This is a genomic window from Vagococcus sp. WN80Y, assembly GCF_059621045.1.
On record NZ_JCAQHY010000171.1, the window covers coordinates 1 to 57671 of the forward strand.

The 57671-nt window shown below is 35.6% G+C and carries 52 protein-coding genes (1 of these 52 running past the window's edge); 13 read left to right on the forward strand and 39 right to left on the reverse strand.

Annotation, left to right across the window (positions count from 1 at the left end; genetic code table 11):
- The 3 genes from AC5KOD_RS18350 to AC5KOD_RS18360 form a co-directional block, all read right to left on the reverse strand.
- On the reverse strand, window positions 1–1604 hold a 1604-nt coding region (locus tag AC5KOD_RS18350), incomplete at its 3' end, for a hypothetical protein (RefSeq protein WP_496916042.1).
- Window positions 1605–2065: 461 nt separating this feature from the next.
- Complete coding sequence (locus AC5KOD_RS18355; protein WP_496916043.1) at window positions 2066–2683, reverse strand: CPBP family intramembrane glutamic endopeptidase; 618 nt, start codon at window positions 2681–2683, stop codon at window positions 2066–2068.
- 520 nt (window positions 2684–3203) lie between these two features.
- On the reverse strand, window positions 3204–4415 hold the full coding sequence (locus tag AC5KOD_RS18360; protein WP_496916044.1) for an MFS transporter: 1212 nt from the start codon (window positions 4413–4415) through the stop codon (window positions 3204–3206).
- 141 nt (window positions 4416–4556) lie between these two features.
- Here AC5KOD_RS18360 and AC5KOD_RS18365 point away from each other — a divergent pair, with 141 nt between their 5' ends.
- Both AC5KOD_RS18365 and AC5KOD_RS18370 read left to right on the forward strand, forming a co-directional pair.
- Window positions 4557–5093: a PadR family transcriptional regulator gene (locus AC5KOD_RS18365; RefSeq protein WP_496916045.1), complete on the forward strand. Its 537-nt coding sequence runs from the start codon at window positions 4557–4559 to the stop codon at window positions 5091–5093.
- Between the two features lie 269 nt (window positions 5094–5362).
- Complete coding sequence (locus AC5KOD_RS18370) at window positions 5363–6838, forward strand: serine hydrolase domain-containing protein (protein ID WP_496916046.1); 1476 nt, start codon at window positions 5363–5365, stop codon at window positions 6836–6838.
- Between the two features lie 382 nt (window positions 6839–7220).
- On the opposite strand, the gene AC5KOD_RS18375 is transcribed toward AC5KOD_RS18370, so the two are convergent.
- The 7 genes from AC5KOD_RS18375 to AC5KOD_RS18405 form a co-directional block, all read right to left on the reverse strand.
- On the reverse strand, window positions 7221–8732 hold the full coding sequence (locus AC5KOD_RS18375; RefSeq protein WP_496916047.1) for a flavocytochrome c: 1512 nt from the start codon (window positions 8730–8732) through the stop codon (window positions 7221–7223).
- A gap of 630 nt (window positions 8733–9362) precedes the next feature.
- Window positions 9363–9833 (reverse strand): GNAT family N-acetyltransferase, encoded by a 471-nt coding sequence (locus AC5KOD_RS18380; RefSeq protein ID WP_496916048.1) that lies wholly within the window; start codon window positions 9831–9833, stop codon window positions 9363–9365.
- Window positions 9834–9927: 94 nt separating this feature from the next.
- On the reverse strand, window positions 9928–10386 hold the full coding sequence (locus AC5KOD_RS18385) for a GNAT family N-acetyltransferase (protein WP_496916049.1): 459 nt from the start codon (window positions 10384–10386) through the stop codon (window positions 9928–9930).
- A gap of 67 nt (window positions 10387–10453) precedes the next feature.
- Entirely contained in the window at window positions 10454–11059 is a 606-nt protein-coding gene (locus AC5KOD_RS18390) for a hypothetical protein (RefSeq protein ID WP_496916050.1), read from the reverse strand.
- Between the two features lie 369 nt (window positions 11060–11428).
- Window positions 11429–12100 carry a hypothetical protein gene (locus AC5KOD_RS18395; RefSeq protein ID WP_496916051.1) on the reverse strand — a complete coding sequence of 224 codons (672 nt, stop codon included), beginning with the start codon at window positions 12098–12100 and terminating at the stop codon, window positions 11429–11431.
- A 128-nt stretch (window positions 12101–12228) separates the two neighbouring features.
- A complete protein-coding gene (locus tag AC5KOD_RS18400; protein WP_496916052.1) occupies window positions 12229–12462 on the reverse strand; it encodes a hypothetical protein in 234 nt (77 codons plus the stop codon).
- Window positions 12463–12808: 346 nt separating this feature from the next.
- Window positions 12809–13195: a hypothetical protein gene (locus tag AC5KOD_RS18405; protein ID WP_496916053.1), complete on the reverse strand. Its 387-nt coding sequence runs from the start codon at window positions 13193–13195 to the stop codon at window positions 12809–12811.
- A 693-nt stretch (window positions 13196–13888) separates the two neighbouring features.
- Here AC5KOD_RS18405 and AC5KOD_RS18410 point away from each other — a divergent pair.
- Window positions 13889–15613 carry a putative glycosyltransferase family protein gene (locus tag AC5KOD_RS18410; protein ID WP_496916054.1) on the forward strand — a complete coding sequence of 575 codons (1725 nt, stop codon included), beginning with the start codon at window positions 13889–13891 and terminating at the stop codon, window positions 15611–15613.
- Between the two features lie 397 nt (window positions 15614–16010).
- On the opposite strand, the gene AC5KOD_RS18415 is transcribed toward AC5KOD_RS18410, so the two are convergent.
- The 16 genes from AC5KOD_RS18415 to AC5KOD_RS18490 form a co-directional block, all read right to left on the reverse strand.
- Window positions 16011–17558, reverse strand: coding sequence for an ABC-F family ATP-binding cassette domain-containing protein (locus AC5KOD_RS18415; protein ID WP_496916055.1), 1548 nt, complete (start codon window positions 17556–17558; stop codon window positions 16011–16013).
- A gap of 413 nt (window positions 17559–17971) precedes the next feature.
- Window positions 17972–18520, reverse strand: a complete 549-nt coding sequence (locus tag AC5KOD_RS18420) for a DUF1697 domain-containing protein (RefSeq protein ID WP_496916056.1) — start codon at window positions 18518–18520, stop codon at window positions 17972–17974.
- A 1894-nt stretch (window positions 18521–20414) separates the two neighbouring features.
- Window positions 20415–21086, reverse strand: a complete 672-nt coding sequence (locus AC5KOD_RS18425) for a putative ABC transporter permease (protein WP_496916057.1) — start codon at window positions 21084–21086, stop codon at window positions 20415–20417.
- Between the two features lie 451 nt (window positions 21087–21537).
- A complete protein-coding gene (locus AC5KOD_RS18430) occupies window positions 21538–22467 on the reverse strand; it encodes a DUF6270 domain-containing protein (protein WP_496916058.1) in 930 nt (309 codons plus the stop codon).
- Window positions 22468–22502: 35 nt separating this feature from the next.
- A complete protein-coding gene (locus AC5KOD_RS18435) occupies window positions 22503–23117 on the reverse strand; it encodes a hypothetical protein (RefSeq protein WP_496916059.1) in 615 nt (204 codons plus the stop codon).
- A gap of 20 nt (window positions 23118–23137) precedes the next feature.
- On the reverse strand, window positions 23138–23947 hold the full coding sequence (locus AC5KOD_RS18440) for an ABC transporter permease (protein ID WP_496916060.1): 810 nt from the start codon (window positions 23945–23947) through the stop codon (window positions 23138–23140).
- Window positions 23948–23962: 15 nt separating this feature from the next.
- Complete coding sequence (locus tag AC5KOD_RS18445) at window positions 23963–25282, reverse strand: ATP-binding cassette domain-containing protein (RefSeq protein ID WP_496916061.1); 1320 nt, start codon at window positions 25280–25282, stop codon at window positions 23963–23965.
- Window positions 25283–25307: 25 nt separating this feature from the next.
- Window positions 25308–26372: an XcbB/CpsF family capsular polysaccharide biosynthesis protein gene (locus AC5KOD_RS18450; RefSeq protein WP_496916062.1), complete on the reverse strand. Its 1065-nt coding sequence runs from the start codon at window positions 26370–26372 to the stop codon at window positions 25308–25310.
- 7 nt (window positions 26373–26379) lie between these two features.
- Window positions 26380–28728 carry a CDP-glycerol glycerophosphotransferase family protein gene (locus AC5KOD_RS18455; protein ID WP_496916063.1) on the reverse strand — a complete coding sequence of 783 codons (2349 nt, stop codon included), beginning with the start codon at window positions 28726–28728 and terminating at the stop codon, window positions 26380–26382.
- On the reverse strand, window positions 28725–29141 hold the full coding sequence (tagD, locus tag AC5KOD_RS18460; protein WP_496916064.1) for a glycerol-3-phosphate cytidylyltransferase: 417 nt from the start codon (window positions 29139–29141) through the stop codon (window positions 28725–28727). Before tagD ends, AC5KOD_RS18455 begins: the two co-directional genes overlap by 4 nt.
- 23 nt (window positions 29142–29164) lie before the next feature.
- Complete coding sequence (locus AC5KOD_RS18465; RefSeq protein ID WP_496916065.1) at window positions 29165–29887, reverse strand: WecB/TagA/CpsF family glycosyltransferase; 723 nt, start codon at window positions 29885–29887, stop codon at window positions 29165–29167.
- A 1-nt stretch (window position 29888) separates the two neighbouring features.
- Window positions 29889–30998, reverse strand: coding sequence for a CDP-glycerol glycerophosphotransferase family protein (locus tag AC5KOD_RS18470; protein WP_496916066.1), 1110 nt, complete (start codon window positions 30996–30998; stop codon window positions 29889–29891).
- A gap of 599 nt (window positions 30999–31597) precedes the next feature.
- Window positions 31598–32224 carry a recombinase family protein gene (locus AC5KOD_RS18475; protein WP_496916067.1) on the reverse strand — a complete coding sequence of 209 codons (627 nt, stop codon included), beginning with the start codon at window positions 32222–32224 and terminating at the stop codon, window positions 31598–31600.
- A gap of 320 nt (window positions 32225–32544) precedes the next feature.
- A complete protein-coding gene (locus AC5KOD_RS18480; RefSeq protein ID WP_496916068.1) occupies window positions 32545–33291 on the reverse strand; it encodes a LytR/AlgR family response regulator transcription factor in 747 nt (248 codons plus the stop codon).
- 10 nt (window positions 33292–33301) lie between these two features.
- Window positions 33302–34666 carry a sensor histidine kinase gene (locus tag AC5KOD_RS18485; protein ID WP_496916069.1) on the reverse strand — a complete coding sequence of 455 codons (1365 nt, stop codon included), beginning with the start codon at window positions 34664–34666 and terminating at the stop codon, window positions 33302–33304.
- Window positions 34667–34830: 164 nt separating this feature from the next.
- Window positions 34831–35691 carry a DUF2268 domain-containing putative Zn-dependent protease gene (locus AC5KOD_RS18490; protein WP_496916070.1) on the reverse strand — a complete coding sequence of 287 codons (861 nt, stop codon included), beginning with the start codon at window positions 35689–35691 and terminating at the stop codon, window positions 34831–34833.
- A 208-nt stretch (window positions 35692–35899) separates the two neighbouring features.
- Here AC5KOD_RS18490 and AC5KOD_RS18495 point away from each other — a divergent pair, with 208 nt between their 5' ends.
- From AC5KOD_RS18495 to AC5KOD_RS18525, 7 genes are all read left to right on the forward strand, one after another.
- The gene (locus AC5KOD_RS18495; RefSeq protein WP_496916071.1) at window positions 35900–36547 is read left to right on the forward strand and encodes an L-fuculose-phosphate aldolase; all 648 of its coding nucleotides are present in this window, start codon (window positions 35900–35902) and stop codon (window positions 36545–36547) included.
- A 39-nt stretch (window positions 36548–36586) separates the two neighbouring features.
- Window positions 36587–37063, forward strand: a complete 477-nt coding sequence (locus AC5KOD_RS18500) for a PTS sugar transporter subunit IIA (protein ID WP_496916072.1) — start codon at window positions 36587–36589, stop codon at window positions 37061–37063.
- Window positions 37064–37095: 32 nt separating this feature from the next.
- Window positions 37096–37398: a PTS sugar transporter subunit IIB gene (locus AC5KOD_RS18505; RefSeq protein WP_496916073.1), complete on the forward strand. Its 303-nt coding sequence runs from the start codon at window positions 37096–37098 to the stop codon at window positions 37396–37398.
- 36 nt (window positions 37399–37434) lie between these two features.
- On the forward strand, window positions 37435–38856 hold the full coding sequence (locus AC5KOD_RS18510) for a PTS galactitol transporter subunit IIC (RefSeq protein ID WP_496916074.1): 1422 nt from the start codon (window positions 37435–37437) through the stop codon (window positions 38854–38856).
- A 12-nt stretch (window positions 38857–38868) separates the two neighbouring features.
- A complete protein-coding gene (locus AC5KOD_RS18515; protein ID WP_496916075.1) occupies window positions 38869–39912 on the forward strand; it encodes a 2-hydroxyacid dehydrogenase in 1044 nt (347 codons plus the stop codon).
- 20 nt (window positions 39913–39932) lie between these two features.
- Window positions 39933–41963 carry a BglG family transcription antiterminator gene (locus AC5KOD_RS18520; protein ID WP_496916076.1) on the forward strand — a complete coding sequence of 677 codons (2031 nt, stop codon included), beginning with the start codon at window positions 39933–39935 and terminating at the stop codon, window positions 41961–41963.
- A gap of 103 nt (window positions 41964–42066) precedes the next feature.
- Window positions 42067–42522, forward strand: coding sequence for a hypothetical protein (locus AC5KOD_RS18525; RefSeq protein ID WP_496916077.1), 456 nt, complete (start codon window positions 42067–42069; stop codon window positions 42520–42522).
- A gap of 222 nt (window positions 42523–42744) precedes the next feature.
- On the opposite strand, the gene AC5KOD_RS18530 is transcribed toward AC5KOD_RS18525, so the two are convergent.
- Window positions 42745–44112 carry a deoxyguanosinetriphosphate triphosphohydrolase family protein gene (locus AC5KOD_RS18530; protein WP_496916078.1) on the reverse strand — a complete coding sequence of 456 codons (1368 nt, stop codon included), beginning with the start codon at window positions 44110–44112 and terminating at the stop codon, window positions 42745–42747.
- 306 nt (window positions 44113–44418) lie between these two features.
- On the opposite strand from AC5KOD_RS18530, the gene AC5KOD_RS18535 reads away from it, so the two are divergent.
- On the forward strand, window positions 44419–45276 hold the full coding sequence (locus tag AC5KOD_RS18535; protein ID WP_496916079.1) for an Rgg/GadR/MutR family transcriptional regulator: 858 nt from the start codon (window positions 44419–44421) through the stop codon (window positions 45274–45276).
- A 370-nt stretch (window positions 45277–45646) separates the two neighbouring features.
- On the opposite strand, the gene AC5KOD_RS18540 is transcribed toward AC5KOD_RS18535, so the two are convergent.
- The 3 genes from AC5KOD_RS18540 to AC5KOD_RS18550 are packed head-to-tail and all read right to left on the reverse strand — an operon-like array spanning window position 45647 to window position 47846.
- Window positions 45647–46051 (reverse strand): hypothetical protein, encoded by a 405-nt coding sequence (locus AC5KOD_RS18540; protein ID WP_496916080.1) that lies wholly within the window; start codon window positions 46049–46051, stop codon window positions 45647–45649.
- A 22-nt stretch (window positions 46052–46073) separates the two neighbouring features.
- Window positions 46074–47219: an ArgE/DapE family deacylase gene (locus tag AC5KOD_RS18545; protein ID WP_496916081.1), complete on the reverse strand. Its 1146-nt coding sequence runs from the start codon at window positions 47217–47219 to the stop codon at window positions 46074–46076.
- An 18-nt stretch (window positions 47220–47237) separates the two neighbouring features.
- The gene (locus tag AC5KOD_RS18550; RefSeq protein WP_496916082.1) at window positions 47238–47846 is read right to left on the reverse strand and encodes a hypothetical protein; all 609 of its coding nucleotides are present in this window, start codon (window positions 47844–47846) and stop codon (window positions 47238–47240) included.
- A 100-nt stretch (window positions 47847–47946) separates the two neighbouring features.
- Between AC5KOD_RS18550 and AC5KOD_RS18555 the strand changes: the two genes are divergently transcribed.
- Complete coding sequence (locus AC5KOD_RS18555) at window positions 47947–48519, forward strand: TetR/AcrR family transcriptional regulator (RefSeq protein WP_496916083.1); 573 nt, start codon at window positions 47947–47949, stop codon at window positions 48517–48519.
- A gap of 53 nt (window positions 48520–48572) precedes the next feature.
- On the opposite strand, the gene AC5KOD_RS18560 is transcribed toward AC5KOD_RS18555, so the two are convergent.
- Both AC5KOD_RS18560 and AC5KOD_RS18565 read right to left on the reverse strand, forming a co-directional pair.
- The gene (locus AC5KOD_RS18560; RefSeq protein WP_496916084.1) at window positions 48573–49934 is read right to left on the reverse strand and encodes an Nramp family divalent metal transporter; all 1362 of its coding nucleotides are present in this window, start codon (window positions 49932–49934) and stop codon (window positions 48573–48575) included.
- A gap of 169 nt (window positions 49935–50103) precedes the next feature.
- Window positions 50104–50652, reverse strand: a complete 549-nt coding sequence (locus tag AC5KOD_RS18565; protein WP_496916085.1) for a TetR/AcrR family transcriptional regulator — start codon at window positions 50650–50652, stop codon at window positions 50104–50106.
- A 139-nt stretch (window positions 50653–50791) separates the two neighbouring features.
- On the opposite strand from AC5KOD_RS18565, the gene AC5KOD_RS18570 reads away from it, so the two are divergent.
- Window positions 50792–51775 carry an aldo/keto reductase gene (locus tag AC5KOD_RS18570; RefSeq protein ID WP_496916086.1) on the forward strand — a complete coding sequence of 328 codons (984 nt, stop codon included), beginning with the start codon at window positions 50792–50794 and terminating at the stop codon, window positions 51773–51775.
- A gap of 64 nt (window positions 51776–51839) precedes the next feature.
- Here the strand turns inward: AC5KOD_RS18570 and AC5KOD_RS18575 are convergent, their stop codons facing one another.
- The 7 genes from AC5KOD_RS18575 to lacD form a co-directional block, all read right to left on the reverse strand.
- Complete coding sequence (locus tag AC5KOD_RS18575; protein ID WP_496916087.1) at window positions 51840–52892, reverse strand: alcohol dehydrogenase catalytic domain-containing protein; 1053 nt, start codon at window positions 52890–52892, stop codon at window positions 51840–51842.
- 23 nt (window positions 52893–52915) lie between these two features.
- Window positions 52916–53941, reverse strand: coding sequence for a Gfo/Idh/MocA family oxidoreductase (locus tag AC5KOD_RS18580; RefSeq protein ID WP_496916088.1), 1026 nt, complete (start codon window positions 53939–53941; stop codon window positions 52916–52918).
- Between the two features lie 35 nt (window positions 53942–53976).
- Window positions 53977–55350, reverse strand: a complete 1374-nt coding sequence (locus AC5KOD_RS18585) for a PTS fructose transporter subunit IIC (RefSeq protein ID WP_496916089.1) — start codon at window positions 55348–55350, stop codon at window positions 53977–53979.
- Window positions 55351–55363: 13 nt separating this feature from the next.
- Window positions 55364–55807, reverse strand: coding sequence for a PTS sugar transporter subunit IIA (locus tag AC5KOD_RS18590; RefSeq protein WP_496916090.1), 444 nt, complete (start codon window positions 55805–55807; stop codon window positions 55364–55366).
- A 1-nt stretch (window position 55808) separates the two neighbouring features.
- Window positions 55809–56504, reverse strand: a complete 696-nt coding sequence (gene deoC / locus AC5KOD_RS18595; RefSeq protein WP_496916091.1) for a deoxyribose-phosphate aldolase — start codon at window positions 56502–56504, stop codon at window positions 55809–55811.
- 153 nt (window positions 56505–56657) lie between these two features.
- Entirely contained in the window at window positions 56658–57437 is a 780-nt protein-coding gene (locus AC5KOD_RS18600) for a DeoR/GlpR family DNA-binding transcription regulator (protein ID WP_496916092.1), read from the reverse strand.
- 105 nt (window positions 57438–57542) lie between these two features.
- Window positions 57543–57671, reverse strand: partial view of a tagatose-bisphosphate aldolase gene (gene lacD, locus AC5KOD_RS18605; RefSeq protein ID WP_496916093.1) — the 3' portion only. It continues 861 nt past the right edge of the window; the window shows 129 of its 990 coding nt (coding positions 862–990); its start codon lies off the right edge, out of view; it ends in the stop codon at window positions 57543–57545.

The following is a 57671-nucleotide window of genomic DNA, read 5'->3' on the forward strand; positions in this document are numbered from 1 at the left end:
TCTTTAGCGATATAAAACTCTGGATCACGCACAATAAAAAAATTACTAGTTGAATAATAATTTAACCATTGAAAAAACTCGTTTGCTGATAAGTTTTTCATTGGTTTATAACTCTGAGATACTCCTTCATAATCACGAGTAAACGTCTCTGTCATTGGTATTACTCGTCCACCCAAACGGATTGTTCTAAAATCTCCCCAACCAACTTCTAACGAAGAACTATAATGATAGGTCCCATCTAGCCTTTTTTCTAAAATATAATAATTATTATGAGTAAAGTAATAATAAGGTTGGTTCTTGTTAAATGAAATATCTGAAGTATTGCCATCTAGTCGCTTCTCGCTTTTATCATAACTAGTTAAATTAGTTAAATGATCTTTCTCTTCTAAATATTTCTTTTCTTTAGTCATTGTTATTGTCTGATGTCGTTTAGTATCCTCAAACAAGTCTTCCGTTATTTTCGCTTCTTTTCGATTCAAGAATACAACATCATTACTGATATCTTTCGAGTAAACTACAATAAATTCACTAGTTGAATAGTAATTTAACCATTGAAAAAACTCGCTAGCCGATAAGTTTTTCATTGGTTTATAACTCTGAGATACTCCTTCATAATCACGAGTAAACGCTTCTGTCATTGGTATTACTCGTCCACCCAAACGGATTGTTCTAAAATCTCCCCAACCAACTTCTAACGAAGAACTATAACGATAGGTCCCATCTAGCCTTTTTTCTAAAATATAATAATTATTATAAGTAAAGTAATAATAAGGTTGGTTCTTATTGAATGAAATATCTGAAGTATTGCCATCTGGTCGCTTCTCACTTTTATCATAACTAGTTAAGCTTGCAACAGAATCTTTAGATGTGTGATAAGTTTTAAGTTTCCGATCAGAAAACACTTCTAATGCAGGCTGCTCTATTATTTCATCCGAATGTTTTCTTTCCTGTTTAGTAAAACCGTCTATTGACTCATTAGGATCTGTTTCACTATTCTCCATATCAGTTTTAACATCCTGATCTGTAGATGACGAATAATTTTTCAATCCAATGCTCGATTCATTTATCAACTCTTGCTTCTTATCATACATATCACCACTAGCTGTACGGTCTGGAATTAAATAATTAAAGAATTCTTTTTCTTCAACAGCTATTGTAGGAGTTGTAAAATTAATAATCTGATTCTCATTTTTTCCAACAACCATACCATCAATCTCTAAGAAAATGATGGCTGACTGCTCAGTTGAGCTCCCATTGTATTGGCCAATTCGCTCGACAATCTCATCTTTTTCTAAGTAGTAACTATTTTCCTTTGAATTATATCGGATCAACGTCATTAATTTCTCTTTACTTATTACAGCGAAGTAGGCATCGTCTTGAACACCTGTTTCCTTATATGACAATAGTTTGATTGGCTTTTGAACAACATAATCTTGATCCTCAAATGCCTCTAGCACTTTCTTTAGTTCTTCAGTGGCCACTTCCTCCATATCAGCCTTGTAAGTATAAAGCGGTGTCATAGTTTGACCCTTTATATCCTCCATAACAATTTCTGTTGCCTGCACACTTGTTGGTATGTATAGGCCTAACATGAATAGAATCACTAGAATTGAATCCCTTTGAGTACTTTTTTCACTTAATCTCTCCTCCTGCACATTTATTTAATAAAGCGTACCATGTAAACCGTTCATTAAAAATCCGTTTTCAGAAAAAGTGAAGAAATAACAGTATACTAGCTTCACTTTCTCTTAATAAATAGTTCTGACTATCATTACTCAATGTTCACACTAATTTCATAGTTACAGGTTATTATATATATATACCAACAAACAACCCTAGCAAAACTTTTTCATTATTTACTCCTCCAAAGTAAATAAAAAAATCTCCTACCCTTGATGAGAATCAAGGGTTCCTTTTTGTCTTTAGATTAATATCCCCTTATCTGAAACGATTGTATCGCTAATACTCACTATTTTAGATAGAATAATCTTTTAGAGTAATTTATATAGCAAAAAACCTTGATATTTTTACTAAACAGTTCCTTATTATTTCCTAGTTTGGTTAACTAAGCAAAAAAAATGATAACTAGAGAGCTAACAACATTAGTGACTCCATGAACTATCCAACTCGGTAAAATAGAGCCGCCCGCTAACTTTTCGTCTATATAACAAAGCGTGTACCCTACTCCTCCAGTCATAATACCTACAAAAATGAGTGTCCCAAAATCGACATTCTGCGTAAATAACATAAATACATGAATTGAACCAAATAGAATTGCTTGTATAAAGTTTCCCATTCTGTATTGGAATTTATGAATCAACCGTTTCGCAAGAAATCCGCGAAAAAAGAGTTCCTCAGACAATGATGTTTGAACAAATGCATATAAAATAATTGATAAAATACTCCATATGGACAGAGAGTCAAATTTACTGTTGGCTAAAATCGAGAGGTCAGAAACTGATCTGAGCAAAAAATACCCTACTACGATAAATCCAACTAATGCCGTTAAACAAAACAAAAATAATTTGGAATAATCTTCTATGCTTACTTTTTTTAACCCTAAAAAATTTGCTAGTGAAGATTTCTTTGATTTCCTAACAATCATCCACCAAAGAAATGGGATAAGGACAAATAATAATACTTGGAATATTGATGACGCTAATTGACTTATAAACTGATTCATTTTTACTCTCCTCTTATTCGATATAATTTTTAACTTCATTATATCCAATAAGTATTAAGTCAATTCTTAAGTATGTATTAATTGATTATTAATTCAGACGGCGTATAGTTTGTAGCTTTTAGTGTCAAAAAATCTATTACGCGATAGGTCACCTTATTTCACTCGGAATATTATCGTTACCATGCTACGCATGTGTAGTCGCTATAAATGACGTTTATTTTTCTTTGAAATACTAATGACCACAAGGGATAATTTCATCTTTAATGTCTCTTAATAAATAGTTCTGATTATCGTTACTCAATGTTCACACTTATTTCATAGTTACAGGTTAATATATATTTATACCAACAAACAACCCTAACAAAACTTTTTCATTATTTACTCCTCCAAAGTAAATAAAAAAATCTCCTACCCTTGATGAAAATCAAGGGTCCTTTTTTGTTTTTAAGGTAAAATAACTGCTTATCTTTTTATAAAAAAACCAGATGCCAATCAATTTGACTGACATCTGGTTTTTGACTTAATTCTCTTCAAATTCTTCTTTTGTCGCAAAATACTGATTCTGGATAGTCACAACAACCAACCCAATCAAGACCATAAATGCGGCAAAATAAAACGTAATACTCGCGTTCCACATTTCCGCTAGTTTCCCTGCGACGAAGGGGGCGATTGCGCCACCAAAAAAGCGGATAAAACTATAAGACGATGAAGCGACACTTCGTTCAATATTAGGAATTTCCATCGCAATCGTTGTTAGCAGCGTATTGATTAGTCCTTGAAATAACCCAGCCATAACCACACCAACAGCAACTAGTTCTGGTGTTTTGGCGTTAAATCCTATGAAGCTTAAACAAGCCAAGAAAAAGAATAATGCCAATAAAATAGTCCGGTAAGTATTAAGTTTTTTCTCTAAGATTGGGGCAATAAATACTGATGCCACCGCAAGCAACGTTCCCCAACCAAAAAAGACAAAACCAACTTGCATTTCGGTAAATCCTTCAAGTAAAAACGGGGCATACGCTAATAAAGTAAAGAAGCCAAAGTTATAAAGTAAGGCAATAATTCCAATAGAACGCAATTTATGATTGCTCAAGGCTTTGATTCCAGCAAGCAAGGCTACTTTTTTCTTTGGTTTAGCGATTGGTGTCAATAAAAAACTAATGGCCAAGGTGGCAATCAGCATCAATGTGGCTACGCCAAAAAACGGCATGCGCCAAGACATACTACCTAATACACCACCAAGTAAAGGGCCTATTGCCATCCCTAATCCCATCGATGCTTCATACATAATAATCGCTTTCTCTGTTTGTCCTGCTAAAACCCCAACGATAGCCGATAATGCTGTTGAGATAAATAAAGCATTTCCTAATCCCCAACCTGCCCGTAAATAAATCAAGCCTTCAATCGTTTCTGAAAAACCTGCTAAACATGAGAAGGCGATAATAATAATTAACCCGCAAATCAATGTTTTCTTGGCACCAATTCGACTAGAAATAAAACCGGTAAATAACATCATAACCCCCGTCACTAACATATAGCTAGTAAATAACAAGGTCGTTTGTGCTGGTGTTGCATCCAACTGCTTGGCGATCGTCTTCAATATAGGATCAACTAAACCAATGCCCATAAAGGCGATCATGCAGGTAAAGGCCACCGCATAGGCTGAGCGTAATCCACTCTTCTCCACTTTCACTACTTCTAAACGTTCCTCTAAATATTTTGCTTCTTCCACTTTACTACCTTCTCTCTGTATAAAAAATACTACAAAATTAATTACATGTCAATATTGACATGTAATTAATTTTGTTATTTCTGGTAATTTTATGATATAATCAAAAATAAGCGGATTCAATAAAGAAGGAGAATCGTTACGATGAATACCTTAAGTTACATTTTGCTTTGTATGTTAGTCAGAAAGCCATGTACTGGCTATGAGCTGAAGCAATACCTTGCCCTTTTTTGGGAAGCTCATCATAGTCAGATTTACACTTCCCTTGGTAAGCTGTTAAACGAAGACTATGTGTCAGTTGAAAATGACGAAAACCATTCACAGAAAAAAATCTATCAGTTAACTAAAAAAGGCGAAAATATCGTCAATACATGGATTCAAGAAGAAACAAAAGAACCTTCGCAAAAAGATGAGTTTCTTGCAAAGATTTATGTTGCCTCAATTCTAGATAAAGATACCGTAAAAGGCTTACTTTTCGAAAGAAAGCAGCACCAATTAAAACTATTAAAACAAAATCAAACCAAACAGAAACAAATCGATCAGTTAACTGATCCTGAAGAGCAACAAAAAAACTTTGGACGGTTTCTTGTTATCCAAAGAAAAATACGTATATGTGAAGAAGAACTACGTTGGTGCCAATGGGCTGAAGAACAAATTGAACAGTTGTTTGCAAGTAAATAGAAACAACAAGGTTTGAATATTTTACTTTTGTCCGTTCTCTTTTTTGTATAAAAAGCCATAGATAGGACGATTAAACATCTATCTATGGCTCTATTTGTAGTGGGAAAAACTCCGCTAGTTAATCGCTCTCGCCTCTACTGTAAAATTAATCTTAGCTATTTTGACCGTTTAAGAGTGTTAAACTACCTTCTAAAGAAAAGATATAGAAGAAGCATCTCCTTTCTTATATGCTAGTTATAGCAAAAATAGATATTAGGAGATTGATACAATTGAAAAAAATAGTCAAACTACTCGTAGCAAGCATTATATTTATAAACGTGTTCACCCCTATATACGCCACTTCAACTCAACAAGCTAATACTATTCAACATCTATTAGATGAAGAATGTCGCCGCTCAGGTGTTCCTGGACTGTCCGTCGCAATTGTCCAAGAAAATCAGACTCATTATTATTCATCAGGCTATGCCAATAATGAGACAAAACTTAAAGCGAACGAAGACACTTTATATGAATTGGCTTCAGTAAGTAAAGCATATACAGCAACAGCAGTGCTACTGTTAGAAGAGCAAAACCTTTTAGCTTTATCCGATTCTGTTCAAACCTACATTCCTTGGCTTACGCTATCCTATAAAGATAAATCCATTGATATGTCCAAAATGACTATTGGAAATCTTCTTTATCACACTAGTGGCTTAACAAATGCGAGTCACACAAAATTTATTCCACAAGGTAATACAGATGATATGTTAGAAAAGACCGTCAAGAATCTGGTCGATGTGGAGCTGGACTTTTTACCTGGTGAAACATATACCTACGGGACCGTCAATTATGATATTCTAGGATTAATTATTGAAATTATTTCTAAAAAAAGCTATGAAGACTTTATGCGTGACGAGATTTTTACACCTTTAGAGTTAAATAAGACCTACGCATTTGAAGAAGAGGCCCAGCACACTAAACAATTAGCACAGGGCTATCGCTCGTCTTTCTTGATGACTAATCCCTATCATTCTCCCGATCTTCGAGGAAATAAGCCGGCTGGTTATTTAATCTCTTCAGCAAAGGATATGGCTAAGTGGATGCAACTACAATTAGGAGTTTCAGCGAACATCCCTGATAGATTGGCTAATGCCATCAAAAAAACTCACGAACCAGATACTTCTGTTCCACCTGTAGATTCCATGTATTATGCTGGTGGATGGGCAGTGAATAAGAATCGCTCTATCATCGAGCATTCAGGAAACAATCCAAGCTTCACCACCCAAGTTGCCCTGTTCCCTGATGAACAGTTAGGAATCACCTTACTTTCAAATGCGAATACAACGAATATTGAATTAGTTTACACCATCAAAAAAATATTAGCTGGTGATTTAACTCCCACCTATCAAAGGGGGCCCATCAGAACCATTGATTTAGTCTTTACGATTATAACGTTAATTAGTACAGGGGGCTCGTTATTCTTTTTATTCTTGATTATCCGAAGAAAGAAAAGGCAAAACTATAAAGAAAAAACAATAAGAAGAACCATTTTAAGGATAATACTATCCCTAACCACGCTCTTATCGTTAATCATTTGTCTTTTTCTGCCAACTGCATTAGGAATGAGCTGGGCTGATTTAAATAGTTGGCAGCCAAGCATCTTTACTGCCTGTCTAGCTATTTTCAGCTTAAGCTTAACCGCTACTTTACTTGCTTTCTCATCCGATTTTCAGTGCATTAAAAATAAACAACAAGCTTCCCTTTAATTTCTCTTAATGAATAGTTCTAACTATCATTACTCAATGTTCACACCATTTTCATAGTTACAGGTTATTATAGATGTATACCAACAAACAACCCTAACAAAACTTTTTCATTATTTACTCCTCCAAAGTAAATAAAAATCTCCTACCCTTGATGAAAATCAAGGGTTCCTTTTTGTCTTTAAACGACAAAAAATTTCCTGCTTGAAAAGAACATTTTTAACTTACGTCCACTGACACTAAGAAGTTGTTGAGATCGAAGAGCCTTAACTTTTGGAACGTGTTTGTTACATAACATACGTGAAATAAAGAAAGGGTGAGTTTTTGGCTCACCCTTTCTTTCTCTAACTAATTATTCAAATTGAGTCTAAACTTATCACTATTTTTACTTATTAGCGAAAGTCGCAGATTGTTTCCCTGCTTGGCGACCAAAAATAATAATATCAGCGACAGCATTACCGCCAATTCGATTATTTCCATGGAGACCACCTGTTACTTCACCAGCAGCATACAATCCCGGTATTGCTTTGTCCTCTTTACCAATCACTTGAGTATCAGTATTGATTTTCACACCACCCATTGTATGGTGGATACCTGGCGCAATTTTTATGGCATAATAAGGTTTTTCAGTCAAATCATAATCCATCGCAGTGGTTCTACCAAAGGCATTATCTTTTTTATCTTTAACTGCCGTATTCCATGTATCTAATGTTTCTTTTAAATTCTTTTCAGGAACCTCGATTTTTTTCGCTAAAGCTTCAATTGTTTCAGCCTCAATGACCACACCTTGTTCAGTATAAAACTCTAATTGTTTCGCACGTTTCGATAAAGCACCATCAAAAATCAAATAAGCTGATTTTTCCGGCAAAGCTGTAATAGCAGCAGATACTTTATCACGAGTCTCAAGCTCGTTAAAGAATCTTTGCCCGTCCTGATTGACTAATATCCCACCTTCTCCACGAACAGTTTCACTAATCAACATGCCTGTTTCTTGGACAACAGTCGGATGCACTTGAATTTGATCCAAGTCAACGGTCTGTCCACCTAGCTCTTCAATCATTTTAATACCATCACCAGTGCTTCCCTCAGAGTTAGTACTAACATAGCCTTTTAGATCTGGGCGATACTTCGTAATCATCTCTTGATTCGAACCATAGCCACCTGTTGTAACAACAACGGCATCTGCAGTAATTGTCTTTTCTTTCCCACCGACCATGACTTCTACACCACTAACTTGGCCGTCTTTTTCGTTAATCCTTTTAACGTCTGCATTCACAAAAATTGGTATCTCACGTTCATAACAATTTCTCATTAAGCCATCAACAAGATAACCACCAACTGCTGAACCATCTTCCGGCCGATGAATTCGTTTGACACTCGCACCACCACTAAAACTAATGTTATTTAATGTTATTCCTAAACCATCTAACCAATCGATGGCATCTGCTGAATGATCAACAAAATAACGTAATAACTCTTTATCATTTGTATCTTGTCCGCCTTTCAGCGTATCGTTAAAGAATGTATCATTACTATCTTCAATCCCTTGTTCCTTTTGGAATTTAGTTTCAGAAGCGTTCATTCCTCCTGATGATTTCAGCGTATTGCCTCCTGCAATTGGCATTTTTTCAAAAATAACTGGATTAGCTCCATCTTCTTTAGCCTGAATCGCAGCAGCCATCCCTGCCCCACCAGCTCCGACTATCACAACATCATAGTCTTCTTTCATTTCTTTTGGATCAGTGTACTGTTGCTCGGAAGCACCTGATACAACTTCAGATGTTTCATTTGTTTTTTCTGTTTCACTTTTATCGGTATCCTTCGCCTTATCTGACGAACATGCCACCAATAACAAAATAGATGAAACAAGACCTAACTTACTTAAAAAACTCTTCATAATATCCTCCTAATTTAAAAGTATAGTTAATTATATCACATACTTTTCATTATTTGAATCACTGAATAGATTCTTTAAAGGCATTGTTATGTTAACAGTTTTATAAATCAGTAATTGTTCTAAATTACCTATCTATTTTTGCTTTTCGGTATCATTTAATTTATTTGCACGATATTGAAAAGGTCTTAAGAAGAAATCTTGATTAATAAACTCAAGCAATCTCCAATAATCTACTATTCATCTCATATGACTTCCACCTTATATTCCATCAGATTAATTTGAAAAAAAGAACTGTGCGAGTAACACTTTAACTTCTCTTAATAAATATTTCTTATTATCCTTACTCAATGTTCACACCATTTTCATAGTTACAGGTTATTATATATGTATACTAACAAACACCCCTAACAAAACTTTTTCATTATTTACTCCTCCAAAGTAAATAAAAAAATCTCCTACCCTTGATGAAAATCAAGGGTTCCTTTTTGTGCTTAACTGACGACATAAAAAAGAATGATAATGAGAGGGTGTACCAAAATAGTCAAGCCATTCTTTTATTTAAAAAAGACCATGAGAATGTGGCACAAAGCTTCGCCACACTTAATCTTGCTTTTCTTCTTTTAATCAACTTTAAATTGTTTTAATCATGATTAAACACGGATTTTTAATATCCCATAACGTTGGAAATACTTCAAATTCGATAAACCCTTGTGAGAGATAGAACCCAACTGTCCGATCATATTCAGCATAGTTGCCATAAGCAATTGTCTTTACTTGCAAAAAGGAACAGCCACGCTTATCAGCTGCATATTTTTCTAACACTTGGACTAAATGGTGTCCTATTTTTTTATTGTGGTACTCTTTTTTTACCCCGATACAATAAATTTCTGCTACTTTTTCTGATGTTTGATTCAAATAAATAAAACCAACGATATTATTGTCAGACACTGCATACCAAAAATGAGACTCTCTTGCACGTTCAACATATTCTTTGGTGGCATCAGGCAAGCCAAACCATTCGGGTAAATCACTTAGAATAGTTTGGCAAATCTCTGCTTTTTTAGATGGTTCTTCTTCTTTTACAATCTCTAGAGTTGCCACTTTAACACCTCCTTGTATTAATCATTTTAAGAACAAATTCTAAGTGAGCAATGTTTCTTCTGTCATTTTTACTATGTACACTTCACTTCATTCTTTATTTGGTAGAAGCATAAAAGGTCACAGCCTCTTCTGGTGAACTAAAATCATTCTTCAAATAAAACTTCTCTGCCGGTGTCCCTTTATCTGTGTCTAACATAATTGTTGGTATTTCTTTTTTATAAAGACTCTCCTTTATACTAGTCAAAAAAATCCCGCCTAATCCTTCCTTTTGGTAGTCATTAACTATGTAGAAGGTGTCCATTTGATACTCTTTTCCTTGATACCAAGGGCGAACAAACCCTAATGCACAGCCAACTGATTGATTGCTATTGGTATTTTCGAAAATATAGCCTATAAACGTATTCATTTCTGTCATATTTTGTAAATAGGTTTCAATTTGCGTAATGGTTAATTCGTCATTCCAAGGCTCAACAGAAAATACCTCGATATAACTAGATACAACAAAGTCAAAATCTTCTCTTGAATACTCTCTAATAGCGTAGGTCTTATTCATATCTAATCCCTCATTTCAATTTTTTGTATCGGTTTTCTAGCCTTATTAAGATCTCGCTTAAACTTCCTTATGTGTTATTATTGACCAACAAAATATAGGAATTTGCTAGATTAGTGCTATATCTGGGCGTAATGCCATAAACTTTTTTTATGTAGTCATCTATTGCAATGTGAATTGGCTCATACTCTATTATCTCAGTGAATTCACTATTTTCAGAGTCAGATACTAACATAATAAAATCGACTTTATTCCATAGATCATCAAGAACATTTAAATCAGAAAAAACTCGGGTATACGTATCAGAGTGAGGTTCGATTTTTTGAAGGGCGATATTTTCCTTTTTAAAAATACCACTCACCATCAAGTCAATTTCCTTCTTTAAACGACTTGAATACGTGACTACTCCATTTACTGCAACCGTCATAAAAATATAAGAAGAAACTATTAAGGATAGACAAAACAAGCATATGTAACCCAAAATTCCCAAAACTATCTTACTAAAACTACTTGTATCTAAACCAAATAAAGAGGACCAAACCAACATTACGACAATAGTTATTCCTAGGCCAACGTATGCAATAATCGCTGACTTATCGAGTAAATTCATTAACTTTAGATAAAGTTTAGCTTTTTCCATCAAAATTTTTACATCTGTTCTCTTCTCACTTTTCATTGTAACTCCACCTTAAAATATTGATCTATATCATGCTTCTTCAAGTAATCATTTCAACTATAGTAATAAATTTGATTCAATTATCAAAAGCTTATACGCCATTCAATTATATGTTGTTCCAAAGAGCTCAAATAAGTTAAATATTTATCCATCGAGAAGCGTAATGTATCACTTCTCATTTTGAAGGCTTGCCTTCCCTCAGAAATAAGACTCGCTTTCTCTGAATACACTCTTCTCATCTTATTTTTTTATTAAACAATTTATTATATAATTTTGGCAAAAAGAGAACTCTCAGTAAAAATTTTAACCGTATTTGACTACTTTTCTTCAAATTGAATCAAAAAATTGGCAATGAAGATTGTCCTATCATCAATAGATTTTTACTCTTACTTCACCCTGCTTCTCTTTTACCGGTTCCCACATGACTAGATAGGATAATGTTTTTATTTTAACCTTTACCACATTTTGAGCTTCATTATAACTTATAGGCACAATAACGCTGTCCTTTTTTATGGCACTATTAGCATCTAACTCAAAATACTCATTGGTTTCATAATAAACATTCTGTACATCTATTTTTTCTCCAGTATTGGTTTCGATTGTTTTTATTCCACCAAATGAAATATCCTTATCAATTAAATTTTTTATTCCATATACGACTCTTAATGCATAAAATGAATGATTTTTTATATACTTGGACGCCACCCAATCAAGCCTAACGAATCGATCTGTTAAATCATCAAACTTAAGTAACTGAACCTCTTGAACATTAAATTCTACCTCATTTTCCAAATTTACCACTGCTAATTTTTCTTGATTATTCACTCTTTGTAAGCTCACTTTAAATTCATCGTCATAAAACCTACTAGTTGTCCACTCTCCTACTTCTGTCAAACTACTAATATCCTCGACTTTTGTAGTGACCTTAACAGGCAATTGAGACGGCTTGGTTATAACGTAATAAGCCACAGCGGTTCCTATTGCAATAATCACTAACCCTATACTAGCGATTATTGGCCATTTAAATTTTATTTTTTTCACTAATTTTATCTCCCATCACTATTCATATGTTCATTTAACGAAGCATTATCAGAGAATCTTCGGGTAAAGGAATGGTAATTTCTTACGAATAGACAAGTGTCTTAACTTGATTGTTTTCGAAAGAATAACTACTCTTTTAGATGAGCTTCAATTTGTTTTAATATGAATTTCCCACTATCATAAGGTAACGTTTCATATACCTCAGCTAGAGACACCCAGATTAAATCAGCAAATTTTTTCCCTTCTTCAACAGTAAATTCAGGAAATAAGCCTTCCCAAGTAGTTATGAGATAAACATAAAAAACGATAGCTATGTTATCTACGAAAACTGTGTCAATAGGAATCAGATCTTTTTCTTGCACTATGATATAAGAACTAAATTCTTCTGAAATTTCTCTTAGTAGCGCACTTATCTTGTAGTCTTTTTGGTCACTATAGTCAGTAGTTTCAATCGATCCGTTAATAAAAAAATATCATTATTGTTTTATCTAGAGGGATTTTTATTAGTCCAGCATGATAGGTCCCCCCAACACAACAGGCAGTAAGCTTATTATATCATTATTACCAACTGAAAAAGTCTTTCTACTTACTTGTTTTTTTCTTCCAAACAATGTTTATTCAGATAACTGGTAGCGATTCTTAACAGAAAACTGGCCTATTTTAAGAATTGTTTGTCGTCAGAATCCACTGCTATATTTTATTAAACTACTATTCGATTTCTTCCAAAGTCATTTGAACTCCATTCATTACATTATAATCATTAAGAAATACGACCATTTCTTCTTCGGGAATCTCACCAAGCGCTAGAAACTTGCTATCTGTATATTTTTCATATTCATCCACTTTATCTCTATCTATACTGAGTGCTATCTGTACTGGATCAATGGTAAATGTTTCTGTGTATCCCTTTGCCTTAGATGACTCAAAACTTATCGTAAACCCTAAATAGTCAATTAAAAACTTTTCTTGATTGTTGTTACAGTACTCCCCTTGTTCAGCCAATTTTCTAAGCACATGTTTAATGGCAGTAGCGTTCTTTAGGCTTTTTCTTTGCGTGATTAACGCTTTAATTTTTTGTTTACTAGCTATTTCCATCAGAAAAGCTCCGTTCATTCTTAATCTATAAATTTAACTAACTCACCAGCTAGCGTCTTTATCGTCCGAGCTATAACTTGATTTCCTCGCAACTCTATTAATATATTAGCACAACTAAGTGGTTAATCTCATTCTTTCATTTGGAATATCGTTTTTACCACATTAATGAGCACAGCTAAATATAATGATTATTTTTTATCTGCTACCATAACAGTCACTAATTTAATAATCGCGAGTAGTAAGCCGATAACTGGCACTATTATCAACTTCTCTACTTCTTTAATTATTACATCGCTTTAACATTAGTCACTTATTCACGTATAGAATGACACGTAACAAACTTTAATTTCTCTTAAGAAATACTTCCAAGTATTGTTACGTCTTATTCACAACAACTTCACATTTTCAGGCTATTATATACCTATACCAACAAACAACCCTAACAAAACTTTTTCATTATTTACTCCTCCAAAGTAAATAAAAAATCTCCTACCCTTGATGAAAATCAGGGGTTCCTTTTTTTGTGAGGGAGATTAATTCTAACAATTATTCCCTAAAAAATAGACAGTAATATATAATAGTAGTTCATTGTATATTAGATTAGGACTACTGCAATGAATAAAAAAACAACTACATTTTCTATTTTTCCTATTTTAAATTAATTTCTTAACAGCTATAATGATCGGAGGAAAAATGAAAAAAGCACAAAAACTACTACATTATCGATTTTCACCCGTAATACTGATTGTTCTCACTGCTTTTCTATTTATTTTACCTAATATAATAAGTAAAAGCATGATTGTGGGCTCTGATGCACTGTTTCATTTCAATCGATTTTATGAGACGGCAATGCAAATTAAAACCGGTAATATTAACTACTATTTATCTTTATTTAGCTTTCAACAATCTGCTAGGATTGTGAATGTCTTTTATGGACCACTAATCGCGTATTTCAACGGCTTACTCGTCCTAATTGGTGGAAATTGGTTCCATTATCAGCTATTATCTAACTTTTTTCTTTATGCATTGGCCGGTTTGTCGATGTACGGTTTACTTAGAACCAATAATGTTCGCAAGGAATATAGTCTGGCTATCGGACTAATTTATATGACCACCTTCTCCATTCAGTATTGGACGATGAGACAGGGCTTCACCAGCTGGGGGGCTAGTTTTTTCCCTTTATGTTTAATTCCTTTGCGGAAAATGGTCGTAAATAAAGAGATCAATTGCTTTCAATTAGCCCTTTGTATGGCTATTATGGTTCAAACCCATGTTTTTTCAAGTCTTTTACTAGCAGCTGTTTACACGCCTTTCTTTTTGTATGCGTTGGTAAAAACAGAGGACAGAGTTACCTTGCTCAAAAAACTGGCTGGGGCTGTCCTTCTCTTTTTTGTCTTAACTGCCAATATCTGGGTCAATTATCTAGACCTCTATAGTGTCAATGATATTTTACCACCTTTTGTTAATAAAAAAATGGCGGATAACACGATTAATAATAGTAGTAGCTATTGGCTCTATAATCCATTACTTTTAGGTGTGGTGATGCTGTTTCAGCTATTCTATATGGTCAAAGGTTGGCGAAAACTCTCACCGCTTAACCGGTTGATAACTAGTGTCAGTTTGCTATTTTTAGTAGGTTCTACTAGTCTAATTCCTTGGCAATTTTTATTGGAACATGAGGTTCCTTTTATCAGTTTGATTCAATTTCCATTTCGCTTTTTTGTTCCTTATACCGTTTTGTTATTGGTTTCATTTGGATTAATCTTGGAGGAACAAGGGGATTCTTTCAAAAAAATTAACCCATTTATCTCTTTTGGCGTTGTCGCTAGCTTGATTCAAACTGTCTTGTTAATTTCTAGTGGCTTAATCACTTGGCAACAAATAGATGTCACTGATTTAGCCACACGACATACAATGTTCACAGCTAATTCAGAAGAGGCCAAAGCCTCATTTTTCGATTCAGATATGTCAAAAAGTTTGAATTATTGGCAAAAATCAACGCCTGACTACTTACCAATTAATGGAACAGTCAAGGAAAATAAATACAATGCCTATCAGCGTTTGATTATTGAACCTAATCCTCGTTTTACTAAATCCGTTCAAAATGATCAATTAGTTGTAGAATGGATTGGAAATGACGAAAAAGAGGTCCCGGTTCCAATTGTCAAATACCAACAAACTGTGCTCAGCCTAGACGGGCAGGAATTACCCGAATCGGCTTATTCTCTTAGTAATATGGGAACTGTTTTATATAAGCAACACATAGGAAAAAATAAGCTTGTAGTCTCTTATAAAGCCCCTCTCTATGTGCAAATTGCGTTGCTTGTCACAATTATTAGCTGGGCTAGTGTTTTTGCTGTCATTATTTTTTTCTCAGTAAGGAAAGTTCGAAATCCTAGCTCACTTGGAAGTAGCTAATCCTTAATGGCTATAATGGCAAGATAATACACCTATTTAAATTTTCTTAAGAAATACTTCTAATTATCGTTACTTGATGTTCACACTAATGTCATAGTTACAGGTTATTATAGATGTATACCAACAAACAACCCTAACAAAACTTTTTCATTATTTACTCCTCCAAAGTAAATAAAAATCTCCTGCCCTTGATGAAAATCAAGGGTTCTTTTTTGATTTAGACTGATAATTAATCAACTATATAAATCAAGAGTGTCCATTTCACTTCCAGCTAACACAAGCTGAAGGTCCAACAGACACTCTCAATTATTCCGATCTTTAGAGAGGACATCTATTTCCAAATTATTTTACGGGATGTGTCTTATTTAAAACGTTATATCTACTTAGAAAATTCAACTCATAGTTTCATAAGATGTTTGTCTGCAACGGTATAAACATGATCGGCAATTTCCAAGTAGAACTGTTCGTCGTTTGAAATCAATAGGACACTCCCTCTAAAGGCCTTTAAGGCATCTTGCAACGCTTTTCTTGAATCCACATCTAAATGATTCGTTGGCTCATCTAAAATCAGTAAATTACTTGGCTGCATCGTTAAATCACATAATTTTACTTTTGATTGTTCCCCGCCGCTCAACATGTAGATATTTTTTGACGCAATTTCTCGTTTTAGCCCACATTTAGCCAATTCTCTACGGACATCTTCATAGGTAAGTCTCGTGTATTTATTTGCTAGTGCTTCGATCGGTGTCCATTCCGTATTTTCCCATTCGATTTCTTGAGAATGATAGCCTGTAACGACTTGAGGTGAAAATTGGGCTTTTCCTGATAAGCTAGGTATCATTGAAAGAAGCGTTTTTACCAATGTAGATTTACCTAAACCATCTGCACCAGTAATTACTATTTTTTCGCCTTTTTTCACTTGTAGGTCACGTACAGTAAGCAACGGTTCTTTATACCCCACAGTTAATTCATCAATTGTCATGACATTAGGTGAACTTTGAGGCATTAATTTAAAAGAAAAATTCGATTTAACTTTCTTTTCAGGTTCTTTCAACCGATCCATTTTTTCCAAATGCTTCCTTCTCCCCTGAGCCATTTTGGTTTTAATCCCCGCAATATTTTTTTGAATGAAGGCTTCGGTTTCTTTAATTTTCCGTTGTTGCGCCACAAATTGACTTTGATACGCTTCTGATAAATGGGCTTTTTGCTTTAAGAAATCTGTATAGTTACTGTGGTATTTTTTGATTGAACCAAAATCAATATCACAGATACATGTTGCTATTTTACTTAAAAAATCTGTATCATGAGAGACAATAATAAAGGCATTTTCAAAGCCGTTCAAATAGTCTGTCAACCATTTAACATGTTCTTGATCTAAATAGTTGGTCGGTTCATCTAAAATCAAAACGGATGGTTTTTCCAATAAAAGTTTAGCCAAAATAACCTTGATTTGATCACCGCGATTTAAACTCCCCAATGGTTGCTCAAGATGACTATCACTGATACCAAGCCCCGTAATAGCTTTACTAATTTCATTTTCGATTTGGTAAAAACCTTTTATTTCCAAATTTTCTTGATAGGTTGCTGCTCTTGTCAATAGCTGCTCATCGCCCGTTTCACTATAGGTTTCATAAAGCTTGATCATTTCCTTTTCACTATTAAACAATTCTTGATAGGCCTGTCTTAAAAACTCATTAATCGTAAGTGTTTGATCCATATCTACATATTGGTCCAAATACCCCAGAGTAGCAGTAGGATTCCATGATATTACTCCGGCATCTGGTAAAACTGTGCCTAAAAGCATTTTCAATAATGTGCTTTTTCCAGCACCATTTTCCCCAACAATGCCCATATGTTCCTGACTTCTTAACGTAAATGAACTGTTTTCATATAACTGTTTATCTGGCACAGCATAGGTTAACTCTTTGACTTGTAATAACTCCATTTTTATTTCCTCTTTCATGTGGTTTCACAGATTTTTACTAAAGAACATACAAAAAAGACCCTTAGACAAAATGTCTAGGGTCCTTTAATCTATATATCCTTCAGTAAATGAGCATACTAAAGACATAGCAAAACAAATGCTATTTTTTAGTCTACTAAATTTACTGATGAATAAGAAAAGCTCTTAAGCTTCTCGATTAAGCTCCGTACAACACTTCATCAAAAATAAGTTGTAGGGAGCTAAGAGTTGAAATATATAATACGTACATTTGAAACACCTTCCTCAGGTGTTACTCTACCATTTTAGAAAAAAATAGTCAAATTCGATTTTAGTTTAACACTATTCATCACTACAATAATTAACGACATGATGCTTTTGTCACTTTATTCCCTCTATCTCGCTGACCTGTATTACTAAGAGTTCGTTGCTAATGCCAGTAATTTCTTAACTGTATTAGCATTTCTAATCGTCACGTTATTATTGACTGATGAGCTTGCTATTTTTGACCACTTGGCTTTCGAAAAGGTTCTCAGTTTAGCTGACCAGAAAATGACGTTATTATAAATAAAAATCTTCTCATACTCTGGCTTGGCTTCTCCTATAACCTTGGTCACTTCTTCAACAGTCGTTGGGGCAATCATAAAAATTGTATTGTGATACACCTCTTTATTAGCTGTTCCCCACCATTCAGGCGCATTATCTAAAATAGTTGACAGTTCATTTGGAGTGATAACGACGATGGGAATTTCTATATTGAACTTATCTTTTATCGCTAGACTGATTAACTCGACTAATTTTTCTTTCTCGGAATGACCACTGCTAAAAAGTATATTTCCACTATTAATGTAAGTAACGACATCAGTGAACCCCTTCTCTTCAAAAACCATTTTTAATTCCGACATAGCTACTTTATTTTTTCCACTTACATTTATTCCTCTTAATAAGGCTATATATCTGCTCATATCACTGTCACTCTCACTTTTATTAAATGTTTAACAAATAATGTTGTACAAATCGATTTGACTTTCACTTGCTTTTTTCTCCATACTTATAGACTCCTTTCTTGAACTTCAACTGATCTAGCCACGCATGGCACTAATTTTAATAAATGCTCTACTTGCCTTTATTAATTAGTATCTCATAAATCAACGAGCATTACTTGATAGTTTTTGTAGTATTTTCAAGGCTACTGACTCATTTTGTTCTAATCTGAATTCTTTTCTAAGGGAAAAATGTCTTTGTTGATCTATTACTCTAAGAGTAAATTCACTCTTATACACCTAAATTACCATTTTCTGTTTCTTTTTACCTCTATTTAACTAATTCATCCATGCTAACCTCTGATTCTATGGGATTCTAGAAAAATGATCGAAGTCATTTAACAATTATTTGGGTAGATTAGCCTCATATGCGGCTCTGTAGCGAGTAGACAGTCTCTATACGTCTGTGATATAACTATGATGAAAACTCATTTTTGACTTTAGCGGAGCTAATTCTAATGGTTGTTATAACAAAAATCGTTTGAATACATTTACGCTATTTCCGTACATGGATCAATCGAGATTTTTTCATTTTATAACATGATATATAGTCATATTTAAGTGATCATATGGTAATAGACTAATATCATTCCACTACCTAATTTCGCACTATGTAGCTTTACAGACTCCTTTAACGCTATTATCTAAACACGTTTAAATAACAAATTGTTTTAAATCCATGTACGCTTTTTCCATACATGAACCAATCGAGATTTTTTCATTTTATAACGAATTACGAATATAATTGAATAATAAGACGCATAATTATAATGTGATAAATCCTTATTACACAGTAAAAAATCTCCATTTAACGCTATTATATAAACAATATTAAGATAACAATACAATTAAAATCTATGTACGCTATTTCCATACATGAATCTATCGATATTTTTATTTTTTATAACATAAAAATAGATACATTTAAGTAATTACCTCTAATAGAATGCCCCTCTCTCAACGACCTAATGTCGTATTATTCAGAGATTTTTAATGCTTTCAGGACTACTACTAAACAAGATTAAAATAGCAAAATAATTTAAATCTATGTACGCTACTCCTTTACATGAATCAATCGAGTTTTTTTAATTAAAAAACGTATTTTTTCTTATGAATGAAATCAGTCGTTACCTTTAGCCCAATAACAAAGTTTCATTTCTGTATTGAATTATTTAGATGCAATAGTTACTTTAAAAATTAATAAAAAAACGCGCCTTATTTCTGTTTAACGTAAATTATGGCTTATAATAAGCTTATGACCATACAAAAAATAACAATTCTTTTACGAACAATACTTTTTTACTTCTATATACCTTGCCTTCCTTTTACACCTCTTGATATTAGGATATTTCTATCTAAAGTTGCTATTAATTTATATGCTCTATCTTTTTCTTAGTGACATCTATTTTTGGCAACAATACATATTATGACACTTTTTTGTTTCTTTTATTTAGACACCAATTTTTACTATTATTTTGGAGGTACAAACATGACAACTATCGGCTATATGCATGTTAGCACGCATCAACAAAAATTTGATTCCCAACTAATTACTCTAGAAAATTATGACATTGATCGCTTGTTTATGGAAATGGAAAACAATTAGGGAGACCTATTCGATAAAAAGAAGTTAAGAAAGCGCTTGAACTTTATCAAGCAACGACACTGCCTGTTTCTCAAATTGCCAAGCAATGCGATATCTCAGCAGCAAATATTTACCGTCATTAAAACAGGCAAATATTCCTTCACGGAGAGCCCATCGAAAAAAAAGCTCCAACTAGGATTGTTTCCACTCCTAGTTGAACCTTATCTTAATTTATTTTGGTAACATCATATTTGGATAAATAATCTTCATTGTCGTATCAGGATAGGCTTGATCGACTTGCTGTTCAAACTGGTTCCGTGGTTCGACGCCATTTGTCCGTTCTGTCCAACGCTTAACAGCAACAATTGACAGCCCAATATTAATAACTAACAGTACAATTAAAAACGTAGTATAGCGGGTAATTTTAGAAGCTGTAACACGTGTTAGCATCTTGATAACAAATGGATACCCATAACGGACAAAGACAAGTCCAAGGACACCCCAGAAAAGCATGTAGATTAAGCTCGTTCGACCATTAAAAATACCCAGAGCATAGCGCGGATAATGCCATGAAATACTGCCAACAACTCTCTCTTGAACGTAGCTACAGACGACTTCATAAAGACCACCGAGGATGCTACTGATCAAAAAAATCGTTAATTTGCTTTTCTTTAGAATAGGCGTAAATAGCAGTGTCATGATTACGACTGCTATTCCGTAAACAGGACTAAAAGGCCCATACAATAGCCCTTGGCGACTTTCAAAAAAACCGTTCTTCACGAAGCAAAACACCATCTCAACTAAATAGCCCGCAATTGATCCTAAAGTAAATAGCCAAAATATTGTCACTTTATCAATTTTTTCGAGCGCTACCCTATTTGTTTTTTTCGCAATATGTTCCAAGATTACCCCTCCTCAGTGAATTCTTTCTTCACCTTTAACTATAAAGAAGTTCTATCTTTTTTACCTCGTCCCTAAGTCGGAATCCTTCCTCAAACTTATTGCGTATTTTTTCACAACTAATAGTACCCGCGACTACCTTAATTTTCCTTAATAAATAATTCCAACTATTACAACAGGTTATTCACACGAATTTCATATTTGCACGTTATTATATATGTATACCAACAAACAACCCTAACAAACTTTTTCATTTTTTAATTGCTCTCCAGATGCTTTTTATCTAAGTGTTAACACATTCAGACTCTAACAGCTCTGAAAAGTAATTAAAAATCTCCTTCCCTCAGTGAAAACTGAGGGCTCCTTTTTGTGTAAAAATCATCCAAAGACCAGAGGATAAGACCTTTTCCTACGTTATTTGTGATTAATAAATAGGTAGATACAACTGTCCCTCTTATTTATTCGTCCTTCTTCGTTTAAACCGTTGAAACAGTGTCTCATTCTCAAGATATAACACTCGCTCATTTATTGATGAATTTGATCGTCTTAACACATTATTCAATAGTTCTAATTCATCATAGTCATTTCGCAATGCATTAAGATCAGTTTTGCGGATCTCTATCTGTGACAACAAGTCCTTCATAACAATTGCCTGAAGTTTACTTAAAAAATCTGTATAGTATCTCCATTCATAGTGTACATATAATTGTCCCCAAGGATGTTCTTTACTCAGCTTATAATTAGTTTCAGTCATATCTAACAAATGGACATTGAAGTTTTGAGTGACATATATTCTCATACTTTCATAAATAGAATTCAACACAGATATATCAAAAGTTTTAATATTTTTTACTTGTCTTGTTTTATTCAAAGACTCACCATCCTCAAAGGTATCCAAAAACTCCGTATTGATGACAACTACCTGTGTCGTAGGTGAGTGTTGTTCCAGCTTAGCAAAAAAATCAGTTACTTTTCTTTTCCAGATGTAGAAATAGCTTGCAAATTCATCATAAGGTTTAATTCTCTCTCCCTTTAATCCCTCTAAATGAAAATACTTTACATTATCCGTGAAATACTCATTTTCCTCAATTTCAATAGAACCAAAGTAAACATCTGCAAAAAAGTCTACGATTAAAAAATCTGGTTGTTTAATTGATAGTTGCTCAAAAAAACCTTTAGTCGCTTCACTTTTAAACGCATACCTCTCATTCTCATTTTTGAATTCTGAATCATTTATTGTCGGTATCTTTTTAGACATAGCACTAAGAAAGCTCACTTGATTTTGAAAAATGGTTACTTCAAATGACTCTTTATAATGAGGATTGAAGAGTGAATTAAAATTATCCCGAGAAATACATGAACCAAATATTGCCACACTTTTCATTCGAAATCTCCTTATATTATTACATGAACGTTCTGTTATTGCTTTTTATATTTCAATAGCGATATTTTACTATCAGAATCATAGAGCACTTCTCTAATCAGGGTAGAGTCATCTAATAGATAAAAAGTGCTGCTCCAATCAGCAAACTTTTTACTGTATTCTTTAGAGATTGAATAAGCTGCCTTAGTATCAGCTCCGGGAATTGTAGTAGCTGCGACTGACGAAAAACTTTGTCTATTTGTTTCTGGAATTTTAGTTTTTAAATAGCTGTCAGATGCTATGTAGCTCTCATGAGAGAAAGAATATGTTGGCTTATCTGTCGCATTAATTTTAAAAAAGCGGCCATAAACTAGTTCTTGATTTTCGTAGGCACCTACAAATAGTTTGGAATCATCTACGAAAGCTAAGCTATTCTTTTTACTCGCCCCCTTCCAATCAACGGCTTCAAAATCAAATGTGTCCTCAGGATTAAAATCTCCTTGATAATCAGATTCTACCAGCCAATGACTACCTTTTAAACGAGATAAATCCTCAATTGGTGTTTGCTCCTTCTTACTAGTATCAGTAAATAAACTGCATGAAGCTAGTACCAGAGATAGTGTCACCAACAAAATTGTCACTATCACATGCTTTTTTTGGCGTGTTTTCATTTATATCACTTCCTATTCATTTATATATAATCAACAAATTTAGCTCGAAACTTCAAGTGTAAGTGTGAGCCAATAATGACCAAAATTAACGACATCATTAAAAAAATCAATGTATAATTTCCTTTTTCCCAGAACCAGCCTCGAGAAAGAAAGCTGTCTCGAAAGCCTTCTATCAAATAGTAAAAAGGATTTAACTTTAATATTTTTACTAATCCAATGGGTAAATTACGATTTTCAATATCCCAAATCGGACCAGAAATAAAGAAAACAACTCGCATAATCGACTGTAACATGATGTGATAATCTCTCACCAACGTTGTAATGGTGGCATTAAAAATACCAAAGGAAAATAGAAAAATAAACATCATACCGAAATAATAAATTAACTGAAGCCAATAAATAGTCGGATAGATTCCCGAAACTATCAAAAAGATCAGACAAATCGCTAACATCCACAGAAAATTAACTAGATTACTCGCTATTGAGATGGAAGGTAATAGACTCACAGGGAATTTCATTTTTGCTACTAACCCAACATTTCTAAAAATACTGTTAGAAGCCCCTAACACAGAGCCGTTGATGAAGAACCAAACAGATATCCCAATCATCATCCAGACAATAAAGGGAACCCCATCAATCTGTTTTCCCCCGTTTACACCTAAACCAAAAATCATATAATAAATGCCAATCTGAATCATCGGATTCAAAATTTGCCAAAGTAACCCTAAGTAATGACTCTGATACGTGGCTTTTTCTTCGTATTTTGATAGTCGGAAGACAATGCCTAAATTAGAAAACTGCTCTTTAATAATGATCCATACTTCTTTCATACCTTACTCCTTTTGTCATTGTCCTTGAGGAATGATCAAAACCTGCCCCACGTCAATCATGCTAGATTCTAAATTGTTCACCTCAAGTAATGTCTCGATTGCTATCTGATATCTAACTGCGATACTGTCAAGTGTGTCTCCGCTTTGTACAACGTATGTCTCTGTTTGTAAGGCTTCAGCTGTTTCTGGAGGTATACTGGAATCAGAGCTAACCGAAGCCTCGGATTCTGGTGAAGTAGTGGGTTTACTTTTAGAGGTCTTCGCTCTAAAGACTGGTGTTTTAACCTCCTCCTTATCTTTAAGAATGTAATCAAAGGGTTCCATTAACACACTTGAAACGGATCGGTTGCGAAAACTAACTAGACTAAAAAATAGCATCATGATCGTTAAAATCAGCAATAGACCTCTCGTCCCTTTCCCCATCTTCTGGCCGATAGGGATGAGCTCTGTATTCTTTTGAATATCCTTAAAGTCACTGCGCGACAGAGTACTTCCATTGGCCTTCTCAATCGCTTGTTTACGACACTTTTCTAAATTGAAGGTCTTTTGAGCGGTGACCTTTTCATTTTTATACTTAGACTGTTCTAACTTAGTAAGGCCTTTAAACCAATTACTAAATGATCGGTATTCTGCAATAACCTCTTTAGTTGGACCAAACATTTGTAGATCACCATAATGCATCCAAATCGTTTTCTCACAAAGTGTTTCTACCTGACCCAATGAGTGACTGACAAAAAAAATGGTCTTTCCCTGTTCTTTAAATTCAAGCATCTTGTTTAAGCATTTTTGATAAAAGGTATCATCGCCAACTGCCAACGCTTCATCAATAATCAAAATATCTGGATTTTGATGGACAGCAATTGCAAAGCCCAGACGACTTTTCATACCGCTCGAATAGCTCTTAACTGGCTGATTGATAAAATCCCCCAGCTCGGCAAACTCAATAATTCCCGCTGATAATGCCTTTATCTCTTTATTGGTCATCCCCATCATCAGGCATTTCAATTGAATGTTTTCCATTCCCGTCAAGGGTCCTTTTAGGCCTGCTCCAATGGAAATAATAGAGGTTTCCCCGTTAATTTCAAGTTCACCAGAAGTCGGAGGTATTATGCCACTCAAGATATTAGAAAGCGTTGATTTTCCCGAACCATTGATGCCGATAATCCCCACAGTTTCTCCATCTTTCACCTCAAAAGAAACACCTTTTAATGCCCAGAATTTTGGAATATCTTTTTTGGAGATAGAAAACAAGCTTTTTAATTTATCGGATTTTTTTTTCAAAAGATCGTATTCTTTAGTTATATATTGAGCTTTTACTTTTGTTCTTTTTTCCAAAATACTACTCCTCTTAGACTATTTTTTAGGTAAAACTAGGATAGTTTTCGGTCACAACTTTATACAAATCCTCAGTCATTTTTTTGAAATTTTTAGACTCTAATAAATGAGTATTTATGAATGTAACTTGCTCGGCAACACTATTAGGTGATACTTCTAAATGGCTCTTGATATTGTTATCAAAAACATTGAAAATTTCTACATGTTGATTCTCAGATAATCGCGAGTATAAGCCATAGTTAAAAGGCACATATGGCGAACCTAAAATAATTTTTTTATAATATGACTCTTGCTTCATATTAAGTAAAGCATCCGTTAGATTCTCATTTCTGAAGTTACTCAAGAAGTGAGAGTCCATATTCAGTTCATTGTATTCTCTTAAACTCAAGATTGGATCAATACAGACTGTTTTATAATCGCCCAACAAGCCGTGATATAAAGCTCCAGTTCCACCTTTTGATGTTCCATATAGAACAACATCTTCTTTATCAATACTGTAGCGCTGCATGACCTCCGTAATAGCTCCTTGAACCTCTTCTTCAAACATTGCATAATTAAATGTATTGATGTAATGACTACCGTGTGATAAATTCGCATCCATAATTCGCATAATGCGAGTCCCCTTTACTAAATGCTTTGATAACGATGGAAAATTTTTTGTAAAGCATCTCAATCCAATATTAGGTGATGCATAGTCTTTCTCTGGTGGCATTGATGAAAAAATAACCACCAAACGATTTGGTGCCATTCGATTAACCTTTTCTTTCGCTACCTCTTCAATATTATAAAATAAATCTCCATATCGTATTAAATCTTTTCTTTGCCATATAGTTTCTAACTGAGTCCGTTTAATAAAATACGATTTTTGCCCCTTATGCATGTATAGCATGTAATCATTAGTCAACAACTCAATGTAGAGGTTATAATAATGTTTTTCATTTCGCGCAAGAGAGATAATATTTTTATCCGATTTCAAATCTACAATGAGCTTGTCATTTTTGTTGTATTTACCTACAGCTTCTTTATGCGTCATTTCTCCAATAGTTAACTCGTCTATTTGTTCGTTTATATCTATTTTTTCTTCATTCATTGATAATTTAGCTCCTTGCAAAAATTGTTTTTAAAATAGCTTCTGATGATGAGGCCGAATCGGCCTGCAGTAATTTTTCAGTGATTAATTGATAGCATTCTGACTCGTCTATCATCAATAATTGTTCTACTAATTCCTGAGAGGAATAACCTTTCCCATGTAAATGATATTCCTCTTCCATATCAAAATACCATCCAACTTCTTGCTGATACTCTTGTACGTCTTCCTGTAGTACGATAATTTTTCGTTTCAAATGCGCATAATCAAAAATAGCAGAGGAATAGTCCGAAATAAGTGTATTTGACATAATATAAAGTTCCTGAATATCTACTAACTCATTGTAAAAACAGTGAATTCGTTCATCTAAAAACGCATATTTCTTCCGCAGTTTTCCTTCTAACGGATGGAGTTTGACGATGATTTCATAATCTTCTGGAAGTGCTTTGATGACCTCTTTTAGATTGATTTCAGACACATTTTTTCTATTTCCCTTACGCCATGTTGGACAAAATAGAATGAATTTCTTACTAGGATCATATGGTCGATTAAAATACTTCCAATAAATTCGTTCTTTTTCTTCAAGAGAATCAGCATTAGTTAATAAGTAAGCATTTCTCGGTGCACCATTTTCTAGCACTTTTAACTTCCGATTATTTTTAAGTTCAAATGCTGACGATAGAAGAGAAGTATTATAGACTCCTGAAGTAATGAGGTAATCCCATTTTTGCATTCTTGGTGCAAAAGCCTCAGCTTCTTTTTCTCGTTCTTCCTTATTTTCCAAGTCATTTACCATTTTCTTTAAAGGTAAACCATGCCATGTCTGTATTACAATCTGACCGTTTCTTTTCCCTGCAGAATCAAGTGTATTACCATTTACAATAACATATTGACACTCCGCAAAACTCGCCAGATACTCCTTTGATCCTGTTCGCACTGGTATAAACCCATAAGAGCGTACTTCCATATCTACTAACTGGTTAACAGAGCTGACAAAGAACGTACTGTTTGGTTCTTGTCGCTTAATGGCTATTGCTAAATGCTTAGGATCTCCCGAGAAATTCTTACCATGGAATGATTCAATAAAATAAAAATCTGAACGAAGGGCCATCGTATGATCGCTATTCTTTTTAGTATGTAGCAACATAGTCTCAATAAATTTCTTTGAGTTCGTTCTGACAAATTCAGATTTTACTACTGCACCTATCACTGGCCACTCTTTTAATGAGTAATACATCAACCGATATTTTCGTAAATCATCCTTAATTATTTTGACCATCATCCCTTTCATCAACTCATCAGTTTCTTGCGAGCTTAAGCCTCTGATTTGCTTGTCATTAAAAACCAATTTGTCTTTTGTATGAAATAGAAAGTTAGTTACATATCCCCTCTTCATAGTCATCAGCAGTTCCTTATCATGATCGAACTCCTTTTGAACAGGTTGCCTCTTAGTTAAATGAAGTAGTACTTGACCATCGATTTGAAGATTTTTAGTAATCCATTTAACCGTCTTAAACTCATGATAAATCTCTTTCACCACGTTATCGTCACCTGCATACAAAAGAGCAGGATGCCCCTTTGAAATTGACTCCATAATTGAGTAACCCAGTGTTTCACAACGAGCGGTAGACAGGTAAATATATTCTGACGGCACTGGTTTATTAATAAAAACATTCTTTTGAATCTCATAATAGCCAATTAGGTTTTTATAAAGAACTTCTCCAATTCCATAGCCGTTAATATAAAGATAAATGTCAGTCTGTTTTAAATAATTGACGATATAGTCCATTAAGCGAATAGCATATGAAATATCCTTTTGATCCTCAGAAAACCGTGAAAAGATTAATAAATTTTTGGTTGGTGCTGACCTTACTTCTTTAGCAGGCTCAATATGATACAAACTGACCTTTTGAGTAAAAACCCGGTCAAATTCAAAACGTTCAATGAATGCTTGTCTGATTGATTCAGTCGCAACGCGAATATAAGAAAAATAAGGCAAATAAGGCGTGAAATCAGTCTGAATTAAAGCTAAAGGGGCATGTATTTCACCAATAATCTGCGATTTTGGAAACTTAGAACGCAAAATCTTTGCCAGTGGAAAAAATGATTCTCTGGTAATATAGTAATAATCTGCTGGCTCCGTCTCCTCTTCTGTCAGCTTAGTAACTGGATGAAACGTGACTTTTTTCATTCGCTCATCATTGTATTGCAGGGTAATAACATCCATTCGACTATATTCGGCAAAATTGTAATACGTAATTTCATGACCAAAATCCAAAAATTCATGAATAAGATTGAGATTACTTTGAGTCGTTCCACCTGGAGCAAATAAATTGAATCCTAGTATTGAAATCTTCATTTAGTAACTTCCCTTGTATGATTAGTCAGTTCTTGCTTAATTTTTGTCGTTGAAATTTCTGGTGTCCGTGGTAAATAAAGAACATCAGCCGTCGTTTCTTCTTGAAGAAAATCAAACTTACCTGTCCAATCATCCCCCATTACGAACGTATCTATTTGATACATTTCAATATCGGTTACTTTTTGTTCCCAATTTTTTTCTGGTATAACCAAATCCACAAAACGAAGAGATTCTAGTAATTCTTTTCTTTGTTCGTAGGTAAAATAACATTTCTTTTGTTTACTGTCCCAATTGAATTCATCTGTCGATAAAGCGACAATGAGATAATCTCCCATCTCTCTCGCTCGTCTCAAGATATTGATGTGCCCATAATGCAATAAATCATAGGTCCCATATGTGATTATTCGTTTCATTTCTTCACCTTTTTCAATTTCTATCATTTTTGTCGCTTAAATTTTAGTACTTTCAAGATATACTGTGGAATCTGTAACAGACGCTCATACCGCTTATATTTAATTGAGCGGTAAAGCCACTCAATATTATGCTTAATAAAAAAATCTGGCGCCCGATTAACCATGCCTGATAGAACGTCAAATGTTCCACCAACATCTAGAAAAATGGTGGCAATTAATTGCTCAAGATTCTTTTCAAGAAAAATCTCTTGTTTTGGAGACCCGAGTGCAACAAATAGAAAGTCCGGCTTGGCTTGATTGATTTGCGCAACAATTCGTGCATCATTTTTGCTTGTATACCCATGCAAATGTCCTGCTACTATCAAGTTAGGGTACTTCTTGTTAATATTCTTTTCAGCTTTTTCAACAACTTCTTTTTGCGCACCATAAAGAAAGATCCGACACTCATGTTGATCCGCAAAGGCCAAACAATTTTCCATGACATCAATCCCCGTAATACGTTGACGAATATTTCCCCCTGTCCACTTTGATAGCTTTACGACGCCAACACCATCAGCAATGCGATGAGTCGCTCGGTGGATATACTGAAAAACCTCTTTATGTTCATACGCTTGCATCGTAATCTGAGGGTTGACACTGGTTATAATCATCTTCTTCTTTTCAGCTAGATATCTTGGTAGGTCTGCAACAATCTCTCCGTGACTCAAGACATCCACTGGCAATCCAGCTAGGTACTCTGTTTTCATATTAATCTCCCATTCTAACCTGAACCAGTTCCAACACCCTTGATAGCGCCTTACCATCGTTATAATCATTCCATCGTGAGTTAAACTCACGGCATTTTTCTTCGTAATTTAGATATTTTTTTTCTTTAAGAGCCGCTTCCAACTCTTCTCTAGTGGTAGTTATCGGCCCAGGCGCAGTTCTCCAAAAACTGAGCTCAATCCCCGGTTGCTTTTCATATTGTGCTTTATCTGGCATAAAAAAAATGATCTGAGGGTTTTCTTTAGATAACAGAAAATCAAACACACTCGCCGAATAATCAGTTATCAACAAATCAGTTGCTTCAAAAAGTTGCTCTAAAGGAGTAGAAGTAATCTCACTATTGTCTGGTAATACCAATTGCGGAAATGACACGGTTGGATGTAATTTAATTATTATGCGCGTGGCTAATAGCTTTGAAAAAACGCTAAGTGCCTCCTCTAAGACTGTCAATAATTGTGGGTGATTCTCACGATAAGTCGGAGCATAGACAATTTGCCTAATCGTTGAATCAGATGATTTAGATACTTTTTCTTGTAAACTATCCGCTTTAGGAAGGCCAATGTACCGGATAACCTCTGATGGGACTTGGAAGCTTTGTTGAACTATATCTCCCATGACCTTAGAACCAACCAAAATATCAGTAAACTGGTTATAAACCTTCTGAAATCTATGTCTGTCGCTCGCATTTCTTAAACGAGTCCGGGAATCCTTCCAGCCAAATGTTTTAATGGCACCAATCGCATGCCATAACTGAATAACAGGTGGTTTATTTTCTAGAATTGAGAGCTCTGAAAAATAATTATCTACTAAGATCAACTTAGCATTTTTCAATACTGCAATTTGATTGTTAACTATAAGCTGCCAAGGAGTATAGGGTATAATTTGGATGCCAGCTTGTGCCAATTCCTCTGCATATTCTCTGGTTCTCGGTACATAAAAAACCACCAAAGCCTCTTGATATCTATCAGCTAAACTACGAATCAATTTGCCATCATTGTATGAAAAGCTCATTACATAAACAAGCGACTTTTGTTTACTTAACTTAGGAAGTAATCTTAGAATTAACAAATAAAGTCGTTTCAAATAAGCCATTGCTCTCCCCTTTCACACTCATTTCTATCAATAATAGCCAAAACATCCGAATACCTCTACCAAACGAACGATAAATAGACAATCTGAATCACGCAAAAAAGTCACTGACACCATAGTGACAAACACTATAGCATCAATGACTTTCCTAATTAACTTTTATTTTTTTAACTTCTCTACCAGACGTTCGTTGGATTGATAAGTGGTCTACAATTATTTTAACACTGCTATCATACCATTTTTGGAACTTAAAGTGAACCCGTTTTTTTGTCCCCCACTTCTTTTCCCCAGCAATATCAGTAGGAAGTACTGTCCTCTAAATACGAAATAAAAACTAACTCATTTGTTGATTATTCTCTGATTCGTTTACCATTTAGTTTATCAGAAATAGCGATAGTGTCAACTAACTAATGATTCCTTACTGGCTACTAGTGACACTCACTTCATATTTCGGATATTTTATTAAGGGTCTCTTCCCCTTCACCACTGATACTTCAAATCAGCCAAATTACACTAGTGGTAAGGTTTAATTAATCTAACTGACGTTTCTCCTTCAAGTTATCACTCTTCTTCGTCATAATAACTTGGCGACAGATTTTTTATTAAATTGATTCAAATAATTGCTTTCTTCTGGACAACTTATTTCTTTTAGCAACATTATATACCGTCGCTTCACTGACACCACATCTTTTTGCTACGAGTCTGATTGGCAAATCGAGATTTTGGTAGAGTTGGATAATCTTTTGTTCAGTTTTTGGATTTAACCCTTGATTGCCAAGCTTAACGCCTCGCTCCTTAGCAATTCGCAAACCATCTTTAGTTCTTTGACTAATATTGGACAACTCCAACTCCGCCGTAAAGCCTAAAATAGTACAAATAAGGCGACCCATCAAAGTATTAATTTCTACATTTTCACAAATTGATACTAGATTGACATCATGCTTTGACAAATCATCTATGATCGTGACAAGAGTATTCATTCGACGTGTAAGACGGTCTAACTTGTAGACATACACTGTGACGTGATTCATTTCATCCTTTGACAACCTTTTAGCGAGCCTAAGGGCTTTAGTTAGTTCCTTACGATTATCATCACCTCCACTATGCTTTTCAACAAAGAGATGATCTGAGCCCATTAAAGCCTCAGTTTGAACAGCTAATCCCAACTTTTGCCGATCGTCTGTACTGCTAACGCGACAGTAGGCGATTTTAATTTGCTTTTTTTCCATCATTTTATTCCCCTTAAAATTTAGTTGACCTCTTTATTTTAGGGGATTTATGCAAATTATGCTTACTGAATTGCCTTGGATTTTACATTATTAACAGAAAACGCCCCATTTCAAAAGAATCCTCTAATAGTCTATCAGGATTATTTTTTATACAATTGGTTAACCATTTAAGCAATAAAAAGACCATTTAGGCAAAATTAAAATAATTCCACTTAAATTATTCTATACTAATGATAGTTTCTTAGTTGATTATCTTAGGAGGGACATCCAATCTAACTGCCAGGCTAGTGGACAACACTCATCTAAGGTAATAAAAAAGTTTAGAGGAGGGCTAGTACTTCTTTTAAGCTTTTTTTCATGCGTCGAGAGACTAAACAGATTTGTCCCGTGGTTAATTCGATCATATTTCGCTTTAAATCGTATCGTTTGATATATGACTGATTAACTAAAAAGGAGCGATGACTTCGGATAAATTGATCTGGTAATTTCTCTTCCAACTCTTGAAGCTTATCAGCAACCTCAATGACTTGATTCATCGTGTGAATAACCACCATATGACTACGATTTGAGGTCTCGATAAAAACTATATCGGCAATCACCAGACGAAGTAACTCATCGCCAAATTTAACTGTCAATAATTCCTCTTCGCTTTTAGTTGTTGACTCGCCTTCTTCTCGCTCCATGATACTTTCTAAACAACTTGCAATTCGACTAGCTATTTTTTCTGGTTGATCCTTGACAATATAATCCATCGCTTCCAATCGATATTTAAAGGTTTCAAAAGCTAATTCCTCAAAGGTCGTCACAAAAATAATAACCCCATGGGGATCACGACGCCTAATATTCTTGCCCAGTTCAAATCCATTAATTGGCGATCCAATAATATTGACATCTAAAAAATAGATACTCTCTGAATAGTCAAAGTCCTTCTCCAGTAATTCCTGAGTTGTCTTAGCCTTCAGCTCAATCATCAAAGGATAAGACTGCTCATCAATAGTTGTCATAATCAGGCTAGCCAGTTGTTCACGATAAATTAATTCATCGTCACAAATGTAGATGTTCTTCATTGATTTCCCCCTAGCTGACTTGCATTTTTAATATTTGCTGAAATTGATTATCCGAGACAACTGTTTTATTTAGCACATTCGGATACTTGGCTAGTATCTTCTGATAGCTACTTAACCCAATTCCGCGGTTTTCTCCTTTAGTTGAATACCCATCCTGAGTAATTTCGGCCACTTTTTTCTCTTCTTTTAAATGATTTTTTATCATGACTGTCACTGTTGCCCCTTCTCGATAAGCAACAAAGTGAACTGTCTTTTCGTCTGTCAAAGTCTCCTCCTCCATGGCATTGTCTAAGAGAATCCCTAAACAGCGCACAAGATCTTCCGTTTCAATATGAAATTCTGAAATAGAGTTCACCACCTCCACTTGGAATTTTATTTTTTTCTGTTCCATCTGCAGCATCTTCGTCAACAACAAACTTTTGACTTCAATCTGTTGAATATTATTTAAAAAGCCCATTTGTTTGATCGTATAGCTGACATTTTTATCAAATGATAAAAATTTTTCTTCAAGTAAAGCCTGAGCCTCTTCAATTTTTCCTTCTTTGAGTTGAAGATAAAAGCTAGATAATATATTTTTATAATCATGTTGAAAATGGCGCACATCTTGTTGGATATCCTCAAGCACACGATTATAGGATTGCTGTTGAACCAACATCGCTTCTGCTACAGTTAATTTATCTTGATACAAACGAATATAGCTGACTACCGCTAATGTAATACCAAATATAGCGCCAAAAAAAAGATAGACTACTAATAGGAAGCCAACTGCCTCGTTTTTCTCAAAGAAAATTTCATAGTAATTTAAAAAGTACCCAATTAAAATAGCCGTCATCAACATGGAGCTAACAAAGGTTATCCAGCTGACTCCCTTAGTTTGAAACAGATGATCGATAATACTGCGACCTCGTTTGCTACGTAAAAATAAATTTAACAACAGGCACATTACCAATTGAACGCAATAAATGCTCATTATAAATAAAATAAGCTTGACACTAATTGTCCTAAAAATGGCTTGTCCGACATATTTAATCGCCCATATGCTCACAACATCACTTAATATCGTAAATGATAAGTGTAGACCAGTTAATAAAAGACAAACACTTACTATCTTAAAAAAAGGAATGTGTGATTTTTTCCATATTAACGGACTAACGATCAGTAAGATAATTAAGATGAAAGAAATTTTTTCAAGCATGACATTTCTAAAGATGAAAAAACATACAAAATCTACTAAACTCAAAATAGCGGCTCCCACCCAAAGTTGCCAATGCGAAAATTTCACTTCCAATGCCGTATAAAAATTGTAAAAATAGCAAACAAATACTACCCATAAGGATAGATAATTTGCTAGATAATAAGCTACCAAATTATTCATTTTATTCCTCCTTTAACTTATTATGCCATAAGTGAACATCGCATTTCAAACAATCTTTTACTTCCTTACAACTGAATGGACGGAGGAACTCCTTATCACTAAAAAAACTTGATGAACCGTTTTCTTCGGCCATCAAGTCATACTCTTTCCCATTTCATAACTTGTTAATCAAAATACCCAGAGTCTGTCATGATGTCTTCACCACTTTGAAGAGTCACCGCAACGACACTTTTCCCTGTTTTTTTCAAATAAGCCTGAACTGCCTGATAGCCAACAGCATACCCACCATTCATTGGCATACCAATAGAAGTTGTAGTAGGAAGAAAGGGGCTGTCGCCATAAATGTAGGGACTAACTGCCATGAAACCAGTCACTCCTAAGTTAGCACTGATCAGCTTTTTTGCCTTCTCTAAATCTACTTGATCAATTTCCGTTACCCAGGGTCCAATCATCTGATCTCCAAATAACTCCCCAGCAAAACTTTCCGCCAATCCCTCTACCGCTAAGTACTTAGCAACTGTCACCTCTGTCATAAAATCCCACTTCGCATTGTGAAATAACACGTTATGATGAAACTCATGAGCAAGACAAGCATTTAAGCGCGGTATATTATACTCATTGGGGGCAATAATTACCTGAATATATCCCGGCACTGAGCCAATTCCTGTGTACCCTTGAGTAGTCGCCAAATACTTAGGATCTCCTAAAAATATCCCCACTTTGACAGTTTCAGGCACACTAATTCCTTGGTTCTCAAAAAGTTGACTCGCTTTCTGCAGTGTCCTTTCAGCCTCCTCCCAAACATTTTCCCCTTGTAATGTATCAAGCATCTCGGTCATTTCTTCTTCATATCCACTTAAAGGCAATAAACCTAGTTCTTCTGGATTAGTTGGCAAATTCAAGATAGTGGACATCTCTTCAAATGGCAGCAAAAAGTTATCAGTAAAAAAAGCTTGCCGCTGTCCTTCCTCAAGTTGAATTAGCTCCTCATACAAATCATTTGTGTTTAATATCTTGATATCCATTATTAGTCGTCTCCTTTTCCTTCATATAATTCCATCTTAAAGGGTAACGCTGCGTTAATGTCAAGGGCTACCCCAGATTATTTTACAATCCACACCCCTTCATCCCAATACTTTGTTCATCCATTTGTAACATTGTGTTGAAAGCGTATTCCTTAAATTGAAAGAACCTTCTATACTAAAGTCATATTAAAAGAAAGGATGAATTAACATGTTACTTCAAAAGGAAAGAGAACTGATTGTCACCTATGGAAAAAAATTAATAACAAGCGGGTTAACAACTGGAACAGGTGGCAATATCAGTATCTACAACCGTGATGAGAATCTAATGGCGATCAGCCCAAGCGGTATCGATTATTTCGACACAACCCCTGAGGACGTGGTTGTGACTACCTTAGCTGGAGACACTATCGATAGTTTTCGTAAGCCTTCTAGTGAACTGGATATGCACCGCATTTATTATCTACAGCGGGATGATGTCACCTCTGTTGTGCATACCCACTCAATCTACAGCACAGTTCTAGCCACACTTGGATGGTCATTACCCGCAGCTAATTACTACATTGCTATTGCGGGTGGAAATGACATTGTCTGCGCTAATTATGCTTCTTTTGGTACTTGGGAGCTTGCCGAGCAGTCACTTGAGGCTATGAAAGGACGCTATGCTTGCTTACTTGCTAATCATGGCCTGCTGACTGTTTCAAATAGTTTAGAACAGGCTTTTTCAATTGCTGAAGAAACCGAACGCATGGCGGAGGTTTACTACAAAGCAAAATGCGTTGGTGAACCCGTTATCCTATCAGATGATGAAGTCAGCCTAATGTTAGAAAAATTTAAAGCCTATGGTCAAAAAAAGTAGTTTTCTAAAGTCAAATATAGTAGGTAGTGAGGTGTGTCTATGAGTATCAATGAATTATTTTCACCTGATTTAATTGATATCAATGTCGATATTAATCAGCAAGAGGTTCTATTTTCTTACATTGCTGGACGCTTAAAAGAGCAAAATTTAGTCACCGAAGAGTTTTTACCCCAGATTATGGCACGGGAAAAAGCCTATCCAACTGGTCTAATGACTGCTAGTGGTGCAGTGGCGATTCCCCATACTGATCCAGAATACGTCAAGAAATCATTCATTTATGTGATTAAAGTTAAAGATAACGTTCCCTTTCGAGAAATGGGAACCTACGCTGAGGAACAAAAAGTGATTGAACCGACGTTAATCTTTGTAATCGGCTTTAAGCAAGGTGATCTACAACTCGAGATTTTAAAATCACTCGTCAATTTGTTTGGTCAAACAGAAAAAATGACTAAAATCAAACAATCTGATGAAGCGACTGATCTGTTTCACTTGCTTCAAGCTTATGTAGCACCTTAAACTCGTTTCAAACTAAAAAGGAGGAATAACCAATGAAATCACTAAAAATTATATCCGTTTGTGGCTCAGGTACCGTCACTAGCTCAATGATCGCGACGAAGGTAAAGGATCTCTTATCAGAACATGGGGTTACCGCGTCAACAGTTGAGGTAAATCCAAGTGGCGCAGAAGAATTAGTTAACTCTGGCTCATATGATCTAATAGTCCATACAAGCCCTTTGGTTAGAAAATATGATATGCCAACCTTGAATGCTGTTGGATTATTAACAGGGATGGGGGAAGAAGAATTTATTGACGCTTTAATCGAAACAGGGAAACAGTTAGCTAACAACTAATTAGCACTAGTTTGAGGAATAAAAGGAGGAGCTATTATGCTAGATATTCTGAGTAAAATTATGGATGCCTTTGGTGCGTCAATTGTTGTGCCCTTTGTCATTCTGATTATCGCTTTATTTATGAAAGTAGGTCTCAAAAAATCATTTACTGCGGCATTAAACGCTGGGATTGGGCTGATAGGGTTTAATATGTTAATCGGTGCCTATACCCCGATTGTCACGCCAGTTGTTAATCGGATGGTCGAAAATACTGGTGTTAATCTACGGATTTTAGATACTGGTTGGCAAGCAACCTCTGTTGTCGCCTATTCAACTGAGGTTGGTATGATTTTCTTAGGCGTGGGGCTATTGTTACAATTGATTTTATTTGTCAGTAAATTCACTAATGTCTTTATGCCTTCCGATCTATGGAATAATTACTCTTTTATGCTGTGGGGCTCTATGCTCTACATCGTCACTAAAAATTTAGTTTTAGCAATTGGATTGATGGTGTTATGTAATCTTTTTACTTTGCTGTTCTCAGAAATTTTGGCCAAGCGTTGGGGAACTTATTATGGCTATCCTGGAACAACCATTTCTGCGCCACATGACGTGACACAGACCCCTTATGGCTTATTGATGGATTGGCTACTTAATAAACTTGGAGTCAACAAAATTAATTGGAATCCTGAAAATGTTCAAAAGAGACTCGGTTTCTTAGGTGAGCCATCAACTCTTGGCTTTATTCTTGGATTATTAATCGGATTGGCTGGTAATTTCATGCGCTTGAATGAATTAGCAGCATGGGGAGAAATAGCAACGATGGGCGTTTCAACCGCAGCGATTATGGCTATCTTTCCAAGAATCGCAGGAATCTTCGCCTCAGCTTTTACCAGTATCACAGATGCCTCACGTAAGTCCGCTAAGGCCTCTGGGAAGGATCGTGAGTGGTATTTAGCTATCAATGATGCCGCTGGTTACGGTGAGCCTGCAACCTTAATTACTGGTTTATTATTAATTCCACTTATTCTTATTCTCGCCATCATTCTGCCGGGAAATCAGGCATTGCCGATGGTTGACTTAATCGCAATCCCCTATATTATTCAGCCCATTATTGCCATTTCAAATGGTAATATCTTTAAATCATTAATTTCAAGTTTAGTTTTATTAGTAATGAATCTCTACATCATTACCGCGGTTGCCCCTACCTTTACTGAGGTAGCAAAAAGCGTTGGCGTTGCAATTCCTGATGGCACCCTACTTATCGCAAGTTTTGTGGTACTAGGCAATTTCTTCTTAGGAATACTGTTCTTAATCTTCCTAACTCAAAATCCACTTTACATTGGACTTACTGTAATCGGTTATGTCATTTGTTTCGTAATTATTAAATCACGGAAACAACAAATAGTTGATTGCATGGAACGAACTGCTACAACGAATACTAAAGATGCTACACCAAATTCAAAAGCTATGACATAAGGAGGTTATTTTATGAAAGCAATTGTTATTGGCGACCCATTAGTCGCTAGTGAAACATTAATCAAGGCCGTAAAACAATTAAATGTCGAGGAGTCTATTGATCACATTGTGCCATTTGAATGGCACTCCACATTAAGTAAAGACGAATTCCAAGAAAAAATTCAACAAATTGAGCAGCATGGACCAGAAGCTGTCACACTTCCAGCAGGTATTTTAGAAGAATTAGCAGATACGGACTATCTTTTATGCCACTACGCTCCTGTCTCAGAGGCAATGATTAAAGCAGGCTCACAACTAAAATTAGTGGGAACATGCCGTGGCGGTCTCGAAAATGTCAATCTCGATGCCATACGCACAGCTGAGCTTCCCCTCATCCATGTGATTCGCAATGCTGAACCTGTAGCCGAATTTACGATTGGACTAATGTTAGCAGAAACACGTAACATAGCCCGCGCAAATTACGCCATCAAAGAGGGGATGTGGCGCAAGGAATTTAGCAATAATCCTTACAAAACAACCTTGAAAAATCAAGTGGTCGGAATTGTTGGTGCTGGCTATATTGGAAAGCTCGTTATCAAAAAATTGACAGGTCTGGGAGTTAAGGTTTTAGTACATGATCCATATGTCTCGGCGGAGAAACTCGCGACGGAAGGTCTAAATTGTCAATCTGTCTCCCTGAATGATTTATGCCAGCAAGCAGATATTATCTCTCTACATATGCGCGTTTCTGATAGTACACGGCATTTGATTAATAAAGAAAAAATCAGTCTAATGAAAAAAAGCGCCTATATTATTAATACGGCGCGAGCAGAAATTATGGAGGAAGCTGCTCTGATAGAAGCTTTAGCAACGGGCTCAATCGCTGGAGCCGCGCTAGATGTGGTTTGGAAAGAACCTTTAACTCTAGATGATCCTTTGGTACAGCTAGATAACATTACCTTAACTACACATATCGCCGGTGACACCTTTGATGCAATTCCCGGGTCACCCTATCTACTCGTTGAGGTCATCAATGACTACTTAAACTCTGGCTTTAGTGACATGCTTATTAAATAATCTTTTGGGAGGTGAGTGTGATGAAACAATTATTTTATGACGTACTAATAGAAATTATTAGCAATCCCAATATTAGCTTAACTGAATTAGAGTTAAAATTACACTTAAATCGCTCACAACTTGAGTATCAATTAACCCAAGTTAATAAGTTTTTAGAGGGGGCTAAAATAGCCCCTTTAACTCGAAATCATCACTACTTATCAGCAGATTTAACACTTAGTCAATTGAATCATTTGTTTAAACAAACTGAGGCTGACCAACAGCCCTACTTTAATAAAAAAGAACGCAGCGTCTTGCTGCCTATTTTGCTTTTCAGCTTAAAAGATACTAGCTTAACGTCTTTAGCTACTCGCTTAAATGCAAGTAAAAATACCATCATCACAGATCTCACTAAATTAAAGCAAACTTTCAGCGAGCAACAACTCTCCTGTAGTAACTCTCGAAAAAATGGGTATTCTTTCATTGGTACAGAATTAGCAATCCGAACAGCTGTTGCACGCTCTTTGATGAATCTAGTTAAACATGAATTTAGTTTGACTTCTCTGCTTACTTTATTAGCTATTGATGTAAGCGTTTATCGAGTAACCTTAACTAAAATGACTGAATTTCAAGAAGCCATCCAAAGTAAGTTTTCAGATGTCTATGAGCAATTTTTAACTCTATTAATTATTCTGAACAATCGACGAAGCTCCCGCCAATCAATTAGCGCTGATGACAACCAAGAACTTGAAAGTATCATTACAAAGGAAGACTATAGCTTTATTTCTACACAGCTTAAGAAGACTCAACTAGTCAGCCATCCCACTGACTTTCCCTTTATTTCCATCCATATCTTAAGCGCCAATGTTATTTCTAGTAAACTCAAAGGTGACAGCCGCCTAACAAAGCTTATAGAAGAAGTTATCGCTATCTTCGAAAAAAGTATGGCCATCATCATCGAAAAACACCAACAGTTAAACGCCCTGTTGAGTCAGCATATTGCACCAGCCATTTATCGACTAAAATACGGAATTCCTTATGAAGACTCTCAAATGATTCATTTTTCAAAAGAATATCAAAATATTTATCAGCAAGTAAAGGCTGCTCTCAAGCCGATTGAAACATTTTATAAAATTAAATTCAATTACACCGAAACAATGTACGTGGTCTTACTTTTCCAAAGCTTCATCCAAAAAAAGGAAGAACGACAGGAAAAACATTACCGAGCAATTGTTATTTGTAAAAGTGGAATGGCCGTCTCACGCTTACTTTACAAAAATTTAATACACTTATTTCCTACGATTGAATTTGTTCAAAGCATGTCCCTTAAAGAGTATGAACAACTTGCTTCCGATGAATTAGCCATCGATTTGATTTTTTCAACAATCTATGTGGCTACTGATAAAAAACTTTTCATCATTAAGCAATTACTTAACCGAACGGATAAAGAAGTTCTTCAACGGAATGTTTATCAGTACATCAACGGATACGATCAATCAGTCATTGACATATCAGAAGTCCTTGAGCTGATTGGTAACAACGCCATAGTTAAAGATTATCAATTACTAAAAAAAGAACTTTCAGCCTATTTACTCAGTAATGCCCCGACTGCCGTTGCGACAAACAGCTTACGTCTAACAGAGATTTTAACTCTTGAAGATATCAAATTCAGCTCTCGAACTTTCACGTTTGATGAAGCTATCTACGCTTTAGGTGAGCCTCTTTTGAAAAAAGGAACAATTGAACAGCGCTATCTTGATACTATTATTGCGCAATATAATCCCGATTATCCCTACTTTATCATTGCGCCTAAAATAGCCATTCCTCACGCCGCACCAACGGATGGTGTCAATCAATTGAGCATGAGCTTACTCCGACTTTCTCATGGCGTAACATTTGCTGATGACTTAAAGGCAACTCTTCTATTACTAATTGCGCCTAAAGACAATAAATCGCACCAAGAAGCATTACTTCATTTTTACGAATTTGTTAACAAGCCTGCAAATCATCAGCGTTTGATGAGCTGTAACTCCGAAAAAGAACTTTATCAGCTCTTAAAGCAGTTTGAGTAGTTCTCTTCTGATTGGTTTAATTTGATAGAAGGATTACTTATTCCACTTACTTCTTTGCCTTTTTCTAATTGATGGCTTAGTATGGAGGTGAGGAGGGATTACATTGCCTAAAAAACTTAGCAAAGCTAGTCGCTTAATCAGTCACATGATCTTTATTTTTGCTTTAACCGCCTTTTTACTTTTTTTACTAATCAGAGTATTGGATTTATTTATTAAAAATGTTTCGAATGAATCTGTTTTGTTAGAATTAATTCAGATAAATTTTAAGGAACTGTTTGTTTTCGGTTTCTTTCTACTGCTCATCTTATTTGTGACATGGCTATTATTTACACTTATCATTTTTTTAATTAGCCTTGCTCTACCAATTAGTTCCTTAGAAATTGAGCGCTACACTCTTTTTTTAGAAAAATTGACGATTGCTCTATTTCCAACCCTACTACTAGCTGGATCACTCAATGCAGATTCCTTTACTTTGGTCACAAGTCTCGTTTCCTTTTTTGCAATTTTTTCGTTTGTTTTTAAATCGCACACAAAAGAACATCCACCACATAAGGAATGAAGAGGTTATAAGAAAAAATAAATTGCTCGATTTCCTTCTTTCAATTTCCTTAATCCTTTCTTCCAACTATCGTTACTCATTGTTCACAGCAATTTCACATTTGCAAGTTATTATATATGTATACCAACAAACAACCCTAACAAAACTTTTTCATTATTTACTCCTCCAAAGTAAATAAAAAATCTCCTTTAGCCCTCAGTTCTCCAACTGAGGGCTATTCTTTTAGTTTTGAATCATTTCCCCTTGCTTTTCATATAAGGTCAAAGCTGCTTCATCAGTTAAATCAGACAACGTATCTACTAACTGCAATAGTAGGTAATACAACCTATCTCCTTCAGCCATATTTGATACCTCTTTAGATTGAGAATCTATCGGCCAGAGGTTGGTCCCTTTTTCGCTTATTTTCCGTTGATTAAGATTAATAATCGATGATACAAATCCCTCTAAAAGCTTGGTCATAATGGTAACACTCGTTGTTTCTGAGGCCATTAATTGCTGATGTTTTAGTATTCTTTCCACTTTAAAAGATTGTAATCCTCGCATTAACGGCTCAATATCTGTCTCAAAAAATAAATCCTGAGGATAAGTTCCCATCATTATTTGACGGTAATTTTGACTAAAAGAGGTTGCCACTGTGTTAGTTAAGCGTAACCTCAATTCCTCTAACCATAAGCAAAAGATCGATTCTTCCTGAATTCTCTTACTAATCTCCTGCCCCTTCCAGCCTAAAAATTCTCTTACTTGAGACAGCTGACCATAACTTAAATCCAGCTCATTTACAAATTTTTGTAAATAATTGAGCAAATCTAAACTACTAACTAATTCACTTTCCACTGCTTCCTTTATTATCGAAACCACTTCAACTAAATCAATCGCCGCGTCTAAAATCAATGCGAGTGGATGTGGCATCGCCAAGGTATTCACTTTTTGAACAACTTGTTGATAAAATTGTGACTCGCTTTGATAATAGCCTAACTTATGAGGCTTGTTTTCTCTATAAAATTTAACTGGATATGGTAAAATCGTGTTTAGAATAGGATAAGTCAAATTCAATTTGGTCAGACTAGCTTCATCATGCATCTTACTAACTCTCCTGAAAGTTTGAGATCGCGCATTGAGGTGCTCCAAATCATAGCGCTGCTCTACACTTAGCAAATCTATTACTTTTTTATCCTTCACTGTTAACTTAGATAAATTTTCTTTGAACCACTCCCTAATGACACGTTCACCAACGTAACCAAAACACGGCATTCCCACCTCATGTAGTAAAGCTGATGCACTAACTATTGCTGACATTTTAGCTAGCTGATTTCTCGATATGTCTTTTCGTGTGGACCGTTCGCCAAATTTATGAACAATCATCTTCGCTGTATAAGAAACCTCCAAAGAATGTGTCATACTTGTACGAGTCAATTCCCAAAAATCAATTGGAAATCGATGCGTCTTCTCACCTAATTGTTGAAATTCTTTGGTTTTTATAATTTTTACTGAGTCCATGTTGTACGCACTTTCTGGGCGCAAATGGATGATATTGTTAGTGTTATAACGTGCATCAGTCAATAATTGTTGCCAATTCATCATATGTGACATACTATCACTTCCCAGATTTTTTATCATCGTTATCACGTTTTTAGCTGTGGATATAGAGAAAAACAAAATTAGTGACTCGATGAGAGACACTAATTTTGCTTTTCATACAGTATCTTAAGATACAATCTAATTAATTAGCCACCAATTATTACTAAAATTCCGCCTGTAGCAACAATTAAAGATGTTCCTAATAAAACCAACATGAAAAAACCTCCTTTCAAAAAAATACTCTCTATATTAGTAATAGTATTATATAATATAAGAAAGTAGCACTTTTTTTCATATATGAAAATTGGAGGTGAAATTATGAATTATGGTGAGTACTTTAAAATCCTCAGACTAGAGAAGAAATTAACGATTGCAGAAACCTCAACAGGTATTATGTCTGTCTCTTTACTATCCAAATTTGAGAGAGGTTTATGTGAAATTACGGTTTCTAAGTTCGTTAAAATACTCGAACGAATTAATGTTACCCTCGGAGAATTTGAAATGTTAGTTAATAACTATGAAAAAACTTCTCTTGATAAACTAATAGATTTAATTAAAGATAATTACTACAATAGAAATACAGCTAAAGTTGCCTCCATTGTAGCTAATGAGTTGGAAGCATGGAAAAAAAGTAATAATCAACATCATCGATATAATTATACGATGCTGTCGATTGTTAATGATGATTTGAATGACACACACTATACATCAGAAAATGATATTGAAGCATTAACCGACTACCTTTTTTCAATTGAAGACTGGACTTATTATGAGCTTATTTTATATGGTAATTCTTTGTCTGCCATTAAACTAGATGCAATGATTCTTTTGTCAAATGAATTAATAAGAAAAACAGGTTATTCTCAAAATAATACCAATCATCGAACACTCATTATTCAAACATTACTCAACACAATTATTGTTTGCTTAATGCAAGATCATTTAGAGTCGAGTGTTAAATTTCAAAAAGATGCGAAGTATTTAATTAACTCTGAAACACTACTTTATGAAAAAAATGTCTTGCTATACTGTGAAGGTCTTTATCAATACAAAAAAGGAGAGCATAACGAAGGAAAGAAAAAAGTGGAGATGGCTATCACAATTTTTATGCAACTTGATTCTACTAACTTGGCAATTAGTTATTCTGAATATTTTAAATCAATTCAGGTTGATTAGGCATTCAGCTATTTTTTTCATAATAAATTCTTCATATTACTCTTGATTATTGGTCACAACATTTTCATAGCTACACGTTATTATATACCTATACCAACAAACCCTAACAAAACTTTTTTAAAATCTAACAGGGCGATGGTGGGACAAGGGCCTCACTCTCATTTTATTTCACGTATATTATGCAACAAACGCGTTCCAAAAGTCGCTGACTACGCTTCACTTCGTTGTCCTAAACTTCTAAACAACTAAAGTTAAGGCTCTTCGTTATCCTAAACACTAAGCAACTAAATTTGCAAGTGTTAAGGTATCGAAGTTTACGTAGCGCTCGGAGCAAAACAACTTTATATCTCAGCTTCGCCCTATTAGATGATTATTGTTCTAGCTTTTTAGCCTTTTTCAGAATCTTTTTCGCTTCATGTAAGGCTTTTTTTTGTTCCAAATAGCTTTTAGCCATACTGTCAGAGTCATCTATTTCTGCTAAAGTTTGATCTAGTTTATCAAACTCCTGATCAATTTCTTGAACGAGCGATAATTCTTCTTCTGTTTCATAAACCACCTCATCGACAGCAGCTGCGACTTCTTGATCCACCATTTTTACGACTTTCTTGGCTTTTCTAGTGATGACTCTTATCTCATGAATGGCTTTTTCTTGTTCATAGAAATGTTTGAGCTTACTATTTGTTTCATCCATCTTTTCTAACGTCAGCTCTAAATCATTAATTATCCGAACAATCTTAGTTAGCACATTCACTTCTTTTTCTTCAATTTTGGACATACTAGTTTCCTTCTTTCATTGTCTATAAGTATTTTTCAGCAATTAATTTATACGTGTCAATCATATCCAAATAATTATCAACTAGGACATACTCATTAACTTTATGTGGCAAATCAGGTTGTCCTGGTCCAAATACAACAAAGTCAAACGGATTTTTACTCTTGGTAAATTCAGCAGCATCTGTAGTCCCCGCAACACCAAAGAGTGGCATGTTATTTCCTGTTTTCTGTTGTTGAACCTCTTGAATTGTCGTAATTAAATGAGAATCTTTAGCCGACTTAACTGGAATTTTATTGTAATCAATTACCAATTGCAACTGAACGTCTTTCTCTGAATTCACTTGTTCAATAGTTGTTTGTAACAGCTCAATCAACTGGTCGTTATCAAAAGCCGGGATTGACCGAATATTCCCTTGAACTTTGGCTTCACCGGGAATACTGTTCACTTGATTGCCACCCTGAATCACCGTTAAGTTATGAATGGTTCTGCCTAGAACATCGTCTTCATAAGACGCGGTCACTTTAGCCATTTTTTGATTGATCTCATCCATAAATCGAATCAAGTTATTAATCGCATTAATACCTTGTTCAGGCATAGAACTATGGGCTTCTTTCCCAATAGAGGTTACCGTGTAATTAATTGATCCCATATGTGTATAAACGAGATTATAATTGCTTGGTTCGCCAATAATTAAGCCAGTTAAATCATCTGCATAGCCTGCTTTAGTTAACTGCTCCGCCCCAAGTTCACCGACTTCTTCACCGACAGTTGCTAACAAACGGATTTTCCCTTTCAATGCCACTCCTGCTTCTTTCAACTCAATCATAGCAATAACCATCGCAACTAAGCCACTTTTCATGTCAGTTGAACCACGTCCATACAGTTTGTTCCCTTCAATATGCGCTGAAAAAGGATCGTAAGTCCATAACTGAGGATCTCCAGGATCAACCACATCCATGTGGCCAGTAAACCCTAAAACATCTTGATCTCCTTCACCAATTTCTGCCACTAAATTACTGCGATTTTCTGCATAATCAATTAGCTTAGACTCAATCCCATGCTTCGCCAATAATTGTTGCAGATATAGCGCTACTTCCTTCTCATTGCCATTAATTGATTTGATTTTAATCACATCTTGTAAAATACTAATTCGTTCTTCGTTTGTCATATTAAGCCCTTCTTTCATTTATTTTGATGGTTTTAAGTGTTTCAATTTATCAACTAACTCTTGCTGTTTAGCCTCTGCCATGGCCCGCCATTTAGCTTTCTTTTCTTGTTTCATTTGAGCATGAGCTTCTTTCGCTAAATGTCTTTCAAGCTCTTGGTTTTCATATATTTCAGTTTGAACATCGACATAGCTTTTTCTAATAATTTTTACTGCGCCCTTTTTAATTAATTGATGATCTAATAAATCAGGATCTATCTCTTCGACAATGCTGATTAATGCTAGCTTATTTACTTCTAATTCACTTCCTACTTGTGTTAAAACACTTTGGTTATCATCTAAATCACTTAAATCAAAACCAGAACCAATCGTCATGCCTAAACCACTTCCTAAAAGAATGCCAACTGGTCCACCTAAGATACCAAGTAACCCGCCTATCAATCCACCTGTCGCCCAGTTTTCTTCATACTGGCTTAAGTCAAAGCCATCTTTTATTTCCAATTTGCCTCCAGTATTTTTAATAATACCAGCAGCAATAATATCCAGCGACTCACTATCCTGTTTCAATTGAGACAAACTTTCATACGTCCGACTCTCTTCATTAAAAATTGCAATGACGACATTTTTCATCGTTACCACATCCTTCACATTAATATTGGTTCCTTACATTCTTTATAGTACAATATGACTAGATAGAAAAGAAGACACAGAAAGGGACAGTGATGTAAATTTGGACACATCTAACAAACTGTACATAAATCATCCGTATAATCTGGATGAAAAGCTGACCAATAGTCATAAGCATCTCGTAAAAGCCTTATATAATTTAGTAACTAAGTACCCTTTCGATCATATTTCTGTTAAAGACATTTGTGAAGAAGCAGCCGTTAGTCGCTCCAATTTTTATAATCATTTTGATGATAAATATCATTTACTATTGTTTTATCTCAATACTCTCCATCAGGATCTCCAAAATAAATTAGACTTTACAGAAAACTACATGATCTTCGATGAATTTTTAACTCATATTCATACGCATCGAGAGTTCTTTCGTTCCTTAATTTCATACGAAAACGGCAGTGAGCTGCGTTGCCTTCTGGAAAGTGCGCTCTATGAAGATCTTCAAAATTTTCTATGGACAAAAACCACCTTGACCGATCAACAAACGCAACATTCCTTGACTGTCCATGCGGTATTTCTAACAGGTGGCATCAGCAATACCATTCAATGGTGGGTTCTAAATGATTTTCCAATTTCACTTCAAGAAATGAGTCAGATGATCAATCAATTTATCACTAATTAGAAGTAACATTAAAGGATGAAGCCAACATTTTTTGGCCTCATCCTTATGTTTTTCTATGCAAAAGTTGATATGATTAAATAGATATTTAAGCCTGTTAAGGTGATGGTCAATAGCCACGCTAAGACCGTGACAAAAATCGAATTTTTGAATTCACCCATCATTTTTTTACTACTAGTGAAAATGGTGAGAGGTAACATCGAAATAGGTAACGCAATACTTAAAAATACCTGCGTGTAGATTAATAATTTTTCGACAACCTCTTCGGAATCTCCAAATAACAAAATACAGATAATAACTGGGATAACCGCTAAAAAGCGGGTAACTAATCGTCTCGCCCAAACAGGCATACTAAGCTTGATATAACCTTCCATCACAATTTGCCCTGTTAACGTTCCGGTAATTGTAGAGTTTTGCCCAGAAGCTAATAAAGCGACAGCAAAAAGGACACTTAAAATAGGAGAGGCAATATTCCCGACAATTGAGTGATCAGAAAGTGCCCGATAAAGAGAGCCTAAGGTGGTCAAATGATCACCATTGCCATGAAATAAGGCTGCTCCTAAGGTTAATAATAAACAATTGATCACAAACGCAATGGTTAATTGAAGATTAGAATCAATTCGCGCAAATTTAACCGCTTCTTTCAATTCCTCTCTGTTTTCACGGTCATATTGACGTGCTTGTACAATGGATGAGTGCAAGTACAAATTATGCGGCATAACCGTTGCCCCAACGATCCCCAAAGCTAAAAAGAGGGCACTTTTATTTTCAATAATTTGTTTTTGTGGCACAAAGCCTCTTAGAATATCTTGAAAAACTGGCTCTCCCAACATTACTTCATATAAGAAAATAACTAGAATAGTTGCAATTAAAACCGAGACAATTGCCTCAATTTTTCTAAAGCCCAATTTGGTCAGCATTAATAATAGAAAAACATCAAGAACGGTAATAAACACGCCTAATAATAACGGGATGCGAAACAATAAATTCAACGCAACCGCACTCCCTATAACTTCAGCAATATCAGTTGCCATAATCGCCAATTCAGTAATTAACCAGAGGACAATCCCTAATTTTTTTCCAGTTTTCATCCGAATGGCTTGCGCTAAATCAAGTCCCGTCACAATTCCTAGTTTAGCTGACATGTATTGAAGCAGCATCGCAATTAAACTTGAAATTAAGATAACTGATAATAGCAAGTAACCAAATTGAGCGCCACCAGCAATTGATGTCACCCAATTACCTGGGTCCATATAGCCAACAGCGACTAGGGCCCCTGGACCAGAATAAGCTAATAGTTTCTTCCAGAATCCCGCATTTTTAGGAATTGAGACTGTATTATTAATTTCGGGCAAACTTAACCCGTTAAGTTTAGTGGTGATAAAGTGTTGATGTGAATCACGATTATCATTTTTCATAGGAATACCTTCTTCGTTTTTTAGGTCTACCTAAATTTTACTCCTGTTTAATTATTTTGACAAGTCCTTAATCCGTTTTTATTACACCTTACTGAGCTAGAGTGACTATCAACCTAATAAATAAGAGATAAATAACGATCATTTATGCCTATAAAAAGCATGAGTTTAGTTAGGAAAACCCTTTTTTCATAAAGTTAACAATTACCTCGGCCATCTGCTCTGGTGGTCGAACAGGTTCTTCTTCAAGCCAAAGTGACACACAATTCCAAAACCCTCCTGCCTTAAAAGCAACTGCAAAGGGCGCATTACTTGAAGTAGTCGTCATCAACCCAAATTTCTCGCTAAATAACTGAATATAATGACTATAGCTAACCAATAAACGATCAAATAATTGATGCTGTTTTAATAATCTAAGAAACTCTAAATGTTGAGCTAAAAAAGTAAAATGCTGTTTTGTTAAGGTAAAATCATCTCTAAGAATTTCTTCATCAAGCGATTCAATATATGAGCTTACTAGGGTATCGATGTAATAATCAAGCACGTCTTCCTTTGTTCCAAAATGCCGATAGAAGGTTCGCCGATCTAATTGTGAGTGATAGGCAATCTCTTGAACCGTAATTCGATGAAAATCTTTTTCCTCCATTAATTTTAGCAATCCTTCAACAAACCACCGCTTGGATTGCCGTGTTTGCCGGTTATTATGTTTCTCTTTTGCCATGTCTCTCCTCCCTGTCTCAATTACAGTCATTTGTAGCACTTACTCTCAAACCATTGTGCTTTGCCTCACTAGCATTATACAATACATTTTATAGCTGACTCAAATATCACAACTATTTTATCTGAAAGAAGGAACTTTTATGACACTTACATCGCTTCAGCCTTTAGGAAACTCTGACTTACGGCTATCACCAATTGGTTTAGGTTCTTGGCAATTTTCTGGCTCCCAAGGAATTGGTTCACGCTTTTGGCGCACTCTTTCTGATGAGGAAATCACCCTGCTCATTGCCGCTTCCATTGACGGCGGAATTAATTGGATTGATACAGCTGAGGCTTATGGAAAAGGCTATTCCGAGACCAGTATTGCCAAAAGTCTTCAAAACTTAGAGAAGGAGTCTTCATCATTTAGCGCGCCATTTATCGCTGACAAGTGGTGGCCTTTAGGACGAAAAGCGCATTCGATTCAAACCAGTATTGATAAACGAAGAGAAGCTTTAAATTATCGCACCATTGATTTATATCAGATCCATCATCCAACCTCTATTTCTTCCATTGAAAAACAAATGATTGCTATGAGTTCATTAGTAAACGAAAAGAAAATTCGTTATGTTGGCGTCAGTAATTTTTCTGCCAAACAAATGAAAAAGGCTCACAGTGCTCTTGAATCTCAAGGAATTAAACTTGTCTCAAATCAAGTAAGATACAATTTATTTGATCGCTCGATTGAGCATAACGGCATTCTTGAAACAGCCAAAGAACTAGGAGTCGCTATTATTGCCTATTCACCTTTACATCAAGGACTGTTAACAGGGAAATTTCACGCCAACCCTAACTTATTAAAACATCTATTTCCACTTAGAAAAATCCAGTATCAACTAACCTTAAAAAATCTAGAAAGAACTACACCCCTCATTAACGGTCTAGCTAAAATTGGTAATACTTACGATAAAACAGCCACACAAGTAGCTTTAAATTGGCTGATTAATACTAATGGCTCAATGACTTTTGCTATTCCAGGTGCCAGTAAACTTCACCATGTAAAAGAAAATGTTGAGGCGATGTCTTTTAAGTTAACTCAGAAAGAATGTCAATTCTTGACTGACTTATCCAATGAATTGTCTTAATTATCTCTTTCTAAAAAAACTCTACTATATCTCATTTGACATAGTAGAGGACTATTATTATAGGTTAATCAAAAACAATTACATTTTTCAAGCCTACAGATTTCACCGCATTGTCTAACGCTTGGTCAAATGCTTCAATTGGAAAAGTTCCAGTAATTAATTTTCCAAGCGGGACACGACCGCTTCCAACTAATTTCATCGATGTCCGGTAGGTTTCAAGACTCGCCCGTGTACATCCAAAGACTCGCAATTGTTTATAGTGTAACGTATTTGTGTTGAGTGAGACAACCTCTCTGCCTTTTGGTAAGCCACCAAAGAAAAGCAAACGGCCGTTCATTGCCATGTAATCAAAACTAGCTTCTTGAGCTTGTGGTGCTGGTGCTGCGACAATGCAAAGATCTACCCCTCTTTGATTCGTTTCTGTCATAATTTCATTTAGCAAGTCACCACTTGAAATAGTGATTAAGTCTGGAACTAGCTCTTTTGCTGCTTTTAAGCGCGCTTCTTGGAGGTCATTCATAATAACTTTATACGCCCCTTGACTAAAAGCTAGCATCGCGTGCATAATCCCAATTGGACCTGAACCGATGATTAAAACTGTATCACCAGGAAAGACCCCTGCAATTTCTTGACCATTTAAGACACAACTAAAGGGTTCGACCAAGGCCGCTTCCGCTAGCTCAATATCATCTGCTAAGAGTGTAATATTCCCTTGACGAATGGCCTTTTCTGGTATGACCATATACTGAGCAAATCCTCCAGGAAGATTAATTCCAAACGCATCATAATTGGCACATAAGTGAGTATTACCACTGACACATTGGTCACAAGTTCCACATCCAATATTCGGAGCAATCGCAACCCTCATACCTTTTTGATACATTGTCACCGCCGAGCCAACGGCCTCAATCACACCAGCAATCTCATGCCCTAAGGTCAAAGGATGCTCCTCGTCAACATTGGTATAGCCATTTTTATACATCCGAACATCCGTGCCACAAATAGAGGCCGCTTTGACTTTCAATAATAAGTCATTTTCACCATAATGAGGGATTTCTACATTATTTATTTGTAAGTTTTCGCTCCCTAATAATTGGGCTGCTTTCATCATTGTCATCCTACTTCTTCCTTTCTTACTACCTACTGTTCGTCAGCATAAACCACTCGTTTTTCGAGTAACGAGGTTAGACCTAAGCTAACTAATTTTACAGCCATCTTGCCATCGTGACCTGTTACTAATGGTTCAGTATCAGTTATAATGGCATCAATAAACGCCTGATCTTCGCGAATATAGGCGTCATCAAATAGATAAGTCCAACTGTGCATGGCTGGACGAATCAATTGCCCATTACTTGTTGCGGTGACGATTTTTTGCTTATGCTGTTCGCCAATCATGACATTCCCTTTGGTTCCGAGAATTTCAACGCGAGCATCGTATCCATATTGGACATATTGAGCGCCGTCAATCGCCCCAATATTGCCATTTTCAAATGACAGAGTCATCGCCACAGTATCGTAATAATCAGGATAATCAGCACTCACTTCTGGCGAGCGATAATTTCCACCAACTGCGTAAATACTCGATACTTCACTCTCTGTAAACCAACGCAACGTATCAAAATCATGACTATTCACTTCTCCAATCGGGCCACTACTGTTGCGAATATCAAACATCCACGGCTTCGGATGACTTGGTCCTCGAGTTAATGATTTAACTAACACTACCTCACCTATTTCACCTGACTGTACTATTTCCTTAGCTTGTTGAAAACTTTCATCAAAACGACGCATAAACCCTACCTGAAGTTTCACTTTACTTTTACGAGCCGCCGCGATCATTTCATCGCATTCACGTTCATTCATTGCTAGGGGCTTTTCGCATAAAATATGCTTCCCTGCCGCCGCTGCGGCTAGTACAATTTCCTTATGAAGAATAGTGGGCGTCACAATAACAACTGCATCAATCGTTGAATCAAGAACTGCTTCTTGATAGTCGGTGTACGTAACCTCAACCCCCAGCTCTTTTTTTGCATTGGCTAAGGCTTCAGCCGAGGGATCACAAATTGCCACTAAAGAGGCATTATTTATGCGGGAGGCAAAGTTCTTAGCATGAATCATCCCTGCCCGACCAATCCCGATTAAACACACATTTATTTTTTTACTCATTGTTTTCGCCCTTTCCTCTCAAAATTTTTTCACTTTTACGCTGGTTGCTTAGCTCGCTTGACAACGGTAACTAAAATACCACTAATAACCGTTCCAATTGCTAATGCAACAATGTACATCAAAACATTCGTTACCGCACCGGGAATTAGAAAGACGAAGAATCCTCCGTGGGGAACTGCAATCCCACAATTAAATAACATTGACAACGCTCCTGTAATCGCAGAACCAACTGTAACCGAACCCAGAACACGTAGTGGATCAGCTGCAGCAAACGGAATAGCCCCCTCAGAAATAAATGATAGTCCTAAGACCCATGCTGATTTTCCTGCTTCACGTTCTTCCTTCGAATAAAGTGCTTTACCCAAAATCGTTGATGATAACGCCATGGCTAAAGGTGGGACCATTCCTGACACCATCACAGCTGCCATAATCGTACTTGTCTCACCATTTCCTAAATTAGCCAAAGAGGCTACGCCAAAAAAGTAAGCCGCTTTGCCGATTGGCCCCGCTAGATCGATCGCCATCATGCCACCAAGTAACAGCCCCAATAAAATGGAGTTCATTCCTGACAAGCTGTTTAACCAGTTCATAATCCCATTATTTAAAGCTGTCACAGGAACGCCTACCACAAATTTCATAATCAATCCAACAACTAAAACTGAAATAACAGGTAAAATTAGAACAGGCAGCAACCCTGAAAAGGAAGCAGGTAATTTAATATATTTTTTTAATAATAAAATGGTATAACCTGCCAAAAAACCACCAAGAAGAGCTCCTAAAAAACCTGCATTCATATTTGAAGCTAACATCCCTGCGACCATTCCTGGTATCAATCCCGGACGATCTGCAATTGAGAACGCCACATAGCCACCTAATACTGGCCACATAAGTCCCATCGCTGTGCCACCCAGCTCATTGATGACTTGTGCCAAAGCCCCTTCAGAGTTAATCCCACCGAAAGCAAAGGCCAGTGCGATACAAATCCCACCAGCGACAACAAATGGAATCATATAAGATACACCGGTCATCAAGTGGCTATATACGCCGTGAGCTTTTTTACTTTCAGCAGGTGACTCAGCTGATACCTCTTCTTTTTTCACCTGATAAACAGGGGCAATTAACGCTCGCTCCAGTAAATTCGGTCCATCATTAATTGCCTCGGTCACATCAACAGCAATTAATTTTTTGCCAATAAACCGCTCTTTATTAACAGAGGTGCTAGCAGCTATAACTACTGCATCAGCCGCTTCAATCTCAGCGCTAGTCAAGACATTTTCTGCACCAATTGAGCCCTGTGTTTCAACCTTTATCTCATATCCTTTTTCTTTAGCCGCTTGTTCCAACCCTTCCGCCGCCATATAAGTATGGGCAATCCCAGTTGAACAAGAAGTAATTCCAACAAGTTTCATTTTTTACTCCTTTCTAATCTAAGGCCGCATAAATCTCATCAGTAGTCGTAGCTGTCAACAATTTATCACGTATGTCTTGGTGCATTATTTTTCGAGATAGTTGGCTAAGTATCTTTAGATGCTCGTCAGTAGAATCGGCAGGTACAGCGATTAAAAACATCAGATAAACAGGCTTTCCATCTAAAGAATCATAGGTAACCCCAACATTTGAACGACCAAAGCATAGACTTGCCTTACTGACTCCCTCAGATTTCCCATGAGGAATTGCCACCCCCATCCCAATGCCTGTTGTACATTCTTCTTCTCGTTTGAACACCGCTTGAATAAAAGCCTTTTCATCATTTAATACTCCTTTGTTTGCCAACAAAGAAGATAGTTCTTTAATCGCCTCCTGTTTTTCAGTGGCTTTCAAACTCAACTCGATAAATTCTGGTTGTAATAATTCTGCTAATCCCATGTTATCCCCCCTTAGTCAGTAATGACTGATATTCTTTTACGATTTCAATTCCTGAACTAGTTCCTAAACGCTCTGCTCCAGCATCGATCATCGCCTGTGCCGTCTGATAATCTCTGACACCACCAGCCGCTTTTACTTTAACCTCCTCACCAACAATCTCTTTCATTAGCTTAACATCTGCAATCGTTGCGCCAGAAGTTCCAAAGCCAGTAGAGGTTTTAACAAAATCAGGTTTAATCTCTTTAGCTATTTGACAGACTTGACGCTTCTCTTCATCGGTCAAATAGCAATTTTCTAGGATAACTTTTGATAGCACCTTCGCCTTGTGACACTCAGCAACAATATCACTCATTTCTTTTCTAATATAAGCCAGATGACCATTTTTTAACTCTCCAATATTAATCACATAATCAATTTCATCCGCGCCATCCGCAATCGCTTGTTTAGTTTCAAATACTTTCGTTTCGATTGTTGTTTGCCCTAAAGGAAAGCCAATTGCCGCTCCCACGTGAACAGGGCTGCCCTTTAAAAAGTCTGCACATAAACGAACCGGTGACGAATTAATCGCAACCATTTTAAAGCCGTACTCTCTTGCTTCACGGCACAGGATCTCAAAATCCTCTTCTTTAGCAAAGGCCTTTAGCAACGTATGATCCACTAAATTTGCTAATTCTTCAACTGATAATTTTCCCGTCATTCTGTTCCCTCCAATGATTTCATTTACAAGTTCATCTTAACACTTATTTTTATTTTGTCAATAAACGAAAGCAAACGAAATGAAATAATCTGAATCTGAAAGCAAAAAAAAAGAGTCAATCTTTTCAAGATTGACTGAGGTTCAATTATTATTTTAGGCAATGACAATAGATAACGGAATTTTGGCTAACTTATTCTCATTTTTTTTGGTCAGCTGACTATCAGTAATCACTAAATCAATGTCATTGACTGTGGCAAAAATATTTAGACTATCCTTACCAATTTTCGAGGATTCACACAAGATAATTTTTTTCTTAGCAATTGTTAACAATGTTCGCTTAATTTCTGATATACCAAAATTAGGTGTTGAGAAGCCACTTTCAAGAGAAAAGCTGGTCGTTCCTATAACAACTTTATCGACTAAAAACCCTTTAAGCGCTGTGATGACATGCTCTCCCGAACTGTAGTGAAAGCCATTTCGAATGACCCCACCTGTGAAAAAGACCATGTAGTCTGATTGATCTTCAACTAAAGCCGCAACAGTCAAATCGTTAGTAATAACCTTTAAATTAAGCAAGTCACTCTGAACTAATTCTTGAGCAAACGCTAAGCAAGAGGTTCCTGTATCAATCGCAATTGAATCACCATTTTCAATAAAAGTGACCGCTTTTTTAGCAATTTCCCGTTTTTCTTCTGTGGAAATTCGAATAGCTGGCCGATCTTCAAAACTTCGTTTTTGATTTTTAATCGCACCACCATGTGTTCGAGTTAAACGTTCCTCCTTTTCCAGCTCTCTCAAATCATTACGAATAGTCGTTCCTGAAACTTGAAAAAGCTCAACCAAATCGGGAACCTCTACTCGACCAGCTTCTTCTAAAAGAGCAACAATTTTATTTTTCCGTTCTTCCGCATAAAGATTTAACGAGACTTTCATTTGCTTTCCCTCCACTGCTTTGCTTGTATTTACTTTCATTTTAACACGTCACACAAAAAAAGAGTACCAACATTCCTGTCAATACTCTTCATTTCAATTTTAATGCTAGTTGCTAACTCGTGCTTTCCAACTAGTCGCAGTCTCAGCTAATACGTGATTTAATTCTTCAATCGTTGCGCGTCCTTCAGTTCGTAACCATTCTCTTGTTGCGGCTTCGCCCTTTTGAATGAACGG

Coding starts and splice junctions, on each gene's coding strand:
- AC5KOD_RS18440 (WP_496916060.1), bottom strand. CDS start 23,947: ATGAAAGAAGTATGGATCATTATTAAAGAGCAGTTTTCTAATTTAGGC.
- AC5KOD_RS18520 (WP_496916076.1), top strand. CDS start 39,933: ATGAAACAATTATTTTATGACGTACTAATAGAAATTATTAGCAATCCC.
- AC5KOD_RS18450 (WP_496916062.1), bottom strand. CDS start 26,372: ATGAATGAAGAAAAAATAGATATAAACGAACAAATAGACGAGTTAACT.
- AC5KOD_RS18415 (WP_496916055.1), bottom strand. CDS start 17,558: ATGGAGTTATTACAAGTCAAAGAGTTAACCTATGCTGTGCCAGATAAA.
- AC5KOD_RS18540 (WP_496916080.1), bottom strand. CDS start 46,051: ATGTCCAAAATTGAAGAAAAAGAAGTGAATGTGCTAACTAAGATTGTT.
- AC5KOD_RS18550 (WP_496916082.1), bottom strand. CDS start 47,846: ATGAAAAATGTCGTCATTGCAATTTTTAATGAAGAGAGTCGGACGTAT.
- AC5KOD_RS18490 (WP_496916070.1), bottom strand. CDS start 35,691: ATGGATATCAAGATATTAAACACAAATGATTTGTATGAGGAGCTAATT.
- AC5KOD_RS18535 (WP_496916079.1), top strand. CDS start 44,419: ATGAATTATGGTGAGTACTTTAAAATCCTCAGACTAGAGAAGAAATTA.
- AC5KOD_RS18365 (WP_496916045.1), top strand. CDS start 4,557: ATGAATACCTTAAGTTACATTTTGCTTTGTATGTTAGTCAGAAAGCCA.
- AC5KOD_RS18530 (WP_496916078.1), bottom strand. CDS start 44,112: ATGTCACATATGATGAATTGGCAACAATTATTGACTGATGCACGTTAT.
- AC5KOD_RS18385 (WP_496916049.1), bottom strand. CDS start 10,386: ATGAATAAGACCTACGCTATTAGAGAGTATTCAAGAGAAGATTTTGAC.
- AC5KOD_RS18580 (WP_496916088.1), bottom strand. CDS start 53,941: ATGAGTAAAAAAATAAATGTGTGTTTAATCGGGATTGGTCGGGCAGGG.
- AC5KOD_RS18505 (WP_496916073.1), top strand. CDS start 37,096: ATGAAATCACTAAAAATTATATCCGTTTGTGGCTCAGGTACCGTCACT.
- AC5KOD_RS18430 (WP_496916058.1), bottom strand. CDS start 22,467: ATGAAAAGTGTGGCAATATTTGGTTCATGTATTTCTCGGGATAATTTT.
- AC5KOD_RS18420 (WP_496916056.1), bottom strand. CDS start 18,520: ATGAGCAGATATATAGCCTTATTAAGAGGAATAAATGTAAGTGGAAAA.
- AC5KOD_RS18405 (WP_496916053.1), bottom strand. CDS start 13,195: ATGGAAATAGCTAGTAAACAAAAAATTAAAGCGTTAATCACGCAAAGA.
- AC5KOD_RS18435 (WP_496916059.1), bottom strand. CDS start 23,117: ATGAAAACACGCCAAAAAAAGCATGTGATAGTGACAATTTTGTTGGTG.
- AC5KOD_RS18485 (WP_496916069.1), bottom strand. CDS start 34,666: ATGAATAATTTGGTAGCTTATTATCTAGCAAATTATCTATCCTTATGG.
- AC5KOD_RS18495 (WP_496916071.1), top strand. CDS start 35,900: ATGTTACTTCAAAAGGAAAGAGAACTGATTGTCACCTATGGAAAAAAA.
- AC5KOD_RS18480 (WP_496916068.1), bottom strand. CDS start 33,291: ATGAAGAACATCTACATTTGTGACGATGAATTAATTTATCGTGAACAA.
- AC5KOD_RS18590 (WP_496916090.1), bottom strand. CDS start 55,807: ATGGGATTAGCAGAATTATTACAACCAGAATTTATCGAGTTGAGTTTG.
- AC5KOD_RS18375 (WP_496916047.1), bottom strand. CDS start 8,732: ATGAAGAGTTTTTTAAGTAAGTTAGGTCTTGTTTCATCTATTTTGTTA.
- AC5KOD_RS18560 (WP_496916084.1), bottom strand. CDS start 49,934: ATGAAAAATGATAATCGTGATTCACATCAACACTTTATCACCACTAAA.
- AC5KOD_RS18355 (WP_496916043.1), bottom strand. CDS start 2,683: ATGAATCAGTTTATAAGTCAATTAGCGTCATCAATATTCCAAGTATTA.
- AC5KOD_RS18510 (WP_496916074.1), top strand. CDS start 37,435: ATGCTAGATATTCTGAGTAAAATTATGGATGCCTTTGGTGCGTCAATT.
- AC5KOD_RS18390 (WP_496916050.1), bottom strand. CDS start 11,059: ATGAAAAGTGAGAAGAGAACAGATGTAAAAATTTTGATGGAAAAAGCT.
- AC5KOD_RS18455 (WP_496916063.1), bottom strand. CDS start 28,728: ATGAAGATTTCAATACTAGGATTCAATTTATTTGCTCCAGGTGGAACG.
- AC5KOD_RS18575 (WP_496916087.1), bottom strand. CDS start 52,892: ATGACAATGATGAAAGCAGCCCAATTATTAGGGAGCGAAAACTTACAA.
- deoC (WP_496916091.1), bottom strand. CDS start 56,504: ATGACGGGAAAATTATCAGTTGAAGAATTAGCAAATTTAGTGGATCAT.
- AC5KOD_RS18465 (WP_496916065.1), bottom strand. CDS start 29,887: ATGAAAACAGAGTACCTAGCTGGATTGCCAGTGGATGTCTTGAGTCAC.
- AC5KOD_RS18410 (WP_496916054.1), top strand. CDS start 13,889: ATGAAAAAAGCACAAAAACTACTACATTATCGATTTTCACCCGTAATA.
- AC5KOD_RS18600 (WP_496916092.1), bottom strand. CDS start 57,437: ATGAAAGTCTCGTTAAATCTTTATGCGGAAGAACGGAAAAATAAAATT.
- AC5KOD_RS18585 (WP_496916089.1), bottom strand. CDS start 55,350: ATGAAACTTGTTGGAATTACTTCTTGTTCAACTGGGATTGCCCATACT.
- AC5KOD_RS18545 (WP_496916081.1), bottom strand. CDS start 47,219: ATGACAAACGAAGAACGAATTAGTATTTTACAAGATGTGATTAAAATC.
- tagD (WP_496916064.1), bottom strand. CDS start 29,141: ATGAAACGAATAATCACATATGGGACCTATGATTTATTGCATTATGGG.
- AC5KOD_RS18470 (WP_496916066.1), bottom strand. CDS start 30,998: ATGGCTTATTTGAAACGACTTTATTTGTTAATTCTAAGATTACTTCCT.
- AC5KOD_RS18565 (WP_496916085.1), bottom strand. CDS start 50,652: ATGGCAAAAGAGAAACATAATAACCGGCAAACACGGCAATCCAAGCGG.
- AC5KOD_RS18475 (WP_496916067.1), bottom strand. CDS start 32,224: ATGGAAAAAAAGCAAATTAAAATCGCCTACTGTCGCGTTAGCAGTACA.
- AC5KOD_RS18500 (WP_496916072.1), top strand. CDS start 36,587: ATGAGTATCAATGAATTATTTTCACCTGATTTAATTGATATCAATGTC.
- AC5KOD_RS18515 (WP_496916075.1), top strand. CDS start 38,869: ATGAAAGCAATTGTTATTGGCGACCCATTAGTCGCTAGTGAAACATTA.
- AC5KOD_RS18570 (WP_496916086.1), top strand. CDS start 50,792: ATGACACTTACATCGCTTCAGCCTTTAGGAAACTCTGACTTACGGCTA.